The 54835-nt window shown below is 69.1% G+C and carries 63 protein-coding genes and 1 riboswitch (1 of these 64 only partly in view); of the genes, 22 read left to right on the top strand and 41 right to left on the bottom strand.

Translation table 11 applies throughout. The annotated features are described in order from the left end of the window. Positions 1-85 precede the first annotated feature (85 nt). The 4 genes from DMH01_RS18265 (at position 86) to DMH01_RS18280 (ending at position 4160) form a co-directional block, all read left to right on the top strand. On the top strand, positions 86-1432 hold the full coding sequence (locus DMH01_RS18265; protein ID WP_125678274.1) for a hemolysin family protein: 1347 nt from the start codon (positions 86-88) through the stop codon (positions 1430-1432). Continuing rightward, positions 1429-2472: a hemolysin family protein gene (locus DMH01_RS18270; RefSeq protein ID WP_125678276.1), complete on the top strand. Its 1044-nt coding sequence runs from the start codon at positions 1429-1431 to the stop codon at positions 2470-2472. Before DMH01_RS18265 ends, DMH01_RS18270 begins: the two co-directional genes overlap by 4 nt. Next, a complete protein-coding gene (locus tag DMH01_RS18275) occupies positions 2469-3380 on the top strand; it encodes a 3-methyladenine DNA glycosylase (protein WP_125678278.1) in 912 nt (303 codons plus the stop codon). Before DMH01_RS18270 ends, DMH01_RS18275 begins: the two co-directional genes overlap by 4 nt. Before the next feature lie 93 nt (positions 3381-3473). After that, positions 3474-4160 carry a hypothetical protein gene (locus DMH01_RS18280; protein WP_233621582.1) on the top strand — a complete coding sequence of 229 codons (687 nt, stop codon included), beginning with the start codon at positions 3474-3476 and terminating at the stop codon, positions 4158-4160. A 348-nt stretch (positions 4161-4508) separates the two neighbouring features. Here the strand turns inward: DMH01_RS18280 and DMH01_RS18285 are convergent, their stop codons facing one another. Continuing rightward, positions 4509-5333 carry an aldo/keto reductase gene (locus tag DMH01_RS18285; RefSeq protein ID WP_125678280.1) on the bottom strand — a complete coding sequence of 275 codons (825 nt, stop codon included), beginning with the start codon at positions 5331-5333 and terminating at the stop codon, positions 4509-4511. Between the two features lie 48 nt (positions 5334-5381). Next, positions 5382-6200 carry a helix-turn-helix domain-containing protein gene (locus DMH01_RS18290; RefSeq protein WP_199745525.1) on the bottom strand — a complete coding sequence of 273 codons (819 nt, stop codon included), beginning with the start codon at positions 6198-6200 and terminating at the stop codon, positions 5382-5384. Between the two features lie 114 nt (positions 6201-6314). On the opposite strand from DMH01_RS18290, the gene DMH01_RS18295 reads away from it, so the two are divergent. Continuing rightward, positions 6315-6677, top strand: coding sequence for a nuclear transport factor 2 family protein (locus DMH01_RS18295; RefSeq protein ID WP_125678282.1), 363 nt, complete (start codon positions 6315-6317; stop codon positions 6675-6677). A 3-nt stretch (positions 6678-6680) separates the two neighbouring features. Here the strand turns inward: DMH01_RS18295 and gcvP are convergent, their stop codons facing one another. Beyond that, positions 6681-9560 carry an aminomethyl-transferring glycine dehydrogenase gene (gene gcvP, locus DMH01_RS18300; RefSeq protein ID WP_125678284.1) on the bottom strand — a complete coding sequence of 960 codons (2880 nt, stop codon included), beginning with the start codon at positions 9558-9560 and terminating at the stop codon, positions 6681-6683. Between the two features lie 170 nt (positions 9561-9730). Continuing rightward, a riboswitch (glycine riboswitch) is annotated at positions 9731-9832 on the bottom strand. 46 nt (positions 9833-9878) lie between these two features. Continuing rightward, positions 9879-10460 carry a MerR family transcriptional regulator gene (locus DMH01_RS18305; protein ID WP_005150040.1) on the bottom strand — a complete coding sequence of 194 codons (582 nt, stop codon included), beginning with the start codon at positions 10458-10460 and terminating at the stop codon, positions 9879-9881. Positions 10461-10757: 297 nt separating this feature from the next. On the opposite strand from DMH01_RS18305, the gene DMH01_RS18310 reads away from it, so the two are divergent. Next, positions 10758-11372 (top strand): TetR/AcrR family transcriptional regulator, encoded by a 615-nt coding sequence (locus DMH01_RS18310; RefSeq protein WP_125678286.1) that lies wholly within the window; start codon positions 10758-10760, stop codon positions 11370-11372. Positions 11373-11448: 76 nt separating this feature from the next. On the opposite strand, the gene DMH01_RS18315 is transcribed toward DMH01_RS18310, so the two are convergent. The 6 genes from DMH01_RS18315 to DMH01_RS18340 form a co-directional block, all read right to left on the bottom strand. Next, the gene (locus DMH01_RS18315; RefSeq protein WP_005150031.1) at positions 11449-11922 is read right to left on the bottom strand and encodes a bifunctional nuclease family protein; all 474 of its coding nucleotides are present in this window, start codon (positions 11920-11922) and stop codon (positions 11449-11451) included. 220 nt (positions 11923-12142) lie between these two features. Continuing rightward, positions 12143-12913: a MerR family transcriptional regulator gene (locus DMH01_RS18320; protein ID WP_199745526.1), complete on the bottom strand. Its 771-nt coding sequence runs from the start codon at positions 12911-12913 to the stop codon at positions 12143-12145. Further along, positions 12910-13377: a glycogen accumulation regulator GarA gene (gene garA / locus DMH01_RS18325; protein WP_005150023.1), complete on the bottom strand. Its 468-nt coding sequence runs from the start codon at positions 13375-13377 to the stop codon at positions 12910-12912. The genes DMH01_RS18320 and garA overlap by 4 nt, the downstream gene beginning before the upstream one ends. A gap of 125 nt (positions 13378-13502) precedes the next feature. After that, positions 13503-13886, bottom strand: a complete 384-nt coding sequence (gene gcvH, locus DMH01_RS18330; protein WP_125678290.1) for a glycine cleavage system protein GcvH — start codon at positions 13884-13886, stop codon at positions 13503-13505. Positions 13887-13948: 62 nt separating this feature from the next. Then, the gene (locus DMH01_RS18335) at positions 13949-14584 is read right to left on the bottom strand and encodes a CDP-alcohol phosphatidyltransferase family protein (protein WP_125678291.1); all 636 of its coding nucleotides are present in this window, start codon (positions 14582-14584) and stop codon (positions 13949-13951) included. A 37-nt stretch (positions 14585-14621) separates the two neighbouring features. Next, positions 14622-14855, bottom strand: coding sequence for a hypothetical protein (locus DMH01_RS18340; RefSeq protein ID WP_199745527.1), 234 nt, complete (start codon positions 14853-14855; stop codon positions 14622-14624). 307 nt (positions 14856-15162) lie between these two features. Between DMH01_RS18340 and DMH01_RS43335 the strand changes: the two genes are divergently transcribed. Both DMH01_RS43335 and DMH01_RS18355 read left to right on the top strand, forming a co-directional pair. Beyond that, on the top strand, positions 15163-15681 hold the full coding sequence (locus DMH01_RS43335) for a hypothetical protein (RefSeq protein WP_233621583.1): 519 nt from the start codon (positions 15163-15165) through the stop codon (positions 15679-15681). 23 nt (positions 15682-15704) lie between these two features. Then, positions 15705-16085 carry a hypothetical protein gene (locus tag DMH01_RS18355; protein ID WP_125678293.1) on the top strand — a complete coding sequence of 127 codons (381 nt, stop codon included), beginning with the start codon at positions 15705-15707 and terminating at the stop codon, positions 16083-16085. Positions 16086-16490: 405 nt separating this feature from the next. Here DMH01_RS18355 and DMH01_RS18360 read toward each other — a convergent pair whose 3' ends face one another. Together DMH01_RS18360 and DMH01_RS18365 are read right to left on the bottom strand one after the other, a co-directional pair. Continuing rightward, a complete protein-coding gene (locus tag DMH01_RS18360) occupies positions 16491-16895 on the bottom strand; it encodes a hypothetical protein (protein WP_125678295.1) in 405 nt (134 codons plus the stop codon). Positions 16896-16951: 56 nt separating this feature from the next. Then, on the bottom strand, positions 16952-17887 hold the full coding sequence (locus DMH01_RS18365; protein WP_125678297.1) for a hypothetical protein: 936 nt from the start codon (positions 17885-17887) through the stop codon (positions 16952-16954). Between the two features lie 109 nt (positions 17888-17996). Between DMH01_RS18365 and DMH01_RS18370 the strand changes: the two genes are divergently transcribed. From DMH01_RS18370 to DMH01_RS18385, 4 genes are read left to right on the top strand one after another with little or no spacing between them, the layout of a single operon-like run. Further along, entirely contained in the window at positions 17997-18965 is a 969-nt protein-coding gene (locus tag DMH01_RS18370) for an adenylate cyclase (protein WP_125678299.1), read from the top strand. Positions 18966-18967: 2 nt separating this feature from the next. Further along, positions 18968-19942 (top strand): hypothetical protein, encoded by a 975-nt coding sequence (locus DMH01_RS18375; RefSeq protein ID WP_125678301.1) that lies wholly within the window; start codon positions 18968-18970, stop codon positions 19940-19942. Then, complete coding sequence (locus DMH01_RS18380) at positions 19939-21132, top strand: adenylosuccinate synthetase (RefSeq protein WP_125678302.1); 1194 nt, start codon at positions 19939-19941, stop codon at positions 21130-21132. Before DMH01_RS18375 ends, DMH01_RS18380 begins: the two co-directional genes overlap by 4 nt. Next, positions 21129-21761, top strand: a complete 633-nt coding sequence (locus DMH01_RS18385; RefSeq protein ID WP_125678304.1) for an NUDIX domain-containing protein — start codon at positions 21129-21131, stop codon at positions 21759-21761. The genes DMH01_RS18380 and DMH01_RS18385 overlap by 4 nt, the downstream gene beginning before the upstream one ends. Before the next feature lie 5 nt (positions 21762-21766). On the opposite strand, the gene DMH01_RS18390 is transcribed toward DMH01_RS18385, so the two are convergent. From DMH01_RS18390 to DMH01_RS18400, 3 genes are all read right to left on the bottom strand, one after another. Further along, positions 21767-22525, bottom strand: coding sequence for a D-Ala-D-Ala carboxypeptidase family metallohydrolase (locus DMH01_RS18390; RefSeq protein ID WP_125678306.1), 759 nt, complete (start codon positions 22523-22525; stop codon positions 21767-21769). Between the two features lie 149 nt (positions 22526-22674). Beyond that, complete coding sequence (locus DMH01_RS18395) at positions 22675-24378, bottom strand: AMP-binding protein (protein WP_125678309.1); 1704 nt, start codon at positions 24376-24378, stop codon at positions 22675-22677. Positions 24379-24415: 37 nt separating this feature from the next. Continuing rightward, positions 24416-25258, bottom strand: a complete 843-nt coding sequence (locus DMH01_RS18400) for a crotonase/enoyl-CoA hydratase family protein (protein ID WP_125678311.1) — start codon at positions 25256-25258, stop codon at positions 24416-24418. A gap of 129 nt (positions 25259-25387) precedes the next feature. Between DMH01_RS18400 and DMH01_RS18405 the strand changes: the two genes are divergently transcribed. Together DMH01_RS18405 and DMH01_RS18410 are read left to right on the top strand one after the other, a co-directional pair. Next, positions 25388-26275, top strand: a complete 888-nt coding sequence (locus DMH01_RS18405; protein ID WP_199745528.1) for an alpha/beta fold hydrolase — start codon at positions 25388-25390, stop codon at positions 26273-26275. Next, complete coding sequence (locus DMH01_RS18410; protein WP_125678313.1) at positions 26265-26825, top strand: GNAT family N-acetyltransferase; 561 nt, start codon at positions 26265-26267, stop codon at positions 26823-26825. The genes DMH01_RS18405 and DMH01_RS18410 overlap by 11 nt, the downstream gene beginning before the upstream one ends. Here DMH01_RS18410 and cobA read toward each other — a convergent pair. The 6 genes from cobA to rpmB all read right to left on the bottom strand — a co-directional run bounded on the left by cobA (position 26813) and on the right by rpmB (position 29510). After that, positions 26813-28030 (bottom strand): uroporphyrinogen-III C-methyltransferase, encoded by a 1218-nt coding sequence (gene cobA / locus DMH01_RS18415; protein ID WP_125678315.1) that lies wholly within the window; start codon positions 28028-28030, stop codon positions 26813-26815. The two genes, DMH01_RS18410 and cobA, sit on opposite strands and share 13 nt — an antisense overlap. A gap of 54 nt (positions 28031-28084) precedes the next feature. Next, positions 28085-28492, bottom strand: coding sequence for an ankyrin repeat domain-containing protein (locus DMH01_RS18420; protein ID WP_125678317.1), 408 nt, complete (start codon positions 28490-28492; stop codon positions 28085-28087). 64 nt (positions 28493-28556) lie between these two features. Beyond that, positions 28557-28805, bottom strand: coding sequence for a 30S ribosomal protein S18 (gene rpsR, locus DMH01_RS18425; RefSeq protein ID WP_125678319.1), 249 nt, complete (start codon positions 28803-28805; stop codon positions 28557-28559). After that, the gene (rpsN, locus tag DMH01_RS18430; protein ID WP_125678321.1) at positions 28802-29107 is read right to left on the bottom strand and encodes a 30S ribosomal protein S14; all 306 of its coding nucleotides are present in this window, start codon (positions 29105-29107) and stop codon (positions 28802-28804) included. The genes rpsR and rpsN overlap by 4 nt, the downstream gene beginning before the upstream one ends. Beyond that, positions 29107-29274: a 50S ribosomal protein L33 gene (gene rpmG / locus DMH01_RS18435; protein WP_005149953.1), complete on the bottom strand. Its 168-nt coding sequence runs from the start codon at positions 29272-29274 to the stop codon at positions 29107-29109. Before rpmG ends, rpsN begins: the two co-directional genes overlap by 1 nt. After that, a complete protein-coding gene (gene rpmB, locus DMH01_RS18440; protein ID WP_005149951.1) occupies positions 29274-29510 on the bottom strand; it encodes a 50S ribosomal protein L28 in 237 nt (78 codons plus the stop codon). Before rpmB ends, rpmG begins: the two co-directional genes overlap by 1 nt. A gap of 84 nt (positions 29511-29594) precedes the next feature. On the opposite strand from rpmB, the gene mrf reads away from it, so the two are divergent. The 4 genes from mrf to DMH01_RS18460 are packed head-to-tail and all read left to right on the top strand — an operon-like array spanning position 29595 to position 32330. Beyond that, entirely contained in the window at positions 29595-30848 is a 1254-nt protein-coding gene (mrf, locus tag DMH01_RS18445; RefSeq protein WP_125678323.1) for a ribosome hibernation factor-recruiting GTPase MRF, read from the top strand. Next, a complete protein-coding gene (locus DMH01_RS18450; RefSeq protein WP_007032638.1) occupies positions 30845-31102 on the top strand; it encodes a type B 50S ribosomal protein L31 in 258 nt (85 codons plus the stop codon). The genes mrf and DMH01_RS18450 overlap by 4 nt, the downstream gene beginning before the upstream one ends. Continuing rightward, positions 31102-31260, top strand: coding sequence for a 50S ribosomal protein L32 (gene rpmF / locus DMH01_RS18455; RefSeq protein ID WP_125678325.1), 159 nt, complete (start codon positions 31102-31104; stop codon positions 31258-31260). The genes DMH01_RS18450 and rpmF overlap by 1 nt, the downstream gene beginning before the upstream one ends. Then, a complete protein-coding gene (locus tag DMH01_RS18460) occupies positions 31257-32330 on the top strand; it encodes a GTP-binding protein (RefSeq protein WP_125678327.1) in 1074 nt (357 codons plus the stop codon). The genes rpmF and DMH01_RS18460 overlap by 4 nt, the downstream gene beginning before the upstream one ends. 244 nt (positions 32331-32574) lie before the next feature. Here DMH01_RS18460 and DMH01_RS18465 read toward each other — a convergent pair whose 3' ends face one another. The 13 genes from DMH01_RS18465 to DMH01_RS18525 all read right to left on the bottom strand — a co-directional run bounded on the left by DMH01_RS18465 (position 32575) and on the right by DMH01_RS18525 (position 45437). Next, a complete protein-coding gene (locus DMH01_RS18465; protein WP_125678329.1) occupies positions 32575-32871 on the bottom strand; it encodes a hypothetical protein in 297 nt (98 codons plus the stop codon). A gap of 53 nt (positions 32872-32924) precedes the next feature. Continuing rightward, positions 32925-33776 carry an LLM class flavin-dependent oxidoreductase gene (locus tag DMH01_RS18470; protein WP_125678331.1) on the bottom strand — a complete coding sequence of 284 codons (852 nt, stop codon included), beginning with the start codon at positions 33774-33776 and terminating at the stop codon, positions 32925-32927. 50 nt (positions 33777-33826) lie between these two features. Next, on the bottom strand, positions 33827-35242 hold the full coding sequence (locus tag DMH01_RS18475; RefSeq protein ID WP_125678333.1) for a class I adenylate-forming enzyme family protein: 1416 nt from the start codon (positions 35240-35242) through the stop codon (positions 33827-33829). 21 nt (positions 35243-35263) lie between these two features. After that, positions 35264-35953: a DUF899 domain-containing protein gene (locus DMH01_RS18480; protein WP_125678335.1), complete on the bottom strand. Its 690-nt coding sequence runs from the start codon at positions 35951-35953 to the stop codon at positions 35264-35266. Continuing rightward, on the bottom strand, positions 35950-36399 hold the full coding sequence (locus DMH01_RS18485) for an SRPBCC domain-containing protein (RefSeq protein WP_125678337.1): 450 nt from the start codon (positions 36397-36399) through the stop codon (positions 35950-35952). The genes DMH01_RS18480 and DMH01_RS18485 overlap by 4 nt, the downstream gene beginning before the upstream one ends. Continuing rightward, positions 36396-36731 (bottom strand): helix-turn-helix transcriptional regulator, encoded by a 336-nt coding sequence (locus DMH01_RS18490; protein ID WP_125678339.1) that lies wholly within the window; start codon positions 36729-36731, stop codon positions 36396-36398. The genes DMH01_RS18485 and DMH01_RS18490 overlap by 4 nt, the downstream gene beginning before the upstream one ends. Continuing rightward, entirely contained in the window at positions 36721-37152 is a 432-nt protein-coding gene (locus DMH01_RS18495) for an SRPBCC domain-containing protein (RefSeq protein WP_125678341.1), read from the bottom strand. The genes DMH01_RS18490 and DMH01_RS18495 overlap by 11 nt, the downstream gene beginning before the upstream one ends. 75 nt (positions 37153-37227) lie before the next feature. Further along, a complete protein-coding gene (locus DMH01_RS18500) occupies positions 37228-38628 on the bottom strand; it encodes an aminotransferase class V-fold PLP-dependent enzyme (RefSeq protein ID WP_125678343.1) in 1401 nt (466 codons plus the stop codon). Then, entirely contained in the window at positions 38625-39929 is a 1305-nt protein-coding gene (locus DMH01_RS18505) for an MFS transporter (protein WP_125678345.1), read from the bottom strand. Before DMH01_RS18505 ends, DMH01_RS18500 begins: the two co-directional genes overlap by 4 nt. Positions 39930-39963: 34 nt before the next feature. Continuing rightward, positions 39964-40923: a sphingomyelin phosphodiesterase gene (locus DMH01_RS18510; RefSeq protein WP_125678347.1), complete on the bottom strand. Its 960-nt coding sequence runs from the start codon at positions 40921-40923 to the stop codon at positions 39964-39966. Between the two features lie 17 nt (positions 40924-40940). After that, positions 40941-42956: a neutral/alkaline ceramidase gene (locus DMH01_RS18515; protein ID WP_125678349.1), complete on the bottom strand. Its 2016-nt coding sequence runs from the start codon at positions 42954-42956 to the stop codon at positions 40941-40943. Positions 42957-43281: 325 nt separating this feature from the next. Further along, on the bottom strand, positions 43282-44307 hold the full coding sequence (locus tag DMH01_RS18520) for an LLM class F420-dependent oxidoreductase (RefSeq protein WP_125678351.1): 1026 nt from the start codon (positions 44305-44307) through the stop codon (positions 43282-43284). A gap of 209 nt (positions 44308-44516) precedes the next feature. Then, complete coding sequence (locus DMH01_RS18525) at positions 44517-45437, bottom strand: oxygenase MpaB family protein (RefSeq protein WP_125678353.1); 921 nt, start codon at positions 45435-45437, stop codon at positions 44517-44519. Between the two features lie 90 nt (positions 45438-45527). On the opposite strand from DMH01_RS18525, the gene DMH01_RS18530 reads away from it, so the two are divergent. Next, positions 45528-46121 carry a TetR/AcrR family transcriptional regulator gene (locus DMH01_RS18530; RefSeq protein ID WP_125678355.1) on the top strand — a complete coding sequence of 198 codons (594 nt, stop codon included), beginning with the start codon at positions 45528-45530 and terminating at the stop codon, positions 46119-46121. On the opposite strand, the gene dmpG is transcribed toward DMH01_RS18530, so the two are convergent. Both dmpG and DMH01_RS18540 read right to left on the bottom strand, forming a co-directional pair. Beyond that, the gene (dmpG, locus tag DMH01_RS18535) at positions 46112-47146 is read right to left on the bottom strand and encodes a 4-hydroxy-2-oxovalerate aldolase (protein ID WP_125678356.1); all 1035 of its coding nucleotides are present in this window, start codon (positions 47144-47146) and stop codon (positions 46112-46114) included. The genes DMH01_RS18530 and dmpG overlap by 10 nt on opposite strands. Then, positions 47143-48045: an acetaldehyde dehydrogenase (acetylating) gene (locus DMH01_RS18540; RefSeq protein ID WP_125678359.1), complete on the bottom strand. Its 903-nt coding sequence runs from the start codon at positions 48043-48045 to the stop codon at positions 47143-47145. The genes dmpG and DMH01_RS18540 overlap by 4 nt, the downstream gene beginning before the upstream one ends. A 41-nt stretch (positions 48046-48086) precedes the next feature. On the opposite strand from DMH01_RS18540, the gene DMH01_RS18545 reads away from it, so the two are divergent. Next, the gene (locus DMH01_RS18545) at positions 48087-48854 is read left to right on the top strand and encodes an IclR family transcriptional regulator (RefSeq protein ID WP_125678361.1); all 768 of its coding nucleotides are present in this window, start codon (positions 48087-48089) and stop codon (positions 48852-48854) included. Between the two features lie 5 nt (positions 48855-48859). On the opposite strand, the gene DMH01_RS18550 is transcribed toward DMH01_RS18545, so the two are convergent. From DMH01_RS18550 to DMH01_RS18560, 3 genes are all read right to left on the bottom strand, one after another. Further along, entirely contained in the window at positions 48860-49963 is a 1104-nt protein-coding gene (locus tag DMH01_RS18550) for an LLM class flavin-dependent oxidoreductase (protein WP_125678363.1), read from the bottom strand. A gap of 241 nt (positions 49964-50204) precedes the next feature. Next, the gene (locus tag DMH01_RS18555) at positions 50205-50915 is read right to left on the bottom strand and encodes an MBL fold metallo-hydrolase (RefSeq protein WP_125678365.1); all 711 of its coding nucleotides are present in this window, start codon (positions 50913-50915) and stop codon (positions 50205-50207) included. A gap of 17 nt (positions 50916-50932) precedes the next feature. Continuing rightward, a complete protein-coding gene (locus DMH01_RS18560; protein ID WP_199745529.1) occupies positions 50933-51457 on the bottom strand; it encodes a DinB family protein in 525 nt (174 codons plus the stop codon). A gap of 156 nt (positions 51458-51613) precedes the next feature. Between DMH01_RS18560 and DMH01_RS18565 the strand changes: the two genes are divergently transcribed. Beyond that, entirely contained in the window at positions 51614-52465 is an 852-nt protein-coding gene (locus DMH01_RS18565; protein ID WP_125678367.1) for a DMT family transporter, read from the top strand. On the opposite strand, the gene DMH01_RS18570 is transcribed toward DMH01_RS18565, so the two are convergent. Together DMH01_RS18570 and DMH01_RS18575 are read right to left on the bottom strand one after the other, a co-directional pair. Continuing rightward, a complete protein-coding gene (locus DMH01_RS18570; RefSeq protein WP_125678369.1) occupies positions 52446-53510 on the bottom strand; it encodes an iron chelate uptake ABC transporter family permease subunit in 1065 nt (354 codons plus the stop codon). The genes DMH01_RS18565 and DMH01_RS18570 overlap by 20 nt on opposite strands. 163 nt (positions 53511-53673) lie before the next feature. After that, positions 53674-54717, bottom strand: coding sequence for an iron ABC transporter permease (locus tag DMH01_RS18575; protein WP_125678371.1), 1044 nt, complete (start codon positions 54715-54717; stop codon positions 53674-53676). 106 nt (positions 54718-54823) lie between these two features. Here DMH01_RS18575 and DMH01_RS18580 point away from each other — a divergent pair, with 106 nt between their 5' ends. Next, a protein-coding gene (locus DMH01_RS18580; RefSeq protein WP_125678373.1) for an ABC transporter ATP-binding protein crosses the window boundary here: on the top strand, positions 54824-54835 show its 5' end (the start). The gene runs 1674 nt beyond the window's last position; only the first 12 of its 1686 coding nucleotides appear in the window; it begins with the start codon at positions 54824-54826; its stop codon lies off the right edge, out of view.

A 54835-nucleotide genomic window follows, 5' to 3' on the forward strand; every position in this document is an offset into this window, starting at 1 on the left:
ACGCGCAGTCACCTGGTGACAGTATCGAGCCGGGTGGCACACCCGGCTGTTCCGCGGATCTTCCCGCCGACCCCGACGGCAGGGAATGATGGAAGTCCTGCTCGCCGTTCTCGGCATTCTCCTGTTCCTCCTGCTGACCGTCGGCACCGGTCTCGCCGTCGCCGCCGAGTTCTCCCTCACCGCGCTCGAGCGCAGCACGGTCGACGCGAACGTCCGCCAGGTCGGCGACAAGCGGGCGCACACCGTGCAGAAGGCGCACCGCACGCTCTCGTTCCAGCTCTCCGGCGCGCAGGTGGCGATCACGATCACCACCCTGATCACCGGTTATCTCGCGGAACCGGTGATCGGTGACCTGCTCCACCCGCTGTTCACCGCCGTCGGCTTCTCCGAAGGCGTGGCGAACGGGGTGTCGCTCGCGGTCGCGCTGATCGTGGCCACGTCGCTGTCGATGATCCTCGGCGAAATGATGCCGAAGAACCTCGCGATCGCCCGGCCGCTGCAGACCGCGCGCGCCGTCGCGGGGTACCACTCGCGGTTCTCGTCGTTGTTCCGCTGGCTCATCACCCTGATGAACAACAGCGCCAACTTCCTCGTCCGCAAGTTCGGCGTCGAGCCGCAGGAAGAACTGCGGTCGGCCCGGTCGCCGCAGGAACTCGGCTCGATCGTGCGGTCCAGCGCGGAAAGCGGCACGCTCGACACGTCGACGGCCGAGCTGCTGGACAAGTCGCTGCGCTTCGGCGAGCGGACGGCCGACGAGCTGATGACGCCCCGCGTCCAGCTCGAATCGCTGACCGTGGACGACACCATCGCCGACCTCATCGAGATCTCCCGCCGCACCGGCTTTTCCCGGTTCCCGGTCTACACCGAGGATCTCGACGACGTGCAGGGCGCGGTGCACATCAAACAGGCGTTCACCGTCCCGGCCGCCCAGCGCGCCGCGGTACGGATCGGTTCGGTCATGCGGCCGATCCCGACGGTGCCCGAATCGCTGCCGGGCGACTCGCTGCTCAACCGGCTGCGTGATTCCCGGTTCCAGCTCGCGATCGTCGTCGACGAGTACGGGGGCACCGCGGGGCTGGTGACCCTGGAGGACGTGGTCGAGGAGATCATCGGCGACGTCCGCGACGAGCACGACGAGCGGGAAGCACCGTCCTCCCAGCAGGTCGGCGCCGACAACTGGCTCGTTTCGGGACAGCTTCGCGCCGACGAGGTCACCGACGAGACCGGGTTCCGGATGCCCGACGGCGACTACGAGACCATCGCCGGGCTGATCCTCGAGCGGCTCGGCCGGATCCCCTCCCCCGGCGACGCCACCGATCTCGACGCCTGGCGGCTCACGGTGACCAAAATGGACCGTCTCCGCATCGCCGAGGTCGAAGTCCGCCGGGTCAGCGAGACCGCCACCTCCGCCGAGCAGGAGCCCGCCCGATGAGCGACTGGTTCAACATCTTCCTCGTCGTGGTCCTGCTGCTGGCCAACGCGTTCTTCGTCGGTGCCGAGTTCGCGCTGATCTCTTCTCGGCGCGACCGGCTGGAAGCCTTGCTGGAGCAGGGAAAGACCCGCGCCCGGATCGTCATCAACGCGAGCAAGAACGTCTCGCTGATGCTGGCAGGCGCGCAGCTCGGCATCACCATCTGCTCGTTGCTGCTGGGACGGCTCGGCGAGCCCGCCGTCGCGCACCAGCTGGCAGGTTTCTTCGAGCTGTTCGGGATTCCCGAGGTCCTGCTGCACCCGATCTCGTTCGCGATCGCGCTGGCGTTCATCACCATCCTGCACGTCCTCATCGGCGAGATGGTGCCGAAGAACCTCGCGATCGCCGAGCCGGAGCGGCTGGCGCTGTGGCTGGTCCCGGTGCACGTGGCGTGGGTGAAGCTCGCCAACCCGTTCATCTGGCTGCTGAACTTCGTGGCGAACTCGCTGCTGCGGATGTTCAAGGTCGAGCCGAAGGACGAACTCGAAACCGCCTACACGTCCGACGAACTCGCGGAACTGCTCAGTGAGTCGCGGCGCGAGGGGCTGCTGGAGCACTCCGAGCACCAGCGGCTGACCAAGACGCTGTCCTCGGTGGAGAAGACGGTGGCCGACGTGCTGGTCCCGACGGCTCAGCTGACCACGCTGCCCTGCTCGCCCACGTTGGGCGACGTCGAGCGCGCGGTTTCCTCGACCGGGTTCTCCCGCTTCCCGGTGTGCACCGACGACGGGACGCTGACCGGCTACATCCACGTCAAGGACATCCTCGACCTCGTGGGCGAGGACCCGACCACCGTGGTGCCGCCGGACAAGACACGGGCGCTCACCGAGTTGCACGCCGACTCCCGGCTCGACGAGGCGCTGTCGGCGATGCGCAAGGAAGGCAGCCACCTGGCGCGGGCGCTGAGCCCGGCGGGGACCGCGGTCGGCGTCGTCGCGCTGGAGGACCTCGTCGAGGAATACGTGGGAACCGTCCGCGACGGCACCCACGTCATGTCGTGACCGGACCGATCGTCCTTCCCGAGCCCGTCTGGCGGGCTCGGGAGGACGAGCACGTCACGCGGATGCGGCGCTGGACGACACCGCACCAGCGCCGACGCTCTCGGGGCGAGAAACATCCGGTGCTCGATTTCCTCTTCACCTACTACTCGCACCGGCCCGGGCATCTCGAACGCTGGCAGCCGGGCTCGGGGGTCGTGCTCGAAGGCGCGTCCGCCCGGCGGTTCCTGGAGCGGAAGGGCTACCTGGAGACGCCGCAGGGCGTCATGCTCGATCCGGCGGGCTTCACCGAGGGCCGGGCCAAAACCGCGGAATTCGTTGTCGGACTGCTTTCCGCGACCGCGTCCCGCTCTCCGAGACTCAGTTGTTTCGGCCTTCACGAATGGGCAATGGTTTACCGGGAATCGGCGGATGAGGTTCGTCACTCACAACTTCCGCTCCGGCTCGGCTCGGCCGGAACCGACGGCGTGGTCGAGTCCCTGGAGATCCGATGCGGGCACTACGACGCGTTCAGGTTCTTCACCGAGCCCGCCCGGCCTCGCAACACGCTGCGGCCGGCACGGGAGAACCAGGTCGAGTTCGAGCAGCCGGGCTGCCTGCACGCCAACATGGATCTCTTCAAGTGGGCGTACAAACTCGATCCGTTCGTGCCCGCCGAGCTGGTCGGGGACTGCTTTGAGCTGGCGGCGGACATCCGGGAACTGGACATGCGGGCGAGCCCGTACGATCTGACGGAGTTCGGGTACTCGCCCGTGCGGATCGAGAGCCCGGAAGGCAGGGCCGAGTACGCCCGCGCGCAGGCCGCTTTCGCCCGTCGGGCGGCGCCGCTGCGTGAGCACCTGATAGCGCATTGCCAACGGCTCCTGGCCGGGTTAAAGAAGGTGCCCGCGACACGCGGAAAACAACTGTGAGTCGTCGCATTCCCCGTAACATCCTCCCCTGTTAGAGTGATAACGGTTTGATTGCATACGCAGCGCGAGCGCGCACGTTTCGAAAGGACAACGATGGGGCGACACAGCGTGGCCGAGGAGCCGGTGCCGCATCCCCTCGACCCGCCGAAGCGACCTCAGGGTCGCGGTGAGGCGACCGGTTCACACCGGATCGTCGGGAAGAAGGCCCCGCGGCGCCGGATCGCCAAGTGGCCGATCGCCTGCCTGGTCCTCGTGGTCCTGGTCGCGATCGGTGTCTTCGGCTGGAACTGGGCCGACGGTGAGCTCAACACCCGCGCCGAAGCCCAGGCCAAGGCGTGCAGCGCCGGCGACACCCCGATGCGGATCATCGTGACCCCCAGCATCGAAAAGCCCGTGCGGACGGCGGCCGAGCGGTGGAACAACGCCGCGACCGTGGTCCGCGACCACTGCGTGGTCATCCAGGTGGACGCGCTGTCCTCCGCTTCCGTGCTCGACGGCCTCGTCGGCCGGACCAACCTGGACTCCATCGGCGGCCTCCCCGCCGCCTGGATCCCTGAGTCCACCTACTGGGTGACCGAGCTGAACACCGCCAAGCCCGAACTGGTCGGTTCGCCCGCCCAGTCGGTCGCGACGGCGCGTTCGGCCGACTACCCGCTCGTCGGGCTCGCCGGCAAGACCATCGACGAGGTCCAGATGCGCGCCTCGCAGACGTTCCGGCAGTACCTGCAGCAGCCGGCCCAGCAGGCCGACTTCGCCGCCGCGGGTATCAAGGCCACCTGAGGCCTCGGACTTACGGGAAAGGCCCCTTCACCGCTCGGGAAGGGGCCTTTCCCGTATCTCGAGGGCTCGTGAGCGGTAAGGACGCTAGGGCCCCAACCTCTGCGGCCGGTCCGTGAAGGCCTCCTTGCCTACCCTGAGGGTTGGCAAGGAGGCCTTCACTACCTCTGGGCAGCCATATTCGCCCCACGCGCAGCCGCGGTCGCATCGGTCTCGTGAATGGTGAGGACGGTTAGGAGTCAGGGTGGCTTCGGTACCCAGCCCCGTCCGTGAAGGCCTCCTTGAGGGACTCTGGGTCCCTCAAAGACGCCTTCACGGACTCGAGGCAAGCAAGGTTCAGGTACCGACCACTCAAGAGCCGAAGGTGTCCGGGTCCGGGCCGGTGCGGGTGCCGTCGTCGAACTCGGCGAGAGCCGCGAGATCGTCTTCGGCCAGTTCGAAGTCGAAGACGTCCAAGTTCTCGCGGATCCGGGACGGGGTCACGGATTTCGGGATGGCGACCGTGCCGAGCTGCAGATGCCAGCGCAGCACCAGCTGCGCGGGGCTCTTGCCGTATTTGGCGGCGAGGGCGGTCAGCGTCGGGTCCGAGAGCAGCGATCCCTGCGCGAGCGGGCTCCACGCCTCGGTGACGATGCCGTGCTCGGCGTGGAACTCCCGCAGCGCCTTCTGCTGCAACCGCGGGTGCAGTTCGACCTGGTTGACCGCGGGCACGATCCCGGTCTCGTCGAACAGCCGCCGCAGATGCGGGACGTGGAAGTTCGACACCCCGATGGCGCGCGCCCGGCCGTCCGCGTAGAGCTTTTCCAGCGCCCGCCAGGTTTCGACGTACTTCCCGCGGGACGGCGTCGGCCAGTGGATCAGGTACAGGTCCACGCGGTCCAGGCCGAGTTCCGCGAGGCTCGCGTCGAACGCGCGGAGCGCCTCGTCGTAGCCGTGGCCCGGATTCGCCAGCTTCGTGGTGATGAACAGTTCTTCGCGCGGCACGCCCGCCGAGCGGATCGCCTCGCCGACACCGGCTTCGTTCCGGTACGACGCGGCGGTGTCGATGCTGCGGTACCCGGCCTCGATGGCGGTCCGGACGACCTTGGCCGTGTCGCCCGCGGGTACCTGCCAGACACCGAAACCGAGTTGGGGGATGGCTACCTCGTTGTTCAGGACGACGGAAGGCACGGCCATGGAAGAGGAATCCTCACTGGAGTCTGTGGCAGGGCTTCTTGCCCCGCATCATTCCACCCCGCGTGCGGCGTACGCGCGCAGATACTCCGCCGTGTCCGCGTCGGCGGGGAAGAAGGATTCGATCACCAATTCGGCGACCGTGACGTCCAGCGGCGTCCCGAAGGTGGAGACCGTGCTGAAGAACGTGAGTTCGGCGTCCTCGTGCCGCAGTTTCAACGGGACGAAGATGTCACCTGGTCCGGGGACCTCCACCTCGGGAACCGGATCCGCGCACGGATAGGTGAGCAGTTCCTCCAGGAGCTCGGTCAGCGCCGGGTCGGCCGTCTGCGTCACCTGCCGCCGCAGCCTGCCGAGCAGATGAGCGCGCCACTCCCCCAGGTTCAGCACGTGCGGCGCCATCCCGTCCGGATGCAGTGTCACCCGCAGGACGTTGACCGGTGGCGTCATCAGGGCCGGCGAGACCAGGCCGGTCATGATCGAGATGCTCGCGTTGGCGTCGACCAGGTTCCACCAGCGGTCGGCGACGGCGGCCGGATACGGCTCGTGGCTGGTCATCAGCTGCCGGACCGCCTTGCGGACCGCCGCCATTTCCGGGGCACCGAGACCGCTTTCGGCGTACGCGGGCGCGTACCCCGCCGCCAGCAACAGCTGATTGCGTTCCCGCAAAGGCACCTCCAGATGTTCGCCGAGCCGCAGCACCATGTCCCTGCTGGGCTTGGACCGGCCGGTCTCCACGAAGCTCAGGTGCCGGGTGGAGATGTCCGCCGAGATGGCGAGATCCAGCTGGCTGATCCGGCGGCGGTCGCGCCATTCGCGGAGGAGCTCGCCGACGGGGCGGCTCGCGGTCACTGTGGTCGTCACGATCACGAACCTACGGCCACGGACGACGGGCCGCCATTACCTCCCGCGTAATCGACGGGACTCACCTTCAGCCGACAGAGTTACGGCATCGGTTGGCCCCCAAGGAAACGAGGAGACACCATGTCGGACATCCAGCGCGTCGCCGAGCAGTACATCGCCGTGTGGAACGAGACCGACGCGGACAAGCGCCGCGCGCTCATCGCCGAAGTGTTCACCGAGGACGCCGCCTACACCGACCCGCTCGGCGCGGTCACCGGCCACGACGGTGTCGACGGCTTTATCGCCGGCGCGCAGGCGCAGTTCGCCGGTCTGAGCTTCAGCCTGCCTGCCGCCCCCGACGCGCACCACGACATCGCGCGCTTCCAGTGGTACCTCGGCCCGGAGGGCGCGGAGGAGCCGCTGGCGATCGGCTTCGACGTCATCACCGTCGAGGACGGGCGGATCAAGCAGGTGCTGGGCTTTCTCGACAAGATGCCCGGCTGATCCTCAGGCGAAGGCCTCCGGTGGCGGGCAGGAGCAGACGAGGTTGCGGTCCCCCGCGGCCCCGTCGATCCGCCGCACCGGCGGCCAGATCTTCGACGCGGTGAACCCTGCCGGGAAGATCGCGATCTCCCTGCTGTACGGGCGATCCCACTCCCCCGCGAGACAGCGTGCGGTGTGCGGGGCGTTGCGCAGCGGGCTCTCGGCCACCGGCCACTCCCCCGCGGCGACCTTCTCGATCTCACCGCGGATCGCGATCATCGCGTCGCAGAACCGGTCGAGTTCGCCGAGATCCTCGCTCTCGGTGGGCTCGACCATGAGCGTTCCCGCGACCGGGAAGGACATCGTCGGCGCGTGGAGCCCGTAGTCGGCCAGCCGCTTGGCGACGTCGTCGACCGTGACGCCGGTGCGCTTGGTGATCGCGCGGAGATCGAGAATGCATTCGTGCGCCACGAGTCCCTCGTGCCCGGAGTACAGCACCGGATAGTGCGCGGCGAGACGTTTCGCGACGTAGTTGGCGTTCGCGACCGCGGTCAGGGTCGCGCGCCGCAGGCCGTCGGCGCCCATCATCCGGACGTAGGCCCAGGAGATCGGCAGGATAGACGCGCTCCCCCACGGCGCCGCACTGATCGGGCCCACGCCGGTCACCGGGCCCGCGTCCGGCTGCAGCGGGTGGTTCGGCAGGTACGGCGCCAGATGCGCGCGGACGCCGATCGGCCCGATGCCCGGCCCACCGCCACCGTGCGGGATGCAGAAGGTCTTGTGCAGGTTCAGGTGTGAGACGTCGGCGCCGAACTTCCCGTACTGCGCCACCCCGATGAGCGCGTTCAGGTTCGCGCCGTCGACGTACACCTGACCGCCCGCGTCGTGCACCAGCGCGCAGACCTCGCGGACGGTGTCCTCGTAGACGCCGTGCGTCGAGGGGTAGGTGATCATGATCGCGGCCAGGTCGTCCGCGTGCTCGTCCACAGTGGACCTGAGGTGGGCGAGGTCGATGTTGCCCTCGTCGTCGCATTTGACGACCACCACGCGCATACCGGCCATGACCGCGCTGGCCGCGTTCGTCCCGTGTGCGCTGGACGGGATCAAACAGACGTCGCGCGCCGCGTTCCCGCGTTCGCGGTGGTACGCGCGAATCGCCAGCAGTCCGGCGAACTCACCCTGGCTGCCGGCGTTCGGCTGCAGGGAAACCGCGTCGTAGCCGGTGATCCCGGCGAGCCACCGCTCCAGGTCCTTCACGACGGTGAGCAGACCGGCCGCGTCCTCGGCGGGCGCGAACGGGTGCAGACCGGCGAACTCGGGCCAGGTGATCGGCTCCATTTCGGCCGTGGCGTTGAGCTTCATCGTGCAGGAACCGAGCGGGATCATGCTCCGGTCGAGCGCGACGTCCTTGTCGGACAACGACCTCAGGTACCGGAGCAGCGCCGTCTCCGAGCGATGCGCGTGGAAGACCGGATGCGTGAGGTACTCACTGGCGCGGCGCAGATCCGGCGGGAAGCCGTCCGCGGTGTCCGCGTCGAGCGAGTCCACATCGGACACCGCGACCCCGAACGCCTTCCACACCAGGGAAAGATGCTCGCGGGTCGTCGTCTCGTCGCAGGCGACGGCGACGTGGTCCGCGTCCACGAGCCGAAGGTTGACCCCGAGTTCCCTCGCGGTGGCGACGATCCCGGTCGCACGGCCCGGGACGGCGACCATGACAGTGTCGAAGAATTCGCAGTGCACGACGTCGACGCCGCTCTCGGCGAGCCCCGCCGCGAGCACGGTGGCCATCCGGTGGGCGCGGTTCGCGATGGCGCGCAGGCCTTCGGGGCCGTGGTACACCGCGTACATCGACGCGATCACCGCCAGCAGCACCTGGGCGGTGCAGATGTTGCTCGTCGCCTTCTCCCGGCGGATGTGCTGCTCGCGGGTCTGGAGCGCGAGCCGGTACGCGGGCGCGCCGTCGGCGTCCTTCGACACCCCGACCAGCCGTCCGGGCAACTGCCGTTCGAGCCCTTGCCGGACGGCGAGGTACGCCGCGTGCGGCCCGCCGAAGCCCATCGGGACCCCGAACCGCTGCGTGGATCCGATCGCGACGTCGGCACCGAGCTCTCCGGGCGACCGCAGCAGGGTCAGCGCCAGCGGATCCGCGGCCATCACCACCGCCGCGCCCAGCGCCTTGGCCTCGGCGATGGTGTGGTCCCATTCGCGGACGACGCCCGACGCGCCCGGATACGACAGCAGCACGCCGAAGAAGTCGCCGCCGAGCCCGAGCCCGGTGATGCCCTGGGACAGATCCGCGGTCACCAGCTCGATGCCGAGCGGTTCGGCGCGGGTGCGCAGGACCTCGATCGTCTGCGGAAGGGTGTCCTCGTCGACCACGAACCGGTTCGACTTCGCCTTGCCCGCCCGGCGGACCAGCGTCATCGCCTCCGCCGCGGCGGTCGCTTCGTCCAGCATGGAGGCGTTGGCAATCGGCAGGCCGGTCAGGTCGGAGACCATGGTCTGGAAGTTCAGCAGCGCTTCGAGGCGGCCCTGCGAGATCTCCGGCTGATACGGCGTGTACGCGGTGTACCAGGCCGGGCTCTCCAGCACGTTCCGGCGGATCACCGGCGGGGTCACGGTGTCGTGGTAGCCGAGCCCGATCATCTGGACCATCGGCCGGTTGCGCGCGGCCAGCGCGCGGAGTTCGGCGAGAGCGCCGGTCTCGGTGGCGGGCGGCGGCAGATCCGGCGGTGCCGCGGACTCCCGCAGCGACGCGGGGACGGCCCGCTCGGCGAGCTCGTCCAGGGAGGCGACGCCGACGACGTCGAGGATGCGCGCGAGCTCTTCGCTGCCGGGACCGATGTGCCGGTCCGCGAAGGGGGTTCCGGATTCGAGAGCGGCCAGTGAAACGGGCTCCATCGGGGACCTCCCAAGACGCGGGGGTGGGGCCGGGACGATTGTCCTGGCCCTCCCCACTCTGTCCGTACCCCCGTGGGGGCGCCTGAGAGTTTCGCCCGAGTGTTGAGCCGGGCTTGCACCGTCGGCGGGGCCGCCAGGCTGTGACCTGGCGAACCACTTTCCAGAGGCGTCTCTTCCGCGCGGTCCAGGGTGCCTGAGAGGTTCCGGGGAGGACTTGCTCCTTCGGCGCCGAGCTCAACGGTTATCGACTCGGTCTCTCCCGCGCGGATTCGTCGACCGCGGAAGTGAGCCTACCCTGCCGCCCGCGCGGCTTCATGATCAGCCGGTGCGACGTGCGTTACGGCGCTGCGTGAGCTCGTCCGGCGTGACCGTTTCGATCACGCCGCCGTCGGCCCGCTCGGCCGGGAACTCGTGGATGGTGCCGCTGATCTCCTGCATCGCTCCGCTGACCGCGATCCCGAAGACACCCTGCCCGCCCTGCAGTAAATCGACGATCTCTTCGGGCGAGGTGCACTCGTAGACGGTGGTGCCGTCGGAGAACAGGGTGACCTTGGCGAGGTCGCGGACGCCGCGCAGGCGCAGGTGGTCGACGGCGACGCGGATGTTCTGCAGGGAGACGCCGGTGTCCAGCAGCCGCTTGACGACCTTCAGGACGAGGATGTCCTTGAACGAGTAGAGCCGCTGCGAACCGGAGCCGTGCGCCGTGCGGATGCTCGGCGCGACCAGCTTCGTGCGGGCCCAGTAGTCGAGCTGCCGGTAGGTGATCCCGGCGATCTGGCAGGCGGCGGGGCCGCGGTAACCGACGAGTTCGTCCGGGAGGGAAGAGTCGGGGAACAGCTCGCCCTGCTCGCCGTCAGCGACCGGAACGAGCGGCTCTTGAGGGCTACCAGCCTCGACCACGCCATGCCTCCCCTCGCCCGACCTGGCGGCCGGCGAACAAAGCCGCGCGGACCCACGTGAGTCCGCACCGGAGTTCCTCGTCAAGACGAATGCCCCAGACATCCGAATCACACCTTGGCGATTCACCTTCATTGACGGTAAGCGCGTCCGGCAAAGCGGTCAACGCGACGCGCGGTCGGCCTCAAGCTCTTCTTGAGGCTTGTCGAGCACAGTCCCCCATTCGGCCGCACGATTGCGAGTTTTACTCAGCCGTGTTATTTTTTACTCATGCAAGTAAATCCCTCCACCCAGAGTGCCATGCAAGAGGTCCAGGCGGAACTGGGGCTGTCGGTCACCGAGGCGGCCCGGCGGGCCCAGATCATCGGAGCCACGATCGCGACGATCTCCGACCTCGGCTACCACAAGACGTCGTTCGCGAAGATCAAGGAGCGGGCCGGGCTGTCCAGCACCCGGATCATCTCGTACCACTTCACCAACAAGGCCGGCTTGATGCAGGCCGTGGTCACCACCGCGACCGGGATGAAGGACAAGTTCCTCGAAGAGCGGATCCAGGGCACGACCGACCGGGCCGGTCTCCTGCGCGGCTACATCGAATCGGAGATCGCGTTCCTGGGCTCGTACCCGGAACTGGTGCGGGTCATGGTCGAGATGGGTGCGAGCGGCTCGGACGCCGAAGGCTGGTTCATGTCGGCGCCGCTGGTCGAGGAGTTCCGGACCGGCCGGCTCGAACGTCAGCTGCGGCAAGGACAGCAGGAAGGCGCTTTCGGCGGCTTCGCGCCGGACGTGATGGCACTGTCGATCGCGCAGGCCATCGACGGTGTCGCGGCGAAGTTCGCGGCGGACCCGAAGCTGGACCTGGAGCGGTACGGGCGGGAACTGGCGGACCTGTTCGTCAAGGCGACCGCCGCTTGAGCCCGGGCAGGCCGCGAGTACGACGAAGGGGCGGCGCCACCGGCACCGCCCCTTCGTGCGAAATCCCAGGATGTGATCAGGTGTCGGCGCCGCGGAAGTCCTCCGGCGAGACCGAGTCGAGGAACTCGCGGAACTTCTCGACCTCGTCCTCCTGCTCGTCGGGGATGATGAGGCCCGCTTCCTCCAGCACCGCGTCCACGGCGTGGATGGGCACCCCCACCCGCAGCGCCAGCGCCACCGAATCGCTCGGTCGCGCCGAAACCCGGATGTCCCCGTCGAAGACCAGTTCCGCGAAGAACGTGCCTTCCTTCAGATCGGTGATGACGACCTGCTCCAGCTCACGGCCCAACGCTCCGATGACCTCCTTGAGCAGGTCATGGGTGAGTGGACGGGCCGGGCGGACTCCCTGCTGCTCCAAGGCGATGGCGGTGGCCTCGACCGAGCCGATCCAGATCGGCAGGTAACGCTCGCCTTCGGTTTCCCGCAGCAACAAGATCGGCTGATTCGCGGGTAGCTCCACCCGCACGCCGACGACGCGCATCTCGCTCATCGGGCTTCGCCTCCCTCTCGTGCGCACGGGCTGCAACGCTTGTCTCGACGACCAAGCGACGGCAGTCCCGACGCTACCCGTCTTCCGAGCGCTGTGCTCGCTGTCTCCGACATTCTCGGTTCGCCCGTGGCAAACCCAACTCTCACGGTACGGCATAGGGTGCCGAACATTCAGGCATTGACAAGTGGCCGCACAACGGCTCCCGGTCGCCCGAAGCCGTTCAACCGCCTGTGACAGCCCGTATTCCGGCCTTCACCAAGAGCGTGTGCAACGCCACGGTCAAGGCGGCCAGCTCCCGGACGACCTCGTCGCCCCTCGCCTGGGCGTCCTCGTCACGATGCCGATACACCGGGGTCACGATCTGCTCCAGCAGGCCGACCTCGCGATCCGCCGCGGCCCGGAAGGCACGCAGATGTCTCGGCTCTATACCGAATTCGGTCATCGCTTTCACGGTCTTCGCCACCAGGACCGCGTCCGGGTCGAAGAACCCCGCCGCTCCAGGGCGTACGAGACCGTATTGCCGCAGCTCAGCCAGGGTGGCGGCGTCGATTCCGGCCTGGCGGAGGAGATCTTCCTCGGTCAGCCTGATCTCGCGGTCGGTCTCGAAATCCCCCGGGGTCGGCAGTCCGCCGTTCTCCCCGGGGGCGTCGAGTGACACGAGTTTCCGCGGCAGCCGTGGCATCGCCGCGGTGTGGTCGGCGGGCGCGGCGCCCTGATCCGCCGCGTCCAGCTGTTCCTTGATGACCTTCAGCGGGAGGTAGTGATCCCGCTGGGCGGACAGGACGAATCGCAACCGCTCCACGTCCGCCGGAGCGAACTGCCGGTACCCCGACGGGGTCCGGCCCGGCTGGACCAGACCCTCCGCCTCGAGGAACCGGATCTTGGAGATGGTGACATCGGGAAAGTCGCCGCGCAGCTGTGCCAGCACGGCCCCGATGCTCAACCCATCGCGCTGCGACGCATCCCGATCAGGCCGCCCGGCCGCCGTCACCGTGCCCCCTGGCCCCCGTGACCCGGGCCGGTCAGGAAGACCAGGCGGAACTTGCCGATCTGCACCTCGTCGCCACCGGCGAGGACGGCCTGGTCGACCGGCTCGCGGTTGACGTAGGTGCCGTTGAGGCTGCCGACGTCGATGACGACGAACTCGCCACCCTCACGGCGGAACTCGGCGTGCCGCCGGGAGACCGTGACGTCGTCGAGGAAGATGTCGCTGTCCGGGTGCCGTCCCGCGCTGGTGGTGTCGCGGTCCAGCAGGAAGCGCGAACCCGCGTTCGGGCCCCGCTTGACGACCAGCAGCGCGGAACCCGCGGGCAGCGCGTCCACACCCTGGACGGGGGCCTCGGCAGCCGGAGGAGCCTCAGTGCCTTCGACGTCGGCCAGGAAGTCGGCCCGGAAGACAGAAGTCCGCTCCGGAGACTGCTCCGGGGGAACGCCGGGCCCGTCGTTCGTGCTCACCTGAGCTCTCCTAACGCATGTGTGTTGCCACTACTCAAGAACGTGTGGAGGTCAAACGTACCGTGCCTGATCGAATCTCCGGCCCGCGGCTCCCCCTACTCTTCCCGAAGGGCCGCGGCCTGCGGCTATTCCTTGATCAGGGCCTGGTACGCCTCGGCCTCCAGCAGGGATTCGACCGAGCTGGCGTCATCCAGCCGGAGCTCGATCAGCCAGCCCTCGCCGTAGGGGTCGCTGTTGATCAGCTCGGGTGACTCGGTCACCGCGTCGTTGACCGCGACCACTTCGCCGTCGAGCGGGGCGAACAGCTCCGAAACGCTCTTGGTCGACTCGACCTCGCCGAACGCGTCGCCCGCGCCGACCTGCTTGCCGACCTCGGGGAGTTCGACGAACACCACGTCACCGAGCTGGTCCTGGGCGTACTCCGTGATGCCCACGCGCACGAGCCCGCCATCGCGCACGGAGACCCACTCGTGCTCCTCGGTGTACCGCAGTTCTTCTGGAGTGGTCAACGCCGCTCCCCTTTCTCAGCCCTCGCTCGAAACCGACGCGCGCAGTTTCGCATCCCGCCGGGTCACGCGCCCGCCGCCTCCCGCAACTCGCCGGGTTCGGCCGTTCGCAGCGCGCACACCGTCTGGACGACGTACAACACGCCCGAATAGACGTACAGGACCGCGCCCCACGCCGTGAAGGCGTACCCGATCGGCCTGGCGATCGCGGCGATGTCGGATCCGCCCTGGGTGAGCAGCAGGAACGGGAAGGCGTACATCAGCACGAAGGTGGCGCCCTTGCCGATGTAGGTGACCTCCGGCGGGGCGAATCCGCGATGCCGCAGCACCAGCACGCAGACGCCGAGGACGGCTTCGCGGACGACCAGCGGGACCACCAGCCACCACGGGATGATGTCGCGGATCAGGAAGGCGATGAGGGTCGCGAGGATGTAGAGCCGGTCGGCGGCGGGGTCGAGCAGCTGGCCGAGCCGGGACATCTGGTTGAGCCAGCGGGCGAGTTTGCCGTCGAGCCAGTCGGTGAGCGCGCTGAACACGAGCAGCGCGAGCGCCCAGCCGTCCTCCTTCGGGCCGAGGAGCAGCCACAGGAAGACCGGCACCCCGGCGAGCCGGAGGATCGAAAGCATGTTGGGAACGTTCAGGGCCTGCCGCAGCAAGGAGGGTTCTTCGCTGGTCACGCTCGGTTCCGGGGGCGTACTCACCCGCTCAGCCTATCCAGCGGCGGCAGGTCCTCCCCCGTCAGCTGGCCCGGGTGTGGGTCCAGCCTCGGCGTTGCAGGTCCGCGCTGGTCAGCGCCACGGGCCTGCCCCGGTGGTCGGTGCCCATCCAGCGGTTGTGGCCGGCTGAGGTCTCGAGGACGTACGGGCGGCCGCCACACCAGACGACGGTGCACGGTGCCGTCGGCGGCAGCTCCGTGCTCGCCGGTGCGGTGGCCTGGGGTGACGCGGGGTCGGTCTGTTCGTCGGTCTTCATCACTCTCACGGTTTCGTGACGGGGACTGGGACACGCCGGAGCGCTACCTGTGTTTTCGGCAGAAAGGGGCCGCGCGTTAACGGATCCGGCGTGGATTCGTCCGATCGGTTCGCAACGACAGCAGGGTGTTGTCGCGCTGTGAACGGCATGTTAATCGTCCACAATGGACAGTGCTTGCGCGGTCCTCGCGTACCGCGGCGCCACGGGCGCGATAGCCTCCCGCGAATCGAACGTGGCTCAATGCCACGGCTTCGGGCCCGGCCGGGTCAGAATGGGCCGGCCACGACCGGCCGACGAAAGGATCGCCTTGCCCGTCTCGACCACCACGGGAACGTGGCGGCGCCTGTTCGCGGCCTGCGCCGTCTGTGCCGCCGTCGGAACGCTCGCCGCCTGTTCGGGCGAAGATCCGCCACCGCCTGTCACCGCGCTGTCGGTCTCGCCGCCCTCGGTCCCCACAGCGGTGTCCAGCGTGTCGGTGCCGCCGATCCCGTCACAGACCCCGCCGAGTCCCTCAGCCGCCCCGCCTCCCACTTCCCAGCCGAAACCCGCTGAACCGGTTCAGGGTTCGTGCGGCACGGTCACCGCGGCCAGCGGGCTGACCCTGCAGGTGCTCAACGGCCCCGGGGTCTCGTGCGCGGACGCGACCGGGATCGTCGGTTCGTTCCACAAGAGGATCGCCGGACGGCAGTCCGCGGGCTCGGACGAGCCGGTCAGCGAGACCGTGGACGGCTGGCTGTGCGTCTCGGGCGCTCCCGCCGCGCAAGGCGGCACCAGTTGCAGCAAGGGCGAACAGAACGTGTTCGCCGCCGTCGTCCCCGTCGAATGAACCATCCTCGAGAAGAAGGGCCCATGAAGAGCCTCGCCGTGCTCCCCGCCGCGTTCGCCGTCGTCCTGCTGAGCGGATGCGGCGCCGATCCCGCTCCCGCGGCCGCGCCGCCGCCCTCCCCCGCTCCCACGGCCGACCAGGTCCTGGCCGGCACACCCTGTGGCGAGGTCACCGGGTTCCAGGGCGCGAAGAACAAGGTCGTCGTGCGCGGGAAGGCCGAGTGCGCCGAAGCGACGCAGGTGCTCACGGACTACTTCGCCAAGTTGACGCCCGCCGAGGCGGCGTCACCGCAAGGGCCCGGCCCGGTGGTGGTCGGGGCCTGGACGTGCGGGAGCGGGCCGAACGATCCGGTGACGAGTTGCTCGACCGAGGACGAGCGCCAGATCGAAGCGACCCGCTCCTGAGCGTCAGCTGCCCCAGACGGCGCCGCACATGGTGTAAGCCTCGAACTTCTGTCCCGAGATCCCGCCGTCCCGCGGCGCGTCCCGGCGCCCGTGCCCCCTGAAGTACATGAAGGCCCCCTTCCTTGCGCCTGGCGCAAGGAAGGGGGCCTTCATGTACTCGGGAGGGGGTCCTTCACGCGCGGCCACTGTGGCTGCTGGTGTACCTGGGACCAGAGCAGCGACCCTGAAGGTAGTGAAGGCCTCCTTGAGGGACCCTGAGTCCCTCAAGGAGGCCTTCACGGACCGCGGTCCCGCGCTCAGAGAAGCCAGTAGGTACCTGGGCCGAAAGCTCCTTTCACCGCATCAGACACAGTGAAGGGAGCCATCACCCCACCCCCGGCCCGCTCCCGCGAACGCCACCTTTGCTTACTCTCGAGGACCCTCGCCTCGCCGCTTGCCCACGTCCAGCCGGTACAGGACGACGCCCACGATCACCATGCCGACGAGGAAGAGACCCAGCGCGCCGCCCGCCGAGACCTTCCAGATCAAGGGCGATCGCGACCGATGGGCGAACCCGTCACCGGCGAACACCGTGTCACCCGCCGAGATGTCCTCGCCCAGGATCCGGCCGCCTCCGGTACGACCGTCGGCGAAGCGCCATTTCCCGGAGCAGTAGGGGGTCTGGCCGTTCACTGCGGATCCCTCCGAGGTGCACCCCGAGATCTCGGTGACCGTGACGTCCTCGCCGGTGCTCAACTCACCGATGTCGGAACCGAGGAAGCCCCAGACGACACCGAAGATCAGCAGAAAAGGGAGAACGGTCGAAAGCACCGACGAAAGAACTGCGGGTTTCCGCGCGTTTTCCGGCGCTGGACTCCTTTCGTCGTTCACTGGAGCCTCAGCAGGACTTCGCGTTCGAGTTTGCCGACGAGAAGGTACTGGGGCCGGTATCCGGGCGGGACCACGAAGCAGACGAGACCCGTGGTGCCGTCGAAAGCGCCGGGAGCGCCCGCGCAGTCCTTGACCCGTTCCGGCTCACCGTGTTCGTCGGCCGACAGCTCGAGTGCCGTGCCGCCGAGGCGGGACGCCTCGATCCGCAAGGTGAGGACGTGGAATTCGCTCAACCACGCCTCGGCTCCCTCGGGCGGGCCGGGCCTGCTGTCGAGCACACGCACGGCCGCCTCCCCGGAGACGGCGGTCTGTCCCTGGGCGAACACCGGCCGCGGTCCCCATAGGTCGCGCCGGAGTTCCCAGAAATTCGGGACCGGGTCGGCCACCTCGCCATAGGCCGTCTCGCCGAACCCGACCGGCGTCAGCACGACGAACGCGGCGAAGGCCAGCCCGGCGAGGAACGGCAACGCCTTCCGCGTGACCCCCAGTCTCGCCAGTTTGACCAGCACGACGGCCGCGAGCGCCAGGAGCACCCAGCCAAGGGACATCGCCGTGATCTTCTCCCACGGATGGTGGGCTTCCACGACGTCGGTGGCCCCGCGCACGGACAAGACCCGGTCTGTCACCGACGAAAGCCGGGCGACCACCGGATCGGCGAGGCCGAACGTGTCTCGTGTCGGCAATTCGATCGCGCGGCCGTCTTCGGCGATCGCCAGGACCTCGTAGCTGGTACGCGGGCCGTGCTGTCCTTCGCTGGTCGTGGAGTTCCACTCGGAGATCACCGCGCGCACGTTGTACGTGCCGGCCAGCCCTTCGACGGTCCACCGCCCGGCGAAGGCCGCGACGGTTCCCCAGACGATCCCGATCACGAACGCGATGATCAGCGCGTTCGTCCGCTGCCCGTCTTTCCGATCCAGTTCCCGGAAGACCACCAACACCCCCTGTCCGGCTCGCCCAGTTTATGAGCCGAAGCCGCCGCGCGGCACGGGATTTGTACCCACCCCCTTGCGATCCGAGGTAAGAGTCGTCTAGACTCAAACTATGCTCACCAGGGAAGACGCCGTGACGATGATCGAGAACACGGTCGACGCGGCCGCTCTGTTCGCCCGCCATCGCTACCGCGAACTGGCGGCCTTGCTCCACCCCGACCGCAACCCCGGTGACGAGCGCGCCCACCGGGCCGCCGCCACCCTCAACCGCCTCCACGACGACTGGAAACGCGCCCGGCAGCAGACCGTCACCACGGCGACGTCGGCGTACACCCTCACCTCGCCACACGCGGTGGGCAGTGTCGCGACGACGTACCGGACCACCGGGCCCCATCTGGTCAAACTCGTCCGCGACCCGGCGCTCAACCCGCTGATCCACGCCGAGTGGACGGCACTGCGCACGCTCGACGGCTTCACCGAACGGCACCGATGGCTACGCCCCTATTACCCGCGACTGCTGGACACCTCGGGTCCGGTGGCCAGGGGCGACCGCGCGTTCAGCGTCCTCGATCCGCTCGTCGACGGGTTCGTCACCCTCGCCGACATCGGGAAGGCCTTCCCCGGCGGGCTCGACGGCCGCGACTACGCGTGGATGCACCGCCGCCTCCTGCGTGCCGTGGCGGGCGCCCATCGCGCGGGTGTCGTCCATGGCCACCTCACCGCGGACAACGTGCTCGTCCATCCGGGACAGCACGGCATCGTCGTCGTCGGCTGGTCCTTCGCCGTCGAGGACGGCGTGCTCCCGCTGGCGGCGGACAAGTCCATCCGGTACCCGCCGGAAGTCCACAAAGGACTACCGGTGACCGCGGCCACCGACGTCCACATGCTCCACCGCATGATGCTGGAACTCCTGGCACCGGACGAAATCCGTCAACGCGAGTTCGCGACCTGGTGCACACAGGAAGCGCCGGCACAACGACCCGACGCCGCCGATCTGCTCGACGAGTACGACGCACTGCTCGACGACTTGTACGGACCTCGCACCTTCCGACCCTTCACCATCCCCGAGACAGGAGCCTGACCATGGGACACGGACACTGGGACGACAACGCCTACGCCGCCGCGAAGACTTTCCGGCGTGCCAAGGGTGAGGACGACTTCGGCTACACCGCCGATCTTCGCTCCAAGCCCGCGAAAGACTGGAAGGTGGCGCCCGCGCTCGACCCGCTGAACGTCGTCCGGGAATGCCGGGATTCGGCCGACCACGCCGATTCGACGCCGATCGCGGTGCTGTTCGACGTCACCGGCTCGATGCGCCGCGTGCCGCGGGTCATGCAGGGCAAGCTCGGCAAACTGCACGGGCTGCTGAAGCGCCGGGGCTACCTGACCGACCCGCAGGTCCTGTTCGGCGCGATCGGCGACGCCGACAGCGACCGGGTCCCGTTGCAGGTCGGGCAGTTCGAATCGGACAACCGGATGGACGAGCAGCTGCGCACGATCTTCCTCGAAGGCGGTGGCGGCGGGCAGAAGAGCGAGTCCTACGAACTGGCCGCCTACTTCATGGCCCGGCACGTCGTCACCGACGCTTGGCAGAACCGCGGCCGCAAGGGGTACCTGTTCATCATCGGCGACGAGCTGAACAAGCCGGCGCTGGAGGCGCGCCACATCCGCCGGGTGATCGGGGACGACGTGCGGGAGGACATCGACCCGGCCTCGGTGTACCGGGAGCTGGCCCGTAAGTGGCACGTCTACTTCGTGCTGCCGAACCAGTCGTCGTACTACAACGACCCGGAGATCGGCGAACACTGGAGCGGCCTGCTCGGCCAGAACTTCCTGAAGCTCGACGATCCCGGTGCGGTGTGCGAGCTGATCGCCGCCACCATCGGGCTGGAAGAGCGGGTCGTCGACGTCGACCGGGCGCTCGCCGATCTGGCGGACGTCGGCTCGGTCGCCGAAAGCAGGGCGGTCGGCAAGGCGCTGGCGAAGCTGGGCGCCAAGTCGGTCGTCACCTCGGCGGTCCCCGATGCCGATGGGCCGAGCGACGTGGTGCTGCGATGAGTCTCCTGGACGGGCACGTGGTGGTGGTCGGGCTCGGCTTCGGCGACGAAGGCAAGGGCGCGGTGGTCGACGCGCTCTGCGCCGCCCGGCCCACCACCGCCGTGGTCCGCTTCAACGGGGGCGCGCAGGCCGCGCACAACGTCGTCGTGGACGGGCGGCACCACACGTTCAGCCAGTTCGGGGCGGGCACGTTCGCGGGCGTGCCCACCCATCTGTCGCGGTTCGTGCTGGTCGAGCCGTTCGCGCTGGCCGCGGAAGCGCGGCGGCTCGAAGCGGCGGGCATCGGGAATCCGCTCTCGCTGCTGAGCGTGGACGGCCGGGCCCTGCTCACGACCCCGTTCCACATCCACGCCAACCGGGCGAGGGAGGAGGCCCGGGGCGCGAACCGGCACGGCTCGTGTGGGAAGGGCATCGGCGAGACCGTCTGGTACTCGCTGTTGCCCGGAGCCGTGCCGGGTGAGGTGGTGGAGAACCAGGAGGTGATCGGGACGCCGGGGGAAGCGCCCACGGTCGCCGACTGTGCCCGGCCGTCGGTGTTGCGGCGCAAGCTGGACGCGCTCGCGCGGTTCTACGCCCCGCTCGCCACACCACCGCACAGTGTGGACGAACTGGTGTCGCTGTACCGCGACTTCGCGGACGCGGTGCGGATCACCGACGGGGACGAAACGGGACGGCTGGCGGATTCCGGGCGGCTGGTCTTCGAGGGAGCGCAGGGGGCTCTCCTCGACCAGCACCACGGATTCCATCCGCATACGACCTGGTCCACCACCACGCCGCACAACGCCCGCGCGCTGCTGGGCGGGCGCCCGCACGCCGTCCTGGGGGTCACGCGGACGTACCTCACCCGGCACGGCGCGGGGCCGCTGCCGACCGAGTCCGCCGCCGTGCTCGCCCGTTTTCCGGAGGCGCACAACGAAACCGGGGAATTCCAGGGCGCGTGGCGGGCGGGCCATCTCGACGCGGCCCTGCTGGAGTACGCGATCGCGGCCTGCGACGGCGTGGACGCGCTCGCGGTGACCCACCTCGACGCGACCGGGCTGAAGGTCGTCCCCGAGGACGGCTCCCCCGCCGTCGACCTGCCGGATCCGCTGGCGTGGTTCGGCGAGCGGCTGCCGGTGGCCGTCGCCGGGTACGGCCCGGACAGGGCCGGTTACCGGGTCACGGAGGCAAGGTCGACAATCAACGCGTGATCGAGTCGACGCCGGTGTCCGTTGACGTGCTCGTGGTGCGGTTCGCGCCCGGCACCAGGAAAGTGCTGCTGGGAATCGCGCCGCGAGCCGCCGAACCGTTCGCGGGGGAACTCGCCTTGCCCGGGGTCTTGCTCGGGCTCGGGGAACGGCTGAGGGAGGCGGCGCACCGGGCGGTGGTCGGCAAACTCGGCCTGCCGTCCGACGCGCTCTCGGCGACGGGACAGCTCGCCACCTTCGACGAGCCGAACCGTGATCCCCGTGGTCCCACGCTCTCCATCGCCTTGTGGGCCACGGTGGATCCCGCGCTCGACGAGCCGGGGAACGTGGTGTGGGCGCCGCTGGACGAGGTCCCGCCACTGGCGTTCGACCACGACCGGATCGTGGCGGACTGCCGCCCGATGCTGGCCGAGCGGCTGTGGCGGGACGTCGCGTTCACCGCCGGGCTGCTGGGCCCGATCTTCACGACGGCCCAGGCGCTGGACGCGACCGAAGCGCTGACCGGGGACCGCCCCTATCCGGCCAACCTCGGCCGGACCATGGAGCGGGTCCCCGGTCTGCGGCGCACCACCGAACACGCGGCCGCCCTCCCCAAGGGAGGACGGCCGCCGTCGTTGTGGCGCTGGGAGTGACGCGGTCAGATCCCGCAGGAGGACGCCGACCAGAACCGGGTGGACCGGTGTGCCACGTGCGTGTGATCGTTGTGTCCGGGGTAGCCCGGGCCGAGGATCTCACTGAACCCGTGGTTACGGGCCTGCTTCGCCAGCCCGCAGAAGCCCTGCGAGCCCGCACCGAGGTCGACCGCGTCGCCGTAGAGGTGACGGCTGTTGGTCGCCCCGCCGACGGCGTTGTTGCAGGCGACGCTGCGGAAACCGCCGTTGACGTCGATCGGCCGGTCGCCCATGGCGTGCCGCATCGCCTGCAGCTTCCACATCGAGACCAGCGCGTTGGCCTTCGCCGTCGCCGCTGAGACGTTGCCGCCCGACCAGTCGGAGTTGCACCGGTTCAGTTCGGCGTAGGTGAAGTTGACCGGCGTGCAGTCGTCGTCCTGCAACGCGTAGAGCTTGCTGAACGTGGCCGATCCGGCGATGCCGTCCGCGGCCAGCCCGTACGCCTGCTGGAAGCGGGTGACCGCGGCCTTGGTGCCCGCGCCGAACTGGCCGTCGATGGCGAGCACGCCCCCGTAACCGGGGTAGCCGGCGACCCGGATCTGCAGTTGCCGGACGTCCTCACCGGACGCGCCCTGGGACAACGTGCGCCCCCAGGAGTAACAGGCGTCGGCGACGGACACTTCGCCCGCCGTCACCGGGCCAGGATCGGCGGCGGCCGGAGCGGCCACCGCGGTACCGAGCCCGGCCACCAGGGCGAGCATCGGCAGGAGGAAACGAATGCGCATGACAGGAACACCTTTCAAGCAGGGAAGGTGAGACCCGTGACCCCCACGGGTTGTCAACGATTCACTGCCGAGGATGCTAACGCGGTTCCGGTTACCGCGCTGTGGGTCGTTCGACCCACACGTGTCTGTCGCGCCTGCAAACGGGGCCGTCAGCCCTTCAGCTGCGGGAAGTCCTCTTCGCGGAACTCCCCCGCCGGCCGTCCGTCGGCCTCGTTCTCCCGTCCGCGCAGTTCGACGCGCCGGATCTTGCCGGAGATCGTCTTCGGCAGTTCGGTGAACTCCAGCCGCCGGATTCGCTTGTACGGAGCCAAATGTTCCCGACAGAAGGCCAGGATGGACACCGCGGTGCCGGCCGTCGGCTCGTGCCCGTTCGTCAGGACGACGTACGCCTTCGGCACCGCGAGCCGGATGGGGTCGGGCGCGGGGACGACGGCCGCTTCGGCGACCGCTTCGTGTTCCAGCAGGACACTTTCCAGCTCGAACGGCGAGATCCGGTAGTCCGACGCCTTGAAGACGTCGTCCGTGCGGCCCACGTAAGTGATGTAGCCGCGTTCGTCGATCGAGCCGACGTCCCCGGTGTGGTAGAAGCCGTTCGCGAAGGCCGCGGCCGAGCGTTCCTCGTCGTCGGCGTACCCGGCCATCAGCCCGACCGGTCGCTTGTCGAGGTCGAGACAGATCTCGCCTTCCTGGGCGCGTTCGCCGGTGACGGGGTCCACGAGCGCCACGGTGAAGCCCGGCAGCGGGCGCCCCATCGAGCCCGGCACGACTTCCTGCCCGGGCGTGTTGGCGATCTGGACGCTGCTCTCTGTCTGCCCGAAACCGTCACGAATCGTGACGCCCCAAGCCTTTTCGACCTGGTCGATCACTTCGGGGTTGAGCGGCTCGCCCGCGCCGACCACCTTGCGCGGCGGCGTCTTCAGCACGGTCAGATCCGCTTGGATGAGCATCCGCCACACCGTCGGCGGGGCGCAGAAACTGGTGATGCCACACCGGTCCATCTGCGCCATCAAGGAGACAGCGTCGAACCGCACGTAGTTGTAGAGGAACACCGTCGCTTCGGCGTTCCACGGCGCGAAAACGTTGCTCCACGCGTGTTTCGCCCAGCCTGGCGACGAGATGTTGAGGTGGACGTCGCCTGGTTCGAGCCCGATCCAGTACATTGTGGACAGATGACCGACCGGGTACGAAACCTGCGTGTGCTGCACGAGTTTCGGCTTCGCGGTGGTCCCCGAGGTGAAGTACAGCAGGAGCGGGTCTTCCGCCGCGGTCGGGCCGTCGGGCGTGAAGGTGTCCGCTTCCTCGTAGGCGTCCACGAAGGACCGCCAGCCCTCGACCGGTTCACCGACGGCGATGCGCGTGTAGTCGCCCTCGACGTTCTCGAACTTGTGCGCGTCGACGGACCGGATCACCACGTGTTTCGCCGCGCCCCGCTCGACCCGGTCGGTGAGGTCCGCCGGGCCGAGCAGCGTCGAAGCCGGGATGATGACGGCGCCCAGTTTGATCGCGGCGAGGATCGTCTGCCACAGCTCGCCCTGGTTGCCGAGCATCAGGATCAGCCGGTCGCCCCTGGCCACGCCGAGCGAGCGCAGCCAGTTCGCGACCTGGTTGGACCGCCGCGCCATCTCCGGATAGGTCCAGCGGTTCTCGATGCCGTCCTCTTCGACGATCCACAGCGCGTACCGGTCCTGGTTGGCCGGGTCGGCCGCGACGACGTCGAACCAGTCCAGGGCCCAGTTGAACTCGGCGGGCCGGGGCCAGGTGAAGTCCCGATAAGCGGTTTCGTAGTCCTCGCGATGGGCCTGCAGATAGTCCCGTGCCTCGCGGAACGTGCGGTATGCCTCCGAAGCGCTCACGATCGTCCTCCTGGTCCTGGTTGGCCGCCGGTTCTTTCTACTCTCCCTTGAACTCGGGTGCGCGGCGCTCGAGGAAGGCCTGCACGGCTTCGCCGAGGTCCTTGCTGGGCAGGAACGCCGCGTTCCAGGCCGAGACGTAGCGCAGGCCGTCCGCGACCTGGCGTTCGGTGTTGGCCGACAGGACGTTCTTGGTGCCCTGCACGACCAGCGGCGGGTTCGCGGCGATCTCGGCCGCCAGCTTGCGGGCTTCGGCCAGCAGAGTGTCCTGATCCGCGTGGACGTCGTTGACCAGGCCGATCTTCTCGGCGCGGGCGGCGTCGATGTCCTTGCCGGTCAGGGCCAGTTCACGCAGGTGTCCCTCGCCGATGATCGGGGCGAGCCGCTGCAGGCTGCCGAGGTCGGCCACGATCGCGACCTTGACCTCGCGCACGCTGAACTTCGCGTCGGCGCTCGCCAGGCGGATGTCCGCGGCCGCGATCACGTCGACACCGCCACCGATGCACCAGCCGGAAATGGCCGCGATGACCGGTTTGCGGCATTCCGCGATCGAGGACACGCTCGCCTGGAGGGTCTTGACCTCGTCGAGGAACTTCGTCCGCGGGCCCGCGAGGGCGTCGCCGCCGAGCATTTCGCCCCAGCTCGGCATCATGGCGGGCAGATCGAGCCCATAGGAGAAGTGCTTGCCGCTTCCGGTCAGCACGACCGCCCTGACCTGCGGGTCCGCGTCGAGCGCACGGAAGACGATCGGCAGCTCTCGCCAGAAATCGGGGCCCATCGCGTTGCCCTTGGACGGACCGAGCAGCGTCACTTCGGCGACGTGCCCGTCGATGTCCACCTTGAGCGAAACGAGATCGGGAAGACTGTCAGCTGTAGCGGTCATGAGGTCATCTTGACTCATGTGATTGACCGGCTGCCAACGGCCACTGTGCCACGGTGGCCACGAGATGCTTTCCTAATACCGACGAGTACTACCGGTGAGTACCCGACGATCGACGAAGGACGGTGGGACATGAGCCCGGCCAGCAGCGCCACCGCGGTCGCCGACCTGCCCGCTCCGAGCACCGCGCGCGGGCGCGAACGATCCTCCCGGCCGATCGAGCTGTCAGGATCCTTCACCCATGAGGGTCACCGGCTCGCCTACACCGAGTTCGGCTCCGGTGACCGGGTGGTCGTCCTCACCCACGGCATCATGCTGACGAGGCGGATGCACGCCCCGCTCGCCCGCCGGCTGGCGCGGGCCGGTTTCCGCGCGGTCACCCTCGACCTGCTCGGTCACGGCGATTCCGACCGGCCCACCGACTCGTGGCTGTACTCGATGCCCGCGTTCGCGGAGCAGACCGTCGCGCTGCTCGACCACCTGGAGATCGACGCCGCCGTCATCGGCGGGACGTCACTGGGCGCCAACGTCGCACTCGAAGTGGGCGTCGCCGCTCCCGAGCGCGCGCTGGGCCTGGTCGTCGAGATGCCCGTGCTGGACAACGCGATCGTCGCCGGGCTGATCACGTTCGCGCCGCTGCTCATGGCCGCCCGGTTCCTGCCGGTGACCGTGCAGGGAGTGGCGCTGGCGGCGAAACTCGTGCCGCACGGCAACCAGTGGGTCGACGTCGTCACCGACACGCTGTCCCAGGAGCCCGCGCCGATGGCCGCGCTCCTGCACGGCGTGCTCTTCGGCCGGATCGCGCCGCCCAAGTCCATCCGGCGGAAGATCGAGACCGCGGCGCTGGTCATCGGGCACGAGCGCGACCCGATCCATCCCTTCGGCGACGCCGACACGCTGGCCGCGGACATGCCCGCGGCCGAGTTCGTCCAGGCCCGCAGCCCGGTCGAGTTGCGCTTCGACCCGACCCGCCTGACCGAAGCCATCGTGGACTTCTCCGCGCGCTGCCATGACCGCTGAGCCGGCCCCGACGCGGGCCGCGGCCGCCGAAGAACTGCGGACCGGGCGGCTGATCCTGCGCCGGCCTGGCCTCGAAGACCTCGATGCGATCTTCGCCCTCCATACCGATCCGGAAGCCTGCGCGCACAACCCTTCGGACCTGCTGGACACGCGCAAGGAGGCGGAGTTGCTGCTGCTCCGCTGGTCGCACCAATGGAATCGGTACGGCTTCGGGTACTGGACGGTCCGGCGGCACGACTCGGCGGAACCGCTGGGGTTCTGCGGGGTGAAGATCGTCGGTTTCCGGCGCCTGCCGGTCCTGAACCTCTTCTACCGCTTCTTCCCCTCGTCCTGGGGTTCCGGGTACGCCAGTGAGGCCGCTACCGCCGCGGTCGACTGGGCCCGTGTCCACCGGCCGGACGACCTCGTGATCGCCCGCGTCCGGCCGGAGAACGTGGCCTCACAGCGGGTGGCGCTGCGGGCCGGGCTGGTCCGGGCCGCCCACCTCGACACGTCCGGCGACGACGGGACCGACTGGTTCTACGTCTCGAACCCCGGTTACGAGGGCTGAGCCAGCCCCGCCACCGGGCCGAAGACGATCACCGCGGGCGGCCGGACCCCGGCTGCGGCGGCGTCTTCGACCACCTTGTCCAAAGTGGAGCGGAGAACCCGCTGCGTGCGCATGGTGCCGTCCTCGACGATCGCCACCGGCGTGTCGCCCGGCCGCCCCGCCTGGAGCGCCTTCGCGAACTGCGGGAGCCGCTCGACACCCATCATCAGCACGATCGTGCCGCGCATCTTCGCCAGCAGATCCCAGTCCACCAGCGACTTCTCGTCGTCCGGCGCGACGTGACCGGACACCACGACGACTTCGTGGGCGACGCCGCGGTGGGTCACCGGGACGTCCGCCGCGGCGGGGACGGAGAACGCGCTCGTGATGCCGGGGACCATCGTCACCGGGATGCCCGCTTCGGCGCAGGCGAGGACTTCTTCGAAGCCGCGGCCGAACAGGTACGGGTCGCCGCCCTTGAGCCGCACGACGAACTTGCCGGCCTTGGCCCGCTCGATCAGCGTGGAGTTGATCACTTCCTGGCTGGCGGCGCGGCCGTACGGGATCTTCGCGGCGTCGACGATCTCGACGTGGGGCGAGAGTTCGTCGAGCAGTTCGCGCGGGGCCAGCCGGTCGGCGACGACGACGTCGGCCCTGGCGAGGAGGCGGCGGCCGCGGACGGTGATCAGTTCCGGGTCGCCGGGGCCGCCGCCCACGAGGGCGACACCCGGGAGGTCGCCGTGGGCGTCCGGGACGCGGCCGTCGGCGACGGTGCCGGCGCGGAGGCCGTCGAGGATGCTGTCCCGGACGGTGGCCGACCGCAGCGGCTCGCCGCCGGAGAGCACGCCGACCAGCAGCCCACCGTGCCTGCCCGAGGCCGGGGTGACCGCGCTGCCGAGGTCCCCGTCGTCCGCGCGGACGCAGAACACCCGCGCGCGTTCGGCTTCGGCGCACACGGCGGCGTTGACCTCGGGATCGTTCGTGCACGCCAGCGCGTACCAGGCGTCGGCGAGGTCGCCCTCGGCGTAGCGGCGCTCGTGCCAGACGATCTCGCCTGCGTCGGCCATGGCGCTCACCGACGGCGTGGTGTGCGGCGAGACCAGTTCGACCCGCGCGCCGGCGCTGATCAACCGCGGCAGGCGGCGCTGGGCGACCGTCCCGCCACCGATCATCACGACACGACGGCCGGCCAGGTCGAGGCCGGAGAGGTAATGCGGGTCATCCATGCGGGGCAGTGTAAGGATTCAGCGCCCCGGACCGCGATCCGAGTGAGAACCGCCTCAGCTCTCCAGCAGCGCCAGCAGCTCGGTGTTGCCGAACATCCTGGCCGCCTCGATCGCCGACGGCTCCCCCGTCGTGGCGTCCGCGCCGCCCTTCAGGAGTGCCTTCACCACCTCGGGTTCGTTCTTGAACACCGCGCCCGCCAGCGGGCTCTGCCCACGATCGTTCTCGCGGTTCGGATCGGCGCCGCGTTCGATCAGGGCCGCGACGGTCTCGGCGTGACCGTGGTAGGCGGCGAGCATGACCAGCGTGTCGCCGCGGTCGTTGGTCAGGTTCGCCGGGATCCCGGCGTCGACGTACGCGACGATCTCGGCCGTCGCGCCCGAGCGGGCGAAGCCGAACACCTTGGCCCACAATTCCAGCAGTTCGGGATCGAATTCCTCGGCCTGTCCGGGGTTCTCCGTCATGGGGCCGATTCTTCCACGCCGAGCCGCGGTCCGGGCGCGTCTCGCACCGCCCGGACCGGTGGCGTCAGCGCCCCGCGTTGGGGTAGGGCAGCAACGCCATCTCGCGGGCGTTCTTGATCGCCGTGGCGACCTGTTTCTGCTGCTGGGGCGTCAGCCCGGTGACCCGGCGGGCACGGATCTTGCCGCGGTCGGAGATGAACTTCCGCAGCAGATCGACGTCCTTCCAGTCGACCTGGGTGATCTTGTTGGCGTGCAAGAGGTTCGTCTTGCGCTTGAAGGGACGGTCGCGGTTCGCCTTGCCCATCGCGCTCACCAGCTCGACTTCGTGACGCCGGGCAGTTCGCCGTTGTGCGCCATCTGCCGCATCCGGACCCTCGAGAGCCCGAACTTCCGCAGGTAGCCGCGTGGGCGGCCGTCGGCGGTGTCGCGGTTGCGGATGCGGGTCGCGCTGGCGTCGCGCGGCATCGCCTGGAGGGCCGACACGGCCGCCGCCTTCTCCTCGGGCGACGCGGAGGGCGAGGCGATGGTGGCCTTCAGCTCGCGCCGCCGTTCGACATAGCGGGCGGCGACGACCTTGCGCTGCTCGTTCTTGGCGATCTTCGACTTCTTGGCCATCAGCGCTCCTCCTTGAACTCGACGTGCTTGCGCGCGACCGGGTCGTATTTGCGCAGCACCATGCGGTCCGGGTCGTTCCGGCGGTTCTTCTTGGTGACGTACGTGTAGCCGGTGCCGGCGGTCGAGCGGAGCTTGATGATCGGCCGGATGTCGGTGCTCTTGGCCATCAGAGCTTCACCCCTTTCGCGCGGAGCTCGGCCACGACGGCCTCGATCCCGCGCTTGTCGATGGTCTTCATGCCCTTCACCGAGACCCGCAGGCGGACCCAGCGTCCTTCGCTCGGCACGAAGTACCGCTTGGCCTGCAGGTTCGGCTCCCAGCGCCGGGACGTGCGCCGATGCGAATGCGACACCTGCTTCCCGTAGCCCGGTTTGCGGCCGGTGACCTGGCACACGGCGGACATATACCCTCCCGAGTTGATATCGGTTGTCGTTTTCATTTACTCTACACAGCCGAACCAGAACGCCCTCGACGCCCCGGAGCTTCAGTGACCGACAACCCCCGCGTGCCCCTCGTCCTGATCAGTGGCCTCGCACCGGGACCGAACGCCGACCTCGCCGAGCGGCTGCGCCTCGCCGAGCCGGGCACCGCCGTCGTGCATCACGACCTGAGGCAGATTCACTCCGGAGTGGTCCGACGGCGGATCCGGCTCGGTGACCGCGACCAGCTGACCGTCCTCGAACTCGCGCACGGCTGCGTCTCGTGCACGTTGCGCGAGGATCTGCTGCCGCTGCTGCGCAAGCTCTCGCGGATGCCGCAGGTGCGGCGCATCGTGGTGCGGCTCGACGAGGCCATGGAGCCCGAGCCGGTCAGCTGGGCGCTGCACAACGTCCTCGTCGGCGACCGGCCGGTCATCGAGGACGTCGATCTCCGGGCGGTGCTGACCGTCGTCGACTGCGCGGCCTGGCTGGCCGACAGCACCGGCGACGACACGCTGGCCGAACGGAGCCTGCGGGCCAGCCCCGAGGACGAACGCACCGTCGCCCAGGTCGCGCTGTCCCAGGTCGAGTTCGCCGACCTGCTCGTCCTCGCCGGCGCGGCGACCGACGCGTGGTCCGCGGCGAAGGCTTCGGCCGTGCTCGACCGTGTCGCGCCGTCGATCCCACGGGTCGACCTGTCCTCTGTGGACGGGACGACGGTGCTCGACGCCGTCCCGTCCGACGCCCGGCGCGGCGAGGTCACCGACATGCACGGACCGCTGCTGCGCGGCCAGCCGCCGTTGCACACCGACTGCGGCATCGGGCTGCTCACCTTCACCTCGCAGCGCCCGTTCCACCCGGAGCGCCTCCACGACGCGATCGACGTCCTGCTCGACGGCGTCGTCCGCACCCGGGGGCGGCTCTGGGTCGCGAGCCAGCCCGACATGGCGCTGTGGATCGAGTCCGCGGGCGGCGGTCTCGGTGTCGGGCACGCCGGGCCGTGGCTCGCCGCCCCGGACGGACCGGACTGGGCCGACGTCTCCCCGGAACGCCGCACGCTGGCCTCCCTGCGCTGGGACCCGCTGTTCGGCGACCGCGCGCAGGAACTGGTCGTCGTCACCGATCAGGCCACCCCGGACGAGATCGAAGCCGCCCTGAACGGGGCGCTGCTGACCGACGAGGAACTCGACGCCGGCGAGCAGGAATGGCTCCGCTACCCGGATCCGTTCGGCGAGTGGCACGAAGAACCGTGTGAGGACACGGAAACCGACCCCGAAAAGCACGACGTGAACGCGTCGAACCGAAAGGACGAAACGCAGTGAAACCGGGAATCCACCCCGACTACCACCCCGTGGTGTTCAAGGACCTCTCCACCGGGGACGCCTTCCTGACGCGCTCCACCGCCACCTCGGACCAGACCATCGAGTGGAGCGACGGCAACACCTATCCGGTGGTGAACGTCGAGATCAGCTCGTGGTCGCACCCGTTCTGGACCGGCAACCAGCGGATCATGGACAGCGCCGGCCAGGTGGAGAAGTTCCACCGCCGCTACGGACGCCGCGGAGGGTCGAAGTAATGGCCGTCCCGAAGCGGAAGATGTCGCGCAGCAACACTCGGTCCCGGCGTTCGCAGTGGAAGGCGGCCGTGCCGGATCTGGTGCCGATCAAGGTGAACGGCGAGACGAAACTCGTGCCGCGCAAGCTGATGAAGCACTTTCACAAGGGCGGGGCGTGACGACGCCGGTCACGGTGCTGTCCGGATTCCTGGGAGCGGGCAAGACGACCGTGCTCAACCACGTCCTCGCCAACCGCGACGGGCTCCGGGTGGCGGTGATCGTGAACGACATGAGCGAGGTCAACATCGACGCCGCGCTGGTGCGGGACGGGAACAGCCTGTCCCGCACCGAGGAACGGCTCGTCGAGATGACCAACGGCTGCATCTGCTGCACCTTGCGCGACGACCTGCTGGAAGAGGTCTCGCGGCTGTGCGAGGACGGCCGGTTCGACTACCTGCTCATCGAATCGAGCGGGATCTCCGAGCCGATGCCCGTGGCGGCGACGTTCTCCTTTTTGGATTCCGCGCGGCTCGACACGATGGTGACCGTGGTCGACGCGGTGAACTTCGAGCGGGAACTGGCGGCCGGGGACGCGCTGACCGAACGCGGGCTGGACCAGTACGACGGGGACGAGCGGACGGTCAGCGACCTGCTGATGGATCAGATCGAGTTCGCGGACGTCCTCCTGCTGAACAAGGCGGACCTGGTCCCGGCCGTCTCCCTCGACCGGCTGACGGCGGTGCTGCGGCGGCTCAACCCGGCCGCCGACGTCGTCGTCTCGACACACGGCCGGATCCCGCTCGACCGGGTGCTCGGCACCGGGCGCTACGACGTCGAGAGGGCGCAGGAAGCACCTGGCTGGGTGGCGGAACTCAACGGCGATCACGTTCCGGAGACGGAGGAGTACGGGATCTCCAGCGTCGTCTTCCGCGCCTCGGCGGCTTTCGACGCCGAGCGGCTGTGGGACTTCGTCGGACGGCTCGATTCCGGGGAGTTCGGGACGGTCCTGCGGTCGAAGGGGTTCTTCTCGCTGGCGTCGCGGCCCGGGGTGACGGGGTTGTGGTCGCAGGCGGGTTCGGTCGCCCGGTTCGAGCCGCAGGGTGTCGAGGAGGCACCGCGGCAGGAACTCGTGTTCATCGGCGTGGGGCTGGAGGAAGACGCTCTGCTGGACTCGCTCCGGTCCTGCCTGGCCGCCGGTTCGGCGGGCGCGGATCCGTTTCCGGAGTGGGAAGCGGTGCACGTGCACTGAGTCGCGCGACGGGCGCCGGAGGGTGTCGCGAAAGCCACTTTCGAGACATCTGACGTCGCCAAAGTGGCTTTCGCGACCCGGGCGCTCCTCCGCAGACGTTGCGAAAGCCACTTTCGCAACACGGCACCTTCGCCCTAACCCCGGATAGACCACTCGCGGCAGACGAGGCTCTCAAGTACATGATGGCCCCCTTCCTTGCGCCTGGCGCAAGGAAGGGGGCCATCATGTACTTCGGGTCGCGAGGTCAGTGGTCGTCGTAGTGGTCCCCGTGCGCGGCGTGGCGGTGTCCGTCGTGCAGGTAGTCGACGTGGTCGCCGTGCGGCACCGCGACATGGCCGCAGCCCTCGCCGTGGGCGTGGTCGTGACCCTGGTGCGGGATGTGGTCGCCGGTCTCGCACTCGTCGAAATGCCCGTCGTGGACGCGGTGCAGGTGCCCGTCGTGCACGTAGTCGGTGTGGTCTCCGTGCGGTACGGCGACGTGGCCGCATCCTTCGCCGTGAGCGTGTGTATGGCCGGCGTGTTCGGTGTGCGCGGCGGTCATCACCGGGTCCTTCCTGATCGGAAATGCCTGATCAGGCGGACCGTAGCACCGGTCTACGGGCCCAGCAGCGCTCTCACCCGACCGAGTGCCCGCACCTGGTCGGCCCAGCGCGGACCCGCCAGCCCGACGACGATGTGGGCCGCTCCCGCCTCTCGGTACGCCGCCAGCCGTTCTGCGACGGCTTCGACAGAACCGGTCAGTGGCAAGGAAAGCGCCTGGTCGAGCGGCATCCCGTAGGCGTCGTTGATCCCTGTCGCCAGATCCGCCGCCGTCGGCAGGTCCGCGCCTTCGCCCAGCGCGCCGGTGGCGCCGACCGCGATCACCGGGTTCGCGACGCCGAGATCCGTCAGCCGTCGCCGTCCGTCGGCGACGGCGTCCGGCGGCAGGAGCGACGGAAACCATCCGGTGCCGTGCTCCGCGACGCGCTGGAGCACGAGCCGGCCCCGGTTGCCGACCCAGATCGGCGGGACCGCCACCGCCGGCGCCAATTCGACGACGGCGTCGCCGATCCGCGCCTCTTTGCCTGTCAGCAGATCCGGCAGCAAGCGAAGCGCCTGGTCGGTGCGCGGGCCGCGGTCGCCGAACGGCACCCCGGCCGCGGCGAACTGGGCTTCTCCCCCGCCCGAGCCGATGCCGAGGATCAGCCGCTCGCCCGACACCTGCTGCAGCGTGGCGATCTGCTTGGCCGCCCACGCCAGCGGCCGCATCGCCGGGACGAACACGCTCAGCCCGATCCGGATCCGGGTCGTGACCGCGGCGGCGACCGCCAGCCCGACCGTGCTGTCGAGCGAGGGACGGCCGGTCATCAGGTGGTCGCCGAGGAACACACTGTCGAGGCCCGCGTCCTCGGCCTGCCGGGCGGAGACACGCAGATCGTCGGACGGGAGGATCACACCCAGTTTCATGAGCTCATCGTGCGACCTCCACTCGACTGGAGGTCAAGGCGCGCATCACGTCAGGCGATGTGGCGGCGGTGCCCGGCCCAGAACGGCTCCCGGAGCGCCCGCTTGTCGACCTTGCCGATCGCCGTCAGCGGCAGCGCGTCGGCGAAGTCCACATCGGACGGTACGAAATGCTCCCGCCCGAAGAACTCCCTGGCCTGTGCCCGGACTTCTTCGGCCGACAGGGCTCCCGAGGCGACCACCACGGCGTGCACCCGCTCGCCCTCGCCGCCGTCGCCCGGCACCCCGAACACGGCCACGGAGCGGATCAGCGGATGCCGCGCGAGCGCGTTCTCGACCACGGTCGAGTACACCTTGGTGCCGTGCTCGCCGGTGATGATGACGTCGTTCGCGCGGTCCAGCAGGTAGAGGTACCCCTCGTCGTCGAACCGCCCGAGATCGCCGGTCCGCAGCCAGCCGTCGCCGATCGGCGGCGACCCGTGGTAACCGACCATCATGGACAGCCCGCGGACCAAGACCTCCCCGTCGTCGATTCTGGCCTCCATGCCCGGCACGATCCGGCCCACGGACTCGAGCCGATCCGGCCGCCCGTCGAGCTCCGCCGCGGAGATGCTCGCGATCATCGGCGCCTCGGTGAGCCCGTATCCCTGCCCGACCACGGGCCCGAACACCTCGAGCGCCCGAGCCAGCCGTCTCGGCGGGAGCGGCGCGGCACCCAGCGAAAGCTGCCGCACACTGCTGACGTCGGTCGACGTCAAGGCCGGATGGTCGAGTACCTCGGCCAGGCGCGCGGGTGTGAGGGACAACGTGGTGATCCGGTGTTCCGCGATCGCGTCGAGTACCGTGCCCGCGTCGAAACCCCGCAGCAGGACGACGCTCTCCCGCCGCAGGATCGCGCCCAGCACGGTGGCGTTGCCGGTCATATGCGTCATCGGCGCGATCAGCAGCGTGCGTCCCGGCCCCGCCGGGTCCGGCGCGAAGATATGCGCCATCCCGTCGTAGATCCCGCTATGCCGGATGAGTTTCGGCGCCCCGGTGGTACCGCCGGTGGGAAAGACGACGGTGACCGACTCCGGCAGCCCCGCCGGGTCGGCACCGTCGCGGTCGATCAGTTCGTCGAGTGCGATAACCCGTGCGTCGCCGGCGGGCCAGTCCGACGGCTGCTCGGTCACCAGGGTCGCGACCCCGGCCGCCTCGACAGCGGCGAGCCGATCCGGCGAACTCGCCGATGCGGCGACCAGCAGCACCGTCGAACCCCGCAGCTGCGCGGCGATCTGCAGGAGGACGGTTTCCGGCCGGTTGCCGGCATCGATGGCGACGACCCCGCGCTCCGGCAGGCCCGCGTACATCCTGCGTACCAGATCGAGCGCCTGCCCGTAGCCGGTCTCCACGCCGTCCTGGACGAACAGCACCTCGTCGCCCCCGGATCGCAGCGCGTCCAGCACCCGGGTCAAGAACAGACTCTCCACCGGCCGGACCCTAACCCAGGGTCAAGACCCCGAGCAGCAGCCACCGGCGGGAGCGGCACCCTCGTAGGCGTCGTGCCAGTCCCACCACTCGTAGGGCGGCGTCTGCGGATGGCCTTCCGGCGAGTCCTCCCACTCCTCCTGCCGTCCCAGCGCGGTGATGTCGAGGTAGCTCCAGGTGCCGCCCATCGCTTCATCGCCGCGGTTGTTGATGAAGTACGTCCGGAACACGTGGTCGCCTTCACGGATGAAGGCGTTGGTGCCATGCCACTCATCGACCCCGAAGTCGACGTCGAAGTCGCCGGTGATCGTGTACCACGGCATCGTCCAGCCCATCCGCGCCTTCATCCGCGCGATGTCCGGTTGCCCGCCCCGGGAGACGAAGGCCAGGGTGGTGTCGCGGGCGTTCAGATGCGCGACGTGCGCGACCTGGTCAGCCACCAGCGAGCAGCCTTTGCAGGCGTGGTCGGGGAAACCTTCCACCCCGGGATCGAAGAAGGCCCGGTAGACGATCAGCTGACGGCGTCCCTCGAACAGGTCGAGCAGGTTCACCGCGCCGGACGGCCCTTCGAACTCGTACGGCTTCTCGACCGCGAGCCACGGCATCCGCCGCCGCTCGGCCGCGAGCGCGTCGCGGGCCCGGGTCAGTTCCTTTTCCTTAACCAGCAACCGAAGGCGCGCTTCTTCCCATTCGGCCGCGGACACCGTGTTCATCCCGCCAGCTCCGCGGGCAGGACGCTTTGCCGGTTCGGCCGGCCTTCGCCGGTCATGATCAGCTCCCGCAGGCTGGTGCCGACGTAGAAGGTCCACGCCTTGTGGCAGACATCGAAGCATTCGTACTCCGGGACCAGCCCGTGATGGGTGAAGCGCGCTTCGGTCTTGCCGTCCTTCTCGGCGATCTCGAACGTGATCGTGGTGCCGACCCACTCCGTCTCGTCCCGGGTGAAGTCGAAGTGGTTCTCCAGGATCAGCCAGGAGACCTTACGGCCCGGCACGGACTCCGTGATCCGCACGCGGCAGCGGTGGAGCTCCTCGTAGTGGTACTCGAACTCGTCGCCGGAGTGCACGATCTCTTCCGACCACCACCCGCGGACGTCGTTGAATGCCTCGAAGACCTGGTGCGGTGTCCGGTCCACGGTGAAACTCGTCGTGAAGCTCATGATCTTCCCTCCAGATGCTCTTTGAGCGCCGCGAGGGGCCCGTCCCAATCACGGGCGAGCGCGGCGAGGAACTGCTGGGCGACCTGCATCGGCGCGGAGTTCAGCCGGTAGCGGACGCGCCGCCGCTCCCCTTGCTCCGGGATCACCAGCCCCGCGTCGGTGAGCAGGGCGAGGTGCTTGGCGATGGCCTGCCGCGTGATCGGCAGGCGGTCGGCGAGGTCGGTCGCCGTGGCCGGGCCGCCCGAGGCGAGGACGGCGAGAATGCTCCGCCTGCTCGGGTCGGCCAAGGCGACGAAGACCTGTTCGGCGGTCGTTTCGATGTCAGGCGGCATCGAGGTATTCGATCAGTTCGCCCAGCTCGGCCGCCCACCCCTTCGTGTTCCCTTCGAACGCGACCTGGTGGGCGTCGTCCGGCAGCTGGGAGAAGCCGGACTCGACGACGGTGAGCCGCGTGCCACCGCCGTTCGGGACCAGGGTGAACTCGACGTACGTGCGGCGCGGGTCTTCGTCGGGGAGACCGTAGATGTTCCAGGTGAAGCCGAAGACCTCCGGCTCTTCGACGCGCTCGACACGCATGTTCGCCTTGTGCCCCTCGTCCCATTTCATCTCGGCCGCACCACCGGGCCGCAGGTCGATGCTCGCCTGGTTCCCGAACCAGGTGCCCAGGCCCTCGGCCGTGGTCAGCGCGGTCCAGACCTTCGCGGGCGGGTGGGCGATCTCGACGGTGCGTTCGATCCGGTCGGGGAATCCCACGACGGCCTCCTCAAGTAGCAATCAGTTGGTTGCTATAACTTTGTATAGCAACCAACTGATTGCGTCAAGGGCGGATCAGGAAGCCGTGTACAGCGCGCCGAGGAATTCGAGCAACAACCGCTCCCGCAGCGGGCCGGGCGCCGTGGCCAGCAGGGCGTTGATCTCCGCCATCCGGGTGGGCAATCCGGCCGCACCGCCGAGACCCGCGGCCGCCAGCAGTCCGGCGAACTGCTCCGGCGTCAACGTCGCCGGGTCCAGCGCCGCGACGAACTCCGCCACCTGTGGGTCGACGACGACCGGCCCCGCTTCACGAGCGGCCACGACCGACGCCGCGAGACTTCCGAGGAACTCCTGTTCAAAACCCCGGTTCGCGGCCGTCACGGTCAGGTGCAGGTTCGCGGGCGACGCCCCGTGGGCGAACTGCGGCTGGACGTACCAGCCGCGCTCGCGCATCTCGTCCGCGACGGTGAACAGGTCGAACCCGGCATCGTCCGCCACGGTGAACGCGAGCAGGGTCGAGACCGGATCGCCGAGGACACGCAAGCCGTCCAGCACCTCGATCCCGGCGCGGATCTCGACGGCCGCGTCACGGGCCGCCGAAGCCAGCTTCGCGTAACCCTCGGCGCCGACGTGGCGCACGACCGCCCACGCCGCGGCGAGCGGGCCACCGGATCGTGTGCTCTGCAGCGTGGTGTTCAGCATCGTGTAGCCGGGCCAGTCCGCGCTGGCGAAGTAGTGCGGCCGGCGAAGGTCGGCGTTGGCGTGCAACAGAACCGACACGCCTTTCGGGCAGTAGGCGTACTTGTGCAGATCGACCGAGACGCTGGTGACGCCGGGGACGTCGAAGCCGAACGGGCCGAGCCCCAAGTACGGCAGCACCCAGCCGCCGATACAGGCGTCGACGTGGAACCGGACGCCGTCCAGCAACGCGGCGATCTCGGCGATCGGGTCGAGCACGCCGTGGGCGTACGACGGAGCGCTCGCGACGACGAGGACCGTGCTGTCGTCGACCGCGGCGGCCATCGCCTCGGGGACGGCGCGGAAGGTCACCGGATCGACCGGCACCGGAATCGCGCGGACACCGAAGAAATGCGCCGCCTTGTGGAACGCCGCGTGCGCGGTCGTGGGCAGCACGATATTCGGCGCGGACACGCCGGGACGACCGTCGCGGGCGGCCAGGACGGCGAGCATGCACGACTCCGTGCCGCCCGAGGTCACCGATCCGACCGTCTCCGCCGTCCCGCCCAGCAGCCGCGCTGCGGTACCGACGAGGTCGTTCTCCATTCGCAGCAGGCTCGGGAACGCCGTCGGGTCGAGACCGTTGGCCGACGACGCCAGCGCGTGCGCCGCCGCCCCGAGTTCGTCCACTTCGGACAGACCGCTGTCGTAGACGTACGCGAGCGTCCGGCCTCCGTGCGTCGGCAAGTCCCCCGCGCGCAGTTCCCGCAGCTCCCGCAGGACGTCCTCGGCGGTCACGCGCGGCGCTCCAGCACCGACCTGCGCAGCAGCGGGATGCCCAGCACGATCAGCACGGCCGGGAGGATCGACGCGCCGAGCAGGATCGCCGCGAGCGCGCTGTCCGGCTGCGCGACCTTGGCGTCGAGGCTGGACAGGTAGCCGCCGAACTGCAGCACCAGCCCCCAGAGCCCCGGTCCGAGCGCGAGCCCCAGCGTCTCCGACGCCGTCCAGACGCCCGCCGCGACCCCGGCCCTGGTCTCGCCGGTCCGCTCCTCCTCGTCGCTGATCAGGTCCGGCAGGATCGCCAGCGGGAACACCGAGATCCCCGCGTAGCCGACACCGCAGAAGGCGACGAACACCATCGTGACGGCGAACGGGAACACCTGGGCACCGAGCAGCCCCAGCAGACCGACGCCGAACGCGGCGGTGGCGATCCGGAATCCGGCCAGTTTCCCGACGCTCGCCCCGAGTCGCGGCCACAGCGGCATGGTCAGCAGTGCCGGGCCGACGAAACCGACGAACAGGACCGTCGAATAGCCCGAGCTGCCGAGGATCCGCTCGGCGAAGAACGGGATCGCGGCCAGCACCGTGCCGATGCCGAGGGCCTGGATGAAGTAGACGCCGAGCAGCCAGCGGAACGGCCGCCACTGCGCGAGTGTCCGGAGCAGTTCGCGCGGGCTCACCGTGTTCGGCCGCAGCGCGCCGACGGGTGCGTCCTTCAGCCCGAAGTACACGCCGAGGGTCGCGAGCAAAATGACCACGGCGATGAACAGGCCCATGACCCGATAGCCGGCGACGCCGCCGATGAGGTCGGTGATCGCGGGCGCGCCACCGCCGGAGACCAGGATGGCGACCGCGAGGAACCCGATCCGGACACTCGTCAGCTTCGTGCGTTCTTCCGCCGAATCGGTCAGCTCGGCGGGCAGTGCGTTGAACGGCACCTGGAAGAACGCGTACGCGGTGGCGCACAACAGGAACACGACGACGACGTAGATCGCGTCGGGCACCGGGCCGCCGAAGCCGGGATGCGCGAACAGGGCCGCGAAGAGGATCGAGACGCCGATCCCGCCGTAGAGCAGGAACCGGCGGCGGCTGCCGGTGCGGACCATGTCCGCGTCCGACAGCCTTCCCGCGATCGGGTTGAAGAGCACGTCCCACGCTTTGGGAACGAACACGATCAGGCCGGCCACGCCCGCCGCGACGCCCATCGTGTCGGTGAGGTATTTCAGGAGGAGCAGGCCGGGAACAGTGCCGAAGGCGCCGGTGACGAACGAGCCGAGCGAGTAGCGGTACCTCGTCCGTGCTGGCAGCGATGCCATGATCCTCCTCGAGGCGGTTCTCCCGATGAAGGCCTCAGTATTGGATCTTGGCCACCACCGGGTAGTGGTCGGAGGGAATCGTGCCACCGTCGTAATGCACGAGCTGTACCGGGCCGACAGCGGCGCGTGGACGGCCGCCCGCGTGCACGGCGCCGACGTAGTCCAGCGAGTCACGGTAGGTCACCGGAACGGACTTCGCCGCGTTCGGGTTCGTGGCCGCGTCGAAGGTGTACGCGCCTTCGCCCGTCGTGCGGAGGACGCCGTCGAGGATGGCCTCGCCCTGCTGGACCTGGGTCCGGCCGAGGGTGTCCTTGCGCGCTTGTCCCGCCCAGTACTCGATGTTCAGGTCGCCCGCGACGACGACCGGCTCACCGGCCGGCGCGTATTTCGTGACCAGGTCCCGGATCTCGCCCAGCTGCGCCATCCGGATCTCGTGCGCCTTCGGCAGTGTCTCCGGACCCTCGTCCGCCTGCATGTGCGTACCCGCGATCCACAGCGGTTTCCCGTTGACGACCAGGCGGGCGAGCGCGGCACCCTTGTTGGACAGGTAGTCCGCGGTGCCGGAGTAGGAATTGCGGAAGACCAGCTGGTGCTGCTCGGTCACCGGCGCCTTGCTGAGCACGGTGACCCCGCCGTTGACCACGATCGGGGAATTCGAGCAGTTCCCGTTCACCGTGGTCCAGCCGGGTGAGGTGCCGCAGTACTGGCCGACGAGCGGGGTCTGATGCGGCCAGACGTCCTTCAGCCGGTTCCGCAGTTCCTCCGCCTGGGCGCTGAAAGCCTCGTCCAGGACGACGACGTCGGCGTCGTTCGCGCGGATGACGTCCTCCGCCGCGCGAGCCCTGGCCTGTTTGTCCGCAGTGTTCGGACTGGCGATCCAGGGCAGCTGCCAGATGTTGAACGCCATGACCTTCACCGTGACCGCCGCCTGGGCGGGCACGGCGGTTCCGGCGAACATCGCGGCGGCGATGGCGAGTACGGCGAGCTTCCGCACGAAAGACCCTTTCGGTGTCAGGAGACGACGAATGTCCGCGAAGTCCCGCTGAACGCGGAGATCGCCCCGTTCCAGCCGTTCTTCCAGTTTCCGAAGTGGATCACGCGATATTTGCCGATCGGGGCGTTCGCGGGGATCTTCCAGTGGACGACGGCTTTCGATTCGGCGACGAACGTCCGCGCCCAGTGGTACTTCGTGTCCCAGTCGCCGTCGTCGGCGTGGCGGACCCATTTGCCATCGACCAGGCGCTGGATCTCCAGGAACGTGCCGCCGCGCCGGAGGTCGTTCTTCGGATGCCCGGTGACGAACTCGACCGCGACCTGCTCACCGCGCGCGTAGGTGCTCTTCGCGTCGACAAGGACGTCACCGAAGTTCTTGAACGCGGGCGGACTGTCGAAGACGACGCCGGGCTGGAAGTTGATCAGCTTGCCGCTCAGATCCCGCGGCGTCGGCCCGTGCGGCACCGCCGCCCCCGACTTCATCGCGGCCGCGAGTTTGGCGAATTCCTGCTGGTACGCCGGAAGCGTGTACCGGCCGTACAGCGTCGACGCGCCTTCGTACTGCTGCGAGTCGTATTCCTCGGGCGTGGTGACGTACTGGCTGTACGCGTTGGCGTACCCCTGGACGAGCACGTTCTCCAGCGGGACACCGAGTTCGGCGGCGACGGTCCGGCGCAGCCGCAATCCGGCGACGATGGTCAGCTCGGCGGGCACGGCCACGAGATGCAGCTGCCCGATCCGGACGAGCTGCAACGGCAGGACCTCCGGCGTCCACGGATACGGCTTCATCGCGCCGAACGGCACCGCGATCACCTTCGGCGCGTGCGCGTCGGCGAGGGCCTGCGGGATCGGCGCGTCGATGCCGCCGAGCCAGTCGATGAACGGGTTCTTCACGCCTTCCGGCAGCGGCAGACCGGGCCCGTCTTCGCGGCTGCCCGCCAGCATCGACACCCCGATCGCGGCCGTGCAGGTGCGCTGCGGCCGCCCGTTCGGGGTGTACTTCGCGTCGACGGCCACGTCGGACATGTCCACGTAGTACATCCGGTAGTCGACGCCGCCCGTCACGGCATCGGCGGCCGCGTCGAAGGCGCTCTTCGCCGCACGGAACTGGAGGTCGCCGATCGTGCGGGTGTTCTCGAACTCGGTTTCGGGCGTGCCGGGTTCGAGATTCAGGTTCGGGCTCATGTCGCCGGTGTTGGTCTGCGGGAACGCGGCGACGAACCGCGGGTTCCCGTCGAGGTATCGCACGCCGGCGTGGTCGTGCTCCCACTCGTAGGCGGCGTAACCCTTGTTGTCGCCGCTGATCAGGTGGTTGCCGTTGCTCATCGACGTCCCGTGCGTGGCGAACCAGCTGATCGCGCCGACGTCGACGCCGTTCTGGCTGAACCGCAGGACAGTGACGGCCGGGTCGATCGCCTGCGGGAAGTGGTCCTTGTCCTCCTGCGGGTTCAGGTCGAAAGCCTTGCGTGAGCGGTTGACGCTGGCCTTGGTCAGCTCGGCGCGCCCGAGCCGGATCGACCCTGGTGCGAGGTTCGCGTGCGCCCGGCTGATCGCTTCGAAGATCCCGTCGACGTGCGCGTCGTACACCTGTTGCTGGAAGCCGAGGATCGCCAGATCGTAAGCGGCGTAATGGGAATCCCCGCCGCACGCGGAGTGGGTGTGCGTGGCGTTGAGGAGGACGTTCTGCTCGGTGTACAGGTCGCCGTACGCGGCCTGGAGCTTGCGCAGCACGCCCTGATGGACGGACTGGAACAGCGCGCCGATGTCCGCGGTGACGAAGGCGATCCGCTTGGCACCGTCGTCGACCACGAAAGCGCGCGCCCGGGTGCGGAGATGGATGCCGGCGGTCTGCTGCTGCGGCATCGAGTAGCCCATCATGCCGTTCTCGGCTGCCGGGCCGGTGACGTCGGAGATGCCGACGCCGACGCGGAAAGCCCGTGATGGCGCCGCTTGCGCTTGCTGGGCGCCGAGCACGCTCGCCGCGACGGGCAACGCCGCCGCGCCCGCGAGAACCCGCCTCCGGCTCACCGTCATGAGTCGCACCTCCCGGCCACGAACATGAACCGACTTCATGTTCGTGGCCGGGACGCTACGTGATGGGCCTCACTGTCGCAACCCACGAAAGGCCGGGACCTTTCCGCATCGCCTGCGGCGAAGGGCGCTTTCACCACGTCGCACGCGGTGAAAGCGCCCTTCGTTCGTCAACCGCGAACCGGGCCGTCGAGCGCTGTGGTTCAAGGCGTGGTCGACCGAGGAGACGGCGTTGCGAAAGCCACTTTCGCAACGTTGAAGGTTGCGAAAGTGGCTTTCGCAACCTTCAACGGCGCCCCACTGTCTCAATGCATGAGGGCGAGTCCAGCTACGAGAGCGTCTCCGCGACCTTCGTGAGCGTCGCGGCATCCCCCCGCAAAAGCAGCGTGGTCACCACGGTCTCGTCCCACGCGGCGAGTTCGTCACGGATCTTTTCCGCGGGCCCGATCAGCGAGGTGTCCTCGACGAGCGACGTCGGGATCGCGGCGGTCGCCTCGTCCTTGCGGCCGGCCAGGTACAGCTCCTGCACCTTGTCGGCGACGTCCTCGTACCCCATCCGAGCGAAGACGTCGTGGTGGAAGTTGACCGATTTCGCGCCCATGCCACCGATGTACAGCGCGAGCGACGGCTTGATCCAGCTCGCGGCCTCCTCGACATCGTCGTGGACGAGCACCGGCACGGACGCGGCGACCTCGAAGTCGTCGAAACCGTGCCGGGCGCCAGGACGCGAGAAACCCTCCTGCAGCGCCGTCCGATAGAAGGCGTCACTCTTGGGCGAGAAGAACAACGGGAGCCAGCCGTCGCAGATCTCCGCCGACAGCGCCACGTTCTTCGGCCCCTCCGCGGCGAGGAAGATCGGGATCTCCTTGCGGAAGGGGTGCACTGTGGACTTCAGCGGCTTGCCGAGCCCGGTCCCGCCTTGCAGTGGCAGCTGGAAATGCTGCCCGTCGTGGGTCACCGGCGCCTCGCGCGCGACGACCTTCCGCACGATGTCGACGTATTCGCGGGTGCGGGCGAGCGGCTTCGGATAGGGCTGCCCATACCAGCCTTCGACCACCTGCGGCCCGGACGCGCCGAGCCCGAGCACGAACCGTCCACCGGACAGGTGATCCAGCGTCAGCGCGTGCATGGCCGTCGCGGTCGGGGTGCGCGCCGACATCTGGACGATGTTGGTGCCGAGCTTGATCCGGCTGGTCGACGCGCCCCACCAGGCGAGCGGGGTGAACGCGTCCGAGCCGTAGCCCTCGGCGGTCCACACGGAATCGAAGCCGAGTTCTTCGGCCCGCAAGACCGCGTCCAGCGCGCCCTCCGGCGGGCCGGACGACCAGTAACCGAGGTGGTAACCCAGCTTCATCGAGGCTCCTAGTCAGTGTCCGTACTCGAGGAAAGGAGTGATCGTGAATGGCTCTTGTCGGGCCCAGGCAGGTCCCCAATGTGGCATTGGAGACGCTCAGTGTCCCCAATGCCACATTGGGGACCCTGAGCGCGGCGACGTGAGCCGCCGGTGCCGGGTTCCCGCCTTCGACTCGATGCCCACTCACCGAACTTCATCGAAGCTCCTAGTCAGACGTTCGGTGAGTAGTGCTCGGGTTTGCCCCGCTCCGAAAGCGGCGGAAGGTTCCTCGCGGGAGTCTCGACCAACGGCGCGTCCGGAGCCAGTTCGCCGCGCTCCCGGCGCCAGCCCGCCCTGGCCCGCGGGTGATAGCGGCGGTCACGCGGGACCAGCTTGAACACCGCGTTGATCAGCTTCCCGATCCGGCGATGGCGTCGCTCGTCGCGTTCGGTCCAGGTGTAGCCGAGCCGCTCGCGGATCGGCGGGTCGTACAGGCCGACCGTCAGCCAGACGAAGTTCCGCGCCACGTGCCCGCGGACGAGTTTCCAGGCGAAGTCCGGCAGCCACGGGAGGAAATTCGGCTTCGGGAGGTCCTTGATGTCGAGGACGTCGCGCGTGGCCTTGTTGTCCTCCAGCACGTCCTCGCACATCCGCTTCCAGTACAGCTGGAAGTCCTCCCACGACTCCGGCACCGGGCGCATGCTCATGCCGTACATCTCGTACCACTGGACGTGCTCCTCGAACAGCTTCCGCCTCTCGGCCTCGCCGATCCCGCCGCAGAAGTTGTCGGCGATGAGGATCGCGCTCACGAAGAAGGTCGAATGCGCCCAGTAGAACGTCTCCGGATTGAGCGCGTGATACCGCCGCCCGTGTTTGTCGAGACCCTTGATCCGATCGTGGTAGCCGCGCACCTCCAGCGCGGTCTGCCGGGCGCGCGGGCCGTCGTAGATCACTCCCCCGATCGGGTACAGCGAGCGGAACAGACGCTGCCAGCGCTCCTCGAAGAACCGCGAGTGCTCCTCGACTCCCGCGCCCAGCTCGGGGTGCATGTTCTGCATGGATCCGGCCCAGAGCGCGATGAGCAGCCCGCGCCAGTCGCCGAAGTACTTCCAGGTCAGCGAATCCGGTCCGAGCGGCCGCGGCTGTGTCATCCCCGGTCTCCTCACTGAGCTGGTTAAATTGACCACAACTGTTGTCAGGTTAAAGTTGACAACGGCCGTAGTCAACAAGAGGAGCCGATCATGGCCGGCCGCAGCTGGGCAGGCACGACCCTGGACGATCGCAAGGCCGCGCGGCGGGGACAACTCGTCGACGCGGGCCTCGACCTGCTCGGGACCCAGGGCAGCGCCGGGGTGAGCGTCCGCGCCGTATGCCGTCACGCCAAGCTGACGGAGCGGTATTTCTACGAGAGCTTCGCCGACCGCGAGGAACTCGTCGTCGCGGTCTACGAGCACATCGGCGAGCAGGCACGACAGGCCCTCGTCGACGCCGTCAGCGACACGGCCGAACCCGCCGAACGGGCGAAGGCCGCGGTCCGCGCCTTCGTCGAATTGATGCTCGACGATCCGCGCAAAGGCCGCGTGCTCCTGCTCGCGCCGATCACCGATCCCGCGCTGACCACGCGCGGGATCGCGCTCCTCCCCTCGTTCGCCGAGCTGGTCAGCGGGCAGTTGTCCCACGGTGACGCGGCCGAACGGCAGATGACCTCGATCGGGCTGGTCGGCGCGCTGAGCAACGTGTTCATCGCCTACCTCGACGGCTCGCTCAAGGTGAGCCGCGAGCGCCTGATCGACCACTGTGTCCGCCTCGTGCTCGGCGCCGACCGTCAGCCCTGACCGCGTTCGGCGACCAGTTGCAGGGCGATGTCGATGATCATGTCCTCCTGCCCGCCCACGTATTTCGCGGCGCCGACGCGATAGAGGATTTCGTGCGCCGGGACGTCGTACCGCTCGGCGGCGCGTTCCGCGTGCAGGAGGAAACTCGAGTACACCCCGGCGAAGCCCTGCACGATCGACGACCGGTCCATCACCGGTAGCCGCGTGATGTAGGGCTTCACGACGTTTTCGGCCGCGTCCATCAGCACGTCCTTGTCGACGCCCGTACGGATCCCGAGCCGCTCGAACGTCGCCGCGAGGACCTCGGTCGGAGAGTTGCCCGCGCCCGCGCCGAGCGCCACGAGCGAACCGTCGATCTGCCGGGCACCCGCCCGATAGGCGAGCACCGAGTTCGCGACACCGAAGCTCAGGTTCTGGTGCCCGTGGTAGCCGACCTGGGCCTCGTCGCCGAATTCCGCCACCAGCGCGGCGACGCGTTCACCGGCGTCCTCCAGGATCAGCGCTCCGGCGGAGTCGACGACGTACACGCATTGGCATCCGGCGTCGACCATGATCCTGCCCTGTTTCGCCAGCGCTTCGGGCGTGGACATATGGGACAGCATCAGGAAACCGACCGTCTCCAGCCCGAGTTCCCTCGCCGCGCCGAAATGCTGGACGGAGACGTCGGCCTCGGTGCAATGGGTCGCGATCCGGACCGCGCCCGCGCCGAGGTCGGCCGCAACCCGCAGGTCACCGACCGTGCCGAGGCCCGGCAGCAGCAGTACCGCGATCTTCGCGTGCCGCGCCTCGTCGACCGCCGCGGCGATCAGCTTCCGTTCGTCCACAAGGGAAAAGCCGTAGTTGAACGTCGAGCCGCCGAGCCCGTCGCCGTGGCTGACCTCGATCAGCGAGACCCTGGCGTCGTCCAGTGCCCGGACGGTGTCGCGCACGTTCTTCTCGGTGAACTGATGCGCCATCGCGTGGCTGCCGTCGCGCAAGCTCGTGTCGACGAGCCTGACCTCCCGGCTCACGTCGTCCCAGCTCATGCCGCCACCTCCTGAGTGGCCAGCAGATCGCCGACGCGGGCGGCCGCGGCCGTCATGATGTCCAGGTTCCCGGCGTATTTCGGCAGGAAGTCCCCGTTCCCGGCGACCTCCAGGAACACCGCGACCCGCGCCTGCCCGCTCCACCCTGGCCGGGGTGGGTCGTATTGAGGGTCCGCTTTGAGCGTGTAACCCGGCACGTACCCCTGGACCGTCTCGACCATCCGGTGGATGGATTCGCTCACCGCGGCGAAGTCCGCGTCCGGGTCGACCGCGCAGAACACCGTGTCCCGCATGATCATCGGCGGTTCGACCGGATTGATGATGATGATCGCCTTGCCGCGGCTCGCTCCCCCGACGAGTTCGATCCCGCGCGCCGTCGTCGCGGTGAACTCGTCGATGTTCGCCCGCGTGCCCGGCCCGGCCGAGCGCGACGAGACGGACGCGACGATCTCCGCGTAGGGAACCGACGTCACCCGCGACACCGCGTGCACGATCGGGATCGTGGCCTGGCCACCACAGGTGATGAGGTTGACGTTCGGCACGTCCAGCCGTTCGGGCAGCCCCACGGCGGGGCAGGTGAACGGGCCGACCGCGGCCGGGGTCAGGTCGATCGCGCGGATCCCGGCGGTCGCGTACCGCGGCGCGTTCGCCAGATGCGCCTTCGCCGAGGTCGCTTCGAAGACCAGGTCCGGCAGCTCGTCGCGCGACAGCAACCAGTCGACGCCGCCGGCGGAGGTCTCCAGTCCCAGTTCCGCGGCCTTGGCCAGCCCGTCCGAATCCGGGTCCACGCCGACCATGTACCGCACCTCGACGTGCTCACTGCGCCTCAGCTTCGCGAGCAGGTCGGTGCCGATGTTCCCGGGACCGACGATTGCGGCCACCGCTTTCCGTTGCGCCATGTCAGGTGACGCTCCCCGCTCGGATAGGGCACACTCAACCCATGCGTGCCGCTGGGCGGAACGACGACCCGGAACGAACCGGAGCGGACGGCCTCGTCGCCGCCCGGATCTCCGCGCTGCTCTCGGCCTTCCGTCCCGGGGACGACGCGCTCGGCGTTTCCGAACTGGCGCGGCGGACCGGTCTGGCGAAATCGACCGTCCACCGGCTCACCGGGCATCTGGTCGCGACCGGACTGCTCGAACGTCAGGACGCGACGCTGCGGCTCGGGCTGAAACTGTTCGAAATAGGCCAGCTGGCGGTACGGCGCCGCGGACTCGTCGAGGCGGCGCGGCCGTATCTGGCCGATCTCCGCGAGGCGACCCGCAACACCGTGCACCTGGCGGTCTTGGAAGGCACCGAGGTCGTTTACCTCGACATCCTGCGAGGACCCGACGCGCCATCACTGCCGTCCCGGATCGGCGGCCGCTTTCCCGCGCACGCCACCGGCGTCGGCAAGGCGATCCTCGCGTTCTCGCCGGAATCCGTGGTGACACAGGTGATCGACGCCGGGTTGCCGCGCGTCAGCGTACGGACGATCACCGCCGCGGGCCTGTTGCGCCGTCAGCTCGCCAAGATCCACGGTGAGGGAATCGCTTTCGAGCGCGAGGAATCCGGCGTCGGCGTCGTCTGCGCGGCGAGCCCGCTGCTCGACGCGCAAGGTGTGGCGGTGGCGGCGTTGTCGATCTCCGGCTGGGCGAATCGCATGCACACCAACCGGGTCGCACCCGCGGTGCGGACCGCCGCTTTGGCTCTTTCCCGGACTCTGTAAGGGTTTTACGCGACGAGCCCGCGCCGGACCAGTTCCGGGCGCACGCCCTCGCCGAACCAGTACGCCTCCTCCAGATGCGGATAGCCGGAGAGGACGAACTCCTCGATGCCGTGCGCGTGGTACTCCTCGATGAGGTCGGCCACCTCTTGGTGACTGCCGACGAGCGCGGTGCCCGCGCCACCGCGCACGAGGCCGATCCCGGCCCAGAGATTGGGGTACACCTCCAAGCCGCGGACGCCGCCGTCGGTCTTCCCGCCGTGCAGCGCGGCCATCCGCTGCTGGCCCACGGATTCGCTGCCGGACAACTGTTTCTGGGTGTGGGCGATCCGCTCCGGGTCGATCGCGTCCAGCAGTTTTCCCGCCTCCGCCCAGGCTTCCGCCGACGTGTCACGGGAAAGGGTGTGCAGCCGGATGCCGAAGCGGAGCTTCCTGCCCTGTTCCTCGGCGAGCTCGCGAACCTTCGCGATCTTCTCGGCGACCTGCGCGGGCGGCTCGCCCCACGTGAGGTAGACGTCGGCGTGCCTCGCCGCGACCGGGAGCGCCGCCGCGGACGAACCACCGAAATAGATCGGCGGTACCGGATCCGGCGCCGCGCGCGTGGTCGCGCCCTCGACCTTGAGGTGCTCGCCGTCGAAGTCGAACGGTTCGCCGCTCCACACCCCACGGACGATCTCGAGGAACTCGCCGGTGCGGGCGTAACGCTCGTCGTGGTCGTGCCAGTCACCGAAACGGCGCTGCTCGACCGCATCGCCACCGGTGACGACGTTGAGCAGCACGCGTCCCTGCGAGATCCGCTGGAACGTCCCGGCCATCTGCGCGGCCAGCGTCGGGGAGGTCGTCCCCGGCCGGAACGCGACCAGGAACTTGAGGGTTCTCGTCTCGCGGATCAGCGCGGCCGTCGTCAGCCACGCGTCCTCGCACCAGGTCCCGGTCGGCGTCAGCACGCCTTCGAAACCGTTGGCCTCGGCGGCGCGGGCGACCTGCGCGAGGTAGTCGAGGCTCGGCTCGCGGGCGGCGGAGGCACCGGCGGCGCGGCTGGCGTGGAAGTGCTCCACGATCGTCCGGCCGTCACCGGTGGTGGGGAGGAACCAATGCAGCTTGAGCGTCACGGTCCCGAGCTTCGGCTCCCCGCACCGGACTGGTCAAACAGCGAGCCTCGCGTCCCGCGATCTGGACACCTTCCGCATTTAGTCCTCTGAATGCGGACACGGGGCGAGAGGGAAGAACGCGTCGCGAAAGCCACTTTCGGGACATCTGATGTCCTCAAAGTGGCTTTCGCGACACTCCGATCGGGGGCTCAGGCGGGCGGACGACGCTGAGACCTTCCCGCATTGAGAGGACTGAATGCGGTCAGCCGCCGAACATCAGCCGCCATTCGTCCAGCGACTTCGGCCGGAACACGAAGTTCGTGTCCTTCACCCGCGACAGGTTCGCCGACGGCTCCGCCGAGTACTGGTGACCCGGGTAGACGACCGGATCGCCGTCCAGCCCGGCCAGCCACTGCAGGCTCCGGTAAATCGCCTCCGCGTCGCCGCCGGGGAAATCGGTCCGGCCGCAGCCTTCGAGGAACAGCGTGTCGCCGGAGACGAGCTTCCCGTCGACCAGGAAGCACTGGCTGCCGGGAGTGTGGCCCGGCGTGTGCAGCAGCCGGATCGGCACCGCGCCGACCTCGACGACCTCGTCGTGGTCGTGCGAACGCAGATCGGTTCCGGAGACGCCGGTGATCCGGCGGACCCACTCGGCCTCCGCGCCGTTGACGTGGATCGGCACCTGGACGCGTTCCAGCAGTTCCGCGATCCCTGGCAGCGAGAAGCCCATCATCTCGCCGCCGACGTGGTCGGGGTGGTGATGCGTGGCGAGGACACCGGTCAGCCGCATGCCATCGGCTTCCAGCAGGTCCAGCAGATCGCCGACGGCGTACGCCGGGTCGACGATGACGGCCTCGTTCGTTTCCCGGTCGCCGATCAGATAGGCGAAGTTGACCATCTGCGTCGCGACGGGATCCCCCACCGCGAAGTCACGGCCCGCGAGCAATTGCCGGAAGTACAGCCTGTCAGCCATGCGGACACTTTACGGCGCTACTCCCCCGTGGTCCCGTCGGCCAGCTCCCGCAGGATGTCCAGGTGCCCGACGTGCCGGGCGGTCTCCTGGACGACGTGCGCGAGCACCCAGCGGACGGTGAACTTCCCCGACTTGCGCGCGCGATCGTCCGGCGAGACGCCGGCCAGCGACGACTCCGCCAAGGCCCACTCGGCGCGGTACGCGTCGACGACCGAACGCGGGTCGTCGTCCTCGGTGAGGTCCCAGCTCGGATCCGGTGAACCTTCCCACAGCGAAGGCAGGTCCGCGCCGCCCGCTTCGATCGAAAGCCACCAGCGCTCCACGGCGGTCAGATGCTTGAGCAGCCCCAGCGCGCTCATCCGCGGGGACGACGGCAGCGGTGTCGCGGCCGCCTGGTCCCTGGTCAGCCCGGCAACCTTGTTCACCGCCGTCGCGCGGAGGAAACGCAGGAAGTCCCACTGGAGCCCGGCTTCGTCCTCGGCGATCCCCGCCGGCCAAGCGCGCTCCACCGGCTCGGCCGCGCTCGAACCCGTGTTCGACATGTCGCTCACCCTACACAAACGGCGAACTCGCGTGATTGAAGGCGTAACTCGCGTGATTGGGCGCGCAACTCACGAGTTACGCCTTCAATCACGTGAGTTACGCGCCTGATCACGTGAGATCTCCGGGTGGACACCGCAGGGCTAGGCTCGTGATTCATGTGGTGGGGTTTGGTTTGCGCGTTCTTCGCGGCCTGTGCGTACGGCGTCGCTTCGGTGATGCAGGCGATCGCCGCGAAAGCGACGACGGGCGCGGAAGACCGCGTCGATCCCCGCCTGCTCGTGCGCGTGCTGCGGCAGTGGAAGTTCGTCGCGGGTCTCGCGCTCGACGTCGTCGGGTTCGTCGCCCAGGTCGCCGCGCTGCGTGTGCTGCCGCTGTTCGTGGTCCAGGCGGCGCTGGCGGGAAGTCTCGCCGTGACGGCGGTGGCCGCGCGGACGCTCGGGGTCCGGTTGGGCCGTCGCGAATGGACGGCGATCGCAGTCGTCTGCGCCGGGCTCGCGTTGCTCGGGATGTCGGCGGAGAGCGAGGGCTCGGCGTCGACCGGGCTGGGTTTCCGGCTCGTGCTGATCGGCGCGGTCGTGGTGCTCGGCACGGCCGGGATGTTCGCCGGGCGCGCGTCGCGCCGGATCCGGACACCGGCGCTCGGTTTGATCGCCGGCCTGTGCTTCGGCGTGGTCGCCCTCTCCGGGCGCGCGCTCACCAGCCTCGCCCCGCTGGACCTGCTGACCGACCCGGCCACGTACACGCTGGGGGTGGCGGGCGCGCTGGCGATGTTGTTCTACGCCACCGCGTTGCAGCGCGGCAGTGTCACGACTTCGACCGCGATGATGGTGATCGGCGAGACCGTGTTCCCGTCCCTGATCGGGGTGCTCGTACTGGGCGACACCACGCGACCCGGGTTCGCGGCCGTGGCGGCGGTCGGGTTCGTGCTCGCGGTTTCGGCTGCGCTGGCGTTGGCCCGCTTCGGCGAGCCCGCGCCGATCGAGCCGGTCAGCGCGCAGCTCGGCTGACCCCGCGCCGGGACACCAGCAGCCAGGCCAGGTACAGCCCGCCGATCGCCCCGGTCACCAGGCCGACGGGCAAGCCCGCCAGGAACTGCTGGGTGATCAGATCGCTGGTCACCAGCAGGAGCATGCCCATCAAGGCGGCCGCGGCGAGCCCCGGCCCCGAAGACCGCGTGAGCCGCTTCGCCAGCTGAGGCGCGGCGAGCGCCAGGAACGCGATCGGACCGGCGGCGGCCGTCGCGATCGAACACAGCCCGACGCTGACCCCGAGGAGCACGACCCGGCTCCGCTGCACCGGCACGCCGAGCCCCTTGGCCGAGTCGTCCCCCATCTCCAGCAGGGAAAGCCTTCTGCCGTAGACGAAGGCGGGCGGCAACAGGACGGCGATGGCGATCGCGACCGGGCCGACGTGCTCCCAGCCGCGCCCGTTGAGCCCGCCGACCAGCCACGCCTGTGCGGCGAGGCCGTCCTGCCAGGCGGCCCTGGTGATCAGGTAGGAGTTGAACGCGATGAGCATCGCGTTCACGCCGATCCCGACGAGGATCAGCCGGAAGGTGTGCACGCCGCCCTTCAGCGCGAGCAGGGCGATCAACGCGGCTGTCACGACGCCGCCGACCAGTGCGCCCAAGGACACCTGGAGCATTCCGCCGTGCACCACGATGATCGTCAGCAAGGCGCCCGCGGCGGCACCTTCGGTGAAACCGATGAAGTCGGGGCTGCCCAAGGGATTCCCGGACAGGCTCTGCAGGATCGCACCGCTGACCGCGAGCGCGCCGCCGACCAGCAGCGCGGTCAGCAGCCGGGGCAGCCGCAACGTGGTCACGATGAATTCGGTGCTCCGGTCACCGAAGCCGAACAGCGTCTGGATGACCTCGCCGACGGACAACGGGTAGTCGCCGGTCGTCATGCTGACCGCGCCGAGGAAGAACACGGCGATGGCCAGCAACGCGACGACGATCGCGGCCCGCGGGGTGATCCGAAGGGAAAGTCCGCCGCCCGGGGTGCGCAGGACGCGGGTGCTCATCCGTGGGTGCTCCTTGGTGGTTGCCATCGGAAGTCCTTCGGGGGTATTCGACGGATCCAGGTTTCCGCTGGGCGTGCGGCCGCGAGGTCCTCGTACCGGGTCGTACTCGGACCTTGCGGCCGTGCGTCCAGCGGGAAGCTGGGCCGTCGAGACCTCCGAAGGACTTCCGATGGTGACCACTTGACCGCGGTCACAGCCGGGCCAGCTTCCTGCGGCGGCAGAGCGCGATGAACACCGGCGCGCCGAGGAACGCGACGACGATGCCCGCCTGCAGTTCCTCCGGCGGGTTCAGCACTCGGCCGACGACGTCGGCGCCGATCAGCGCGATCGGCGCGAGCAGCATCGAATACGGCAGGACCCAGCGCTGATCCGGGCCGACCAGCATGCGCGCGGCGTGCGGCACGGCGAGCCCGAGGAACAGGACGGGCCCGATGGCCGCGGTCCCCGCGCCGCAGAGCAGGGTCACCACGATCGCGCCCAGCACCCGGGTGCGGCCGACGTGGGCGCCGAGCGCCTTGCCGGTCTGGTCGCCGAGAGCGAGGACGTTGAGCGGCCTGGCCAGCAGCAGCGCGATGACCGCGCCGACCGCCACGAACGGCGAGATCTGCCAGAACACGTCCCATTTGCGGCCGCTGAGCGAACCGACGTTCCAGAACCGGAACTGGTTGAACGTCTCGGGCATCAGCAGCAGGATCCCGACGATGTAGGCCTGGAGCACGGCCATGACGGCCGAACCGGCGAGCACGAGCCGGTCCGGGGTGGCGCTGCGTCCCGCGGCGCCGAGGACGTACACCACGACCGACGCGATCGCCGCGCCGGCGAAGGCGAACCAGATGTAGCCGAGCACGCCGGTGACCCCGACGAACGCGATCCCCGAAACGACCGCGGCCGAGGCACCGGTGTTGACCCCCAGCAGGCCCGGGTCGGCGAGCGGGTTCCGGGTGAGCGCCTGCATCACCGCGCCCGCGAGGCCGAGCGCCACGCCGACGACCACGCCCAGCAGGGTCCGCGGGATGCGAAGGTCGTGGATGATCACCGCCTCGGTCGAGCCGTCGTTGTGCCACAGCACCGACCAGGTCGAGGTGAACGGGATGCTCTTCGACCCCACCCAGATACTGAGCAGGAACACCAGCGCCAGCAGGGCGAGCCCGACCACCAGACCGCCGGCGCGGAACGTCCGTGCCGCCGCGCTGGGCGGGGACGCCGCAGCGGGCGGGCGTTCGGTGACGACCACGGAACCCTCCTTCGAGTGAGGCGAGGCTAACCGAACGCCGGAGTTCACCTCAACGAGCTACCTACTTAGACTAGCCTTACCTTCCCCACCACGAACGGAGGCGCCGGTGACCGCAACG

The organism is Amycolatopsis sp. WAC 04182 (assembly GCF_003947465.1).
GTDB lineage: Bacteria > Actinomycetota > Actinomycetes > Mycobacteriales > Pseudonocardiaceae > Amycolatopsis.

Coding starts and splice junctions, on each gene's coding strand:
- DMH01_RS18405 (WP_199745528.1), top strand. CDS start 25,388: ATGAGCCCGGCCAGCAGCGCCACCGCGGTCGCCGACCTGCCCGCTCCG.
- DMH01_RS18370 (WP_125678299.1), top strand. CDS start 17,997: ATGCTCACCAGGGAAGACGCCGTGACGATGATCGAGAACACGGTCGAC.
- DMH01_RS18400 (WP_125678311.1), bottom strand. CDS start 25,258: ATGACCGCTACAGCTGACAGTCTTCCCGATCTCGTTTCGCTCAAGGTG.
- DMH01_RS18280 (WP_233621582.1), top strand. CDS start 3,474: ATGGGGCGACACAGCGTGGCCGAGGAGCCGGTGCCGCATCCCCTCGAC.
- rpmB (WP_005149951.1), bottom strand. CDS start 29,510: ATGTCCGCCGTGTGCCAGGTCACCGGCCGCAAACCGGGCTACGGGAAG.
- DMH01_RS18505 (WP_125678345.1), bottom strand. CDS start 39,929: ATGGCATCGCTGCCAGCACGGACGAGGTACCGCTACTCGCTCGGCTCG.
- DMH01_RS18490 (WP_125678339.1), bottom strand. CDS start 36,731: ATGCCGCCTGACATCGAAACGACCGCCGAACAGGTCTTCGTCGCCTTG.
- gcvP (WP_125678284.1), bottom strand. CDS start 9,560: ATGGAGCCCGTTTCACTGGCCGCTCTCGAATCCGGAACCCCCTTCGCG.
- rpmG (WP_005149953.1), bottom strand. CDS start 29,274: ATGGCCAAGAGCACCGACATCCGGCCGATCATCAAGCTCCGCTCGACC.
- DMH01_RS18560 (WP_199745529.1), bottom strand. CDS start 51,457: ATGTCGAACACGGGTTCGAGCGCGGCCGAGCCGGTGGAGCGCGCTTGG.
- DMH01_RS18525 (WP_125678353.1), bottom strand. CDS start 45,437: ATGACACAGCCGCGGCCGCTCGGACCGGATTCGCTGACCTGGAAGTAC.
- DMH01_RS18285 (WP_125678280.1), bottom strand. CDS start 5,333: ATGGCCGTGCCTTCCGTCGTCCTGAACAACGAGGTAGCCATCCCCCAA.
- DMH01_RS18465 (WP_125678329.1), bottom strand. CDS start 32,871: ATGACCGCCGCGCACACCGAACACGCCGGCCATACACACGCTCACGGC.
- DMH01_RS18485 (WP_125678337.1), bottom strand. CDS start 36,399: ATGAGCTTCACGACGAGTTTCACCGTGGACCGGACACCGCACCAGGTC.
- DMH01_RS18375 (WP_125678301.1), top strand. CDS start 18,968: ATGGGACACGGACACTGGGACGACAACGCCTACGCCGCCGCGAAGACT.
- DMH01_RS18270 (WP_125678276.1), top strand. CDS start 1,429: ATGAGCGACTGGTTCAACATCTTCCTCGTCGTGGTCCTGCTGCTGGCC.
- DMH01_RS18355 (WP_125678293.1), top strand. CDS start 15,705: ATGAAGAGCCTCGCCGTGCTCCCCGCCGCGTTCGCCGTCGTCCTGCTG.
- DMH01_RS18295 (WP_125678282.1), top strand. CDS start 6,315: ATGTCGGACATCCAGCGCGTCGCCGAGCAGTACATCGCCGTGTGGAAC.
- DMH01_RS18470 (WP_125678331.1), bottom strand. CDS start 33,776: ATGAAACTGGGTGTGATCCTCCCGTCCGACGATCTGCGTGTCTCCGCC.
- DMH01_RS18545 (WP_125678361.1), top strand. CDS start 48,087: ATGCGTGCCGCTGGGCGGAACGACGACCCGGAACGAACCGGAGCGGAC.
- DMH01_RS18565 (WP_125678367.1), top strand. CDS start 51,614: ATGTGGTGGGGTTTGGTTTGCGCGTTCTTCGCGGCCTGTGCGTACGGC.
- rpsN (WP_125678321.1), bottom strand. CDS start 29,107: ATGGCCAAGAAGTCGAAGATCGCCAAGAACGAGCAGCGCAAGGTCGTC.
- DMH01_RS18315 (WP_005150031.1), bottom strand. CDS start 11,922: ATGAGCGAGATGCGCGTCGTCGGCGTGCGGGTGGAGCTACCCGCGAAT.
- rpmF (WP_125678325.1), top strand. CDS start 31,102: ATGGCCGTCCCGAAGCGGAAGATGTCGCGCAGCAACACTCGGTCCCGG.
- DMH01_RS18540 (WP_125678359.1), bottom strand. CDS start 48,045: ATGGCGCAACGGAAAGCGGTGGCCGCAATCGTCGGTCCCGGGAACATC.
- DMH01_RS18390 (WP_125678306.1), bottom strand. CDS start 22,525: ATGCGCATTCGTTTCCTCCTGCCGATGCTCGCCCTGGTGGCCGGGCTC.
- DMH01_RS18555 (WP_125678365.1), bottom strand. CDS start 50,915: ATGGCTGACAGGCTGTACTTCCGGCAATTGCTCGCGGGCCGTGACTTC.
- cobA (WP_125678315.1), bottom strand. CDS start 28,030: ATGGATGACCCGCATTACCTCTCCGGCCTCGACCTGGCCGGCCGTCGT.
- DMH01_RS18480 (WP_125678335.1), bottom strand. CDS start 35,953: ATGAACACGGTGTCCGCGGCCGAATGGGAAGAAGCGCGCCTTCGGTTG.
- DMH01_RS18265 (WP_125678274.1), top strand. CDS start 86: ATGATGGAAGTCCTGCTCGCCGTTCTCGGCATTCTCCTGTTCCTCCTG.
- DMH01_RS18340 (WP_199745527.1), bottom strand. CDS start 14,855: ATGAAGACCGACGAACAGACCGACCCCGCGTCACCCCAGGCCACCGCA.
- DMH01_RS18420 (WP_125678317.1), bottom strand. CDS start 28,492: ATGACGGAGAACCCCGGACAGGCCGAGGAATTCGATCCCGAACTGCTG.
- DMH01_RS18515 (WP_125678349.1), bottom strand. CDS start 42,956: ATGACGGTGAGCCGGAGGCGGGTTCTCGCGGGCGCGGCGGCGTTGCCC.
- DMH01_RS18380 (WP_125678302.1), top strand. CDS start 19,939: ATGAGTCTCCTGGACGGGCACGTGGTGGTGGTCGGGCTCGGCTTCGGC.
- DMH01_RS18410 (WP_125678313.1), top strand. CDS start 26,265: ATGACCGCTGAGCCGGCCCCGACGCGGGCCGCGGCCGCCGAAGAACTG.
- DMH01_RS18570 (WP_125678369.1), bottom strand. CDS start 53,510: ATGGCAACCACCAAGGAGCACCCACGGATGAGCACCCGCGTCCTGCGC.
- DMH01_RS18520 (WP_125678351.1), bottom strand. CDS start 44,307: ATGAAGCTGGGTTACCACCTCGGTTACTGGTCGTCCGGCCCGCCGGAG.
- DMH01_RS18530 (WP_125678355.1), top strand. CDS start 45,528: ATGGCCGGCCGCAGCTGGGCAGGCACGACCCTGGACGATCGCAAGGCC.
- DMH01_RS18310 (WP_125678286.1), top strand. CDS start 10,758: ATGCAAGAGGTCCAGGCGGAACTGGGGCTGTCGGTCACCGAGGCGGCC.
- dmpG (WP_125678356.1), bottom strand. CDS start 47,146: ATGAGCTGGGACGACGTGAGCCGGGAGGTCAGGCTCGTCGACACGAGC.